Here is a 54,640-nt window from a genome sequence, read left to right on the forward strand (position 1 = left end):
CGCGCACGAAGTGGCCCACCTGGTCCACGCCGACCACAGCCCCGCCTACTGGTCCGTCGTCACCCGACTGATCGGCGACCACCGCCCGCACCGCCGCTGGCTGCGCGAGCATGGCGCATCCCTGCATGCGGTTGACGGATAGGCGTTTACTCGCGCATCGCCCTCAGCGCGCCCAGACGGGCGAAGGCCAGGGTCAGGGCCTTGCGGCGTGCAGGCGCCAGGGGCGTGGAGGGCGCGTCGCGCACCACCGCCCCGCCAAAGCCGTCAGCGACGATCAGGCCCGGTCCGCCCGGCAGGACGCCCTCGGGAAACTCAGGCGCCACGGCGAAGTAGAAGGCGTCGCAGAAGGGGCCGTACTCCTGCCATTTGCGGTCGACGCGATAGTCGTCGACGCCCGACTTCACCTCGCAGATGATGATGTCGCCCTTGGGCCCCAGCGCCATGACGTCGGCGCGCCGTCCGTTGGGCAGGCAGACTTCCAGCAGCGGCGCATAGCCCATGTCGACCAGCAGCCGCGCCGCTCCCCGCGTGACGGACAGGGTCGTTTCAGGGCGGCTGAAAACCAGTTCGAGATGAAGCGCGGCGGCGGCCATGGGCCTTTATGTTCTCCTTGCGTTCCTACCGCAAGCGCTGCCGGTTCACCCGCCACTGATCGCGCGTCTGGCCCCACAGATTGACCTTGTGCTCGTGAAACGGCGGCGGGATCACGCCCGGCCCGCGATTGGTCGAACCCAGCCGCTCGGCCAGCTTCTCCGAGGCGCGGTTGTCCGGGTCGATGCAGTGGATGACGTCGGGCCACGCCAGCACGTCGAAGGCGTAGTCCATGGTCGCGGCAGCCGCCTCGAGCGCATAGCCCTTGCCCGTGGCGTCGCGATGCAGGCTCCAGCCGACTTCCCGGCCCGGCCAGTCATAGGGGTGCAGCGGTCCGATCCGTCCCATCCACAGGCCGGTCTCCTTCTCGATCACCGAAAACATGCCCTCGCCCTGCAGCGCCCACATGCCCGCCACCGAGGCCATGGCGCGCCAGACCTCGTGCTTCGACTGCACCCCGCCGATGAAGCGGGTCGTCTCAGGGTCGCTCATGAAGTCGGCCCATCGGGGGAAGTCCTCCAGCGTCGGCGGGCGCAGGAACAGTCGCTCCGTCTCCAGCGTGGGGCCGAGAGGGGATGTCGGGCGGTCGGTCACAGCAGATACTCGCGTTCCAGGGTGTAGACGCTGCCGTCGCCAGTCAGGACGCTGGAATAGAGGCCGAAGCGATCCACGCGGATCGGCGGCGACTTCAGCAGATTGTGCCCGGCGATCCAGGCGCCGATACGGTCGGGGTTCGCCTGAGGTTTCAGATAGGCCAGGGTGACGTGCGGCCGGTATTCGCGCTTCTCCGGCGGGGCGCCCGCGCGCTCGCCTGCCGCGCGGCACCGTCCGGCCAGGACGTTCAGCGGCTCGGAACGTTCCAGCCCGGCCCACAGGGTGTGGCTGCGGTGGGCGTCGCCGAAGGCGCCGACGCCGTTCAGGGTGATCTCGAACGGCCCTCCGCCCTCGGCGCGGGTCAGTTCGGAGGCCAGATCGTCAGCCGTGCGCTCTGACGCCTCGCCATAGAAGGCCAGGGTCACGTGCAGGGCGTCCAGCGGCCGCCAGCGGGCGCCGGGCAGGCCGGACTGACGCCGCGCCAGGGTCTCGGCGACGTCGTCGGGAATGGCGATAGCGGTGAACAGACGTAACATGCGACCCTTGGTAGCGGGCGGAACCGGCGGCCGGAAGTCCGGTTTTTCTTGCATGGACGCCCGCGCGTCCCGATATTTGAGCCAAAGGTCGGGACCTTCCCGGCCGAATGGGAGACTTCTTTCGCGATGAGCGACTTCAACAACGGCTATGCGCGCCCGCTTCCGCAGTCGGCGGACATGTCCGTCGACGCCGGTCTGCGCGCCTTCATGCTGGGCGTCTACAACAAGCTGGCGATCGGTCTGGTCGTCGCCGGCGTCCTGGCCTACGTCACCGGCAACGTCCCGGCGGTGCAGCAACTGCTGTTCGCCCGCATGCCGGACGGCCGCATCGGCCTGACCATGCTGGGCATGATCATCCAGTTCTCGCCGCTGGTCATGCTGTTCGGCTCCATGTTCTTCATGAAGAACCCGACGGCCAAGGGCGTGAACATGCTCTACTGGGCCGTGGTCGCCACCATCGGCGCCGGTCTGGGCGTGCTGTTCCTGCGCTATACGGGCGGTTCGCTGGCCTCGACCTTCTTCGTCACCGCCGCCGCCTTCGCGGGTCTGAGCCTGGTCGGCTACACGACCAAGAAGGACCTCAGCGGCATGGGCACCTTCCTGATCATGGCCCTGATCGGCCTGATCCTGGCCATGCTGGTCAACGCCTTCCTGGTGAAGTCGGGCATGTTCGGCCTAGTGATCTCGGGTCTGGGCGTTCTGATCTTCTCGGGCCTGATCGCCTATGACACCCAGCGTCTGAAGATGACCTACTACGCCCTCGGCGGCGACAAGAACGCCATGGGCGTGGCCACGGGCTTCGGCGCCCTGAGCCTGTTCATCAACTTCATCAACCTGTTCCAGTTCCTGCTCGCCTTCATGGGCGGCCGCGAATAGGAATTTCCAGATGCGCTATGGCTGTGACGCGGTCACAGCCGACTTGAGCGCGGCCCTCAAGCAGCCCGAAGGGCGATAGGCCAAACAAATGAGGCTCCGACGGCGACGTCGGGGCCTTTTCTTTGGCCCCTGCTTTGTCACCCGCCCTACTCCACCACCGTGAACTTCCGGCTGTCGAACACGCGCAGCACCTGGGCCAGATCGCGGCCGCGCTTCAGCACATGGCCGCCCTCCCCGATCACCGCCCACTGGCCCTGTTTCAGACGCAGCGCCGGACGTTTCTCGATGCGATAGACGGGTGCGTCGCCGTGGCGGCGAAAGACCGCGAACTCGGCATGCTCCCTGGCCCCGGCCATCGCATAGTCGCGCCATTCGCCCGCCGCCACCATCCGCCCATAGACCCGCAGCACCTGGTCCAGTTCACGGCGGTCGAAGAAGACCGGCCCGGCTTGCGGCTGTGCGTTCGAACTGTCGGCGTCGAAGCTCATGACGCCAACTTAGGCCGCTGGCGGATAAACGCCAGCGTCAGCACTCACTTGTCACCCGCCGCGCGCCCGTCCAAAAGGCGGATCAAGTTCTAGATACGGAGACGAACCATGGCGACGAGCGAAGGCTGGGACATGCCCACCGGCGAACTCATGAAGGGCAAGAAGGGCCTGATCATGGGGGTGGCCAACTCCAACTCCATCGCCTGGGGGATCGCCTCTCAGCTGGCGGCGCAGGGCGCCGAACTGGCCTTCACCTATCTGGGCGAGGGGCTTGAGCGCCGCGTGCGCCCGCTTGCCGAAAGCGTCGGCGCCAAGCTGCTGATCCAGGCCGACGTCACCGACGACGCCTCCATGGACGCCGCCTTCGCCGAGTTGGAGAAGGAATTCGGCACGATCGACTTCGTCGTCCACTCGGTGGCTTTCGCCAACAAGGACGAGCTGAAGGGCTCCTTCGTCGACAACACCACCCGCGACAGCTTCCTGCTGGCCATGAACATCTCGGCCTTCAGCTTCGTCGACGTGGCCAAGCGTTCGGCGAAACTGATGCCCAACGGCGGCTCGATGATCACCCTGACCTACCTCGGCTCCGAGCGGGTCATCCCCAACTACAACACCATGGGCGTGGCCAAGGCCGCGCTGGAAGCCGCCACCCGCTATATCGCGCGCGACCTGGGACCGAAGGGCATCCGCGTCAACGCCATCTCGGCGGGCGCCATGCGCACCCTGTCGCTGGCGGGCATCTCGGGCGGGCGCGGCCTGCACTCCAAGTCGGCCCAGTTCTCGCTGATCAAGGAAGAGACCTCGATGGAAGGCGTCGCCGGCGCCGCCCTGTGGCTGTGTTCGGATCTGGGCCGCTCGACCACGGGTGAGGTCGTCCACGTCGACGCCGGTTTCCACGCCGTCGGCCTGCCGGACGATATGGAGGGCTGAGCCCCCCGACTTCATGCGAACACAGAGGGCCGTCGGGCGAACCGGCGGCCTTTTTTGCATCTCCTCCACTACCCGCTCATCCCGGCTGACGCCGAGATGAGCGGAAGATAGGTTTCCGCTTTCGACACGCCGCCGCCCGGCCTAGCTTGGGCGCATGAGTTCCGCGCGCCTGCCTCCTCCCGCCAGTTTTTCCGCCGCCGCCGTGGCCACCGTCGTCGGCTTCGGCGGCACGGTCGCCCTGATCGTTCAGGCGGGACAGGCGATGGACGCGTCGCCCGGCCAGATCATCTCCATGGTCACGGCCCTGTGCCTGGGCATCGGCCTGCCCGGCGCGGTGTTAAGCTGGCGACTGAAGATGCCGGTCGTGCTGGCCTGGTCGACGCCGGGCGCGGCCCTGCTGGCGGCCTCGACGCTGGGCCTCGGCTGGTCGACAGCCGTGGGCGCCTTCGTCATCGCCGGGCTGATGATGGTGCTGACCGGGCTGGTCCCGGCGCTGGGTCGACTGGCCGAGCGCATTCCCGCCGCCGTCGCCTCGGCCATGCTGGCGGGGGTGCTGCTACCCTTCTGTCTCAAGCTGTTCCTGGTGTTTCCAACAGATCTGATGCTGGCGGCGGGGCTGCTGCTGGTCTTTCTGGTGATGCGGCGTCTGGCGCCCGCCTGGTCCCTGCCCGCCGTTCTGGTCGCCGCCTTCGCGGTTCTGACCGTGCGTGGGCAGGTCGCCCTGCCCGAGGGAACCGGCCTGTTCGGCGCCCTGTCGCCGGTCATGCCAGCCTTCGACTGGAAGGCGGCGGTCAGTCTGGCCCTGCCGCTGTATCTGGTGACGCTGGCCTCGCAGAACCTGCCCGGTCTGGTGGTGCTGAGGGCCGCAGGCTACGCCCCGCCCGCCGGAAAGCTGATCTTCTGGGGCGGGCTGACCAGCACGCTTCTGGCCCCTTTCGGCGTGCACGGCGTCAATCTGGCCGCCATCACCGCCGCCATCTGCACCGAGCCGGACGCCCACCCCGACCCCGCCAGACGCTGGACCGTGGGGGTGATCTACGGCCTGTTCTATCTGGTCGTCGCCCTGTTCGCGGCGCCGCTGGCGGGCCTGTTCATCGCCATGCCGACCGGCGCGCTTGCCGCCATCACAGGACTGGCCCTGATCGCGCCCCTGACCGGGTCGCTGGGCGCCATGATGAGCGAGGTCAAGAATCGCGAGGCCGCCGTGCTGACCTTCGCCGCCACGGCGTCGGGCGTCGCCCTGTTCGGCGTAGGCTCGGCCTTCTGGGGACTGGCCGTCGGATTTCTGGCGCTGGCGGCGCGACGATGGATCCCCGCGCGCTCCTGAAGCGATGACGGCGTTTTACATTTCGCACTCTTTACGCCCGAAGCTGGACCGTGGCAGCCTTCTGCCCTCGGCCGACTGGCGGCCGTCAGAGCGAGGCGATCATGGCGCACAAGTTCGAAGTCTATAAGGACAAGGCTGGCGAGTACCGCGTGCGGTTCAAGTACAACTCCGAGATCATCTTCTCTACCGAAGGCTATTCCGACAAGTCGGGCGCCAAGCGCGCCATCGAGTCGATCAAGAAATACGTTCCTGACGCCCCGGCCGAAGAAATCTGAGCCGTAGATTGCGGGGGCTGCTCAAGCGTCCGCCCTCGCCTTCTTCAGGAAAGCGGCGGGATGTTCAGCCCCCGCTGCACGGCCGGACGCGCTACGCCGCGTTCCAGCCAGGCGGCGACATGCGGAAAGTCCGCATAGCCGACCAGATCGCCCGCGCCATAGTGTTCGACCAGATTGCGCACCCAGCCCAGAGTGGCGATGTCGGCGATGGTGTAGTCGTCACCCATGATCCACTGGCGATCCTTCAGCCGACCTTCCAGAACGCCCAGCAGACGCCGCGATTCCGCGACGTAGCGGTCGCGCGGCCGCTTGTCCTCAAAGGCGCTGCCCGCATATTTGTGGAAGAAGCCGACCTGGCCGAACATCGGGCCGATGGCCGCCATCTGGAAGAAGACCCACTGAAGGGTCTCATAGCGCGCTGCCGGATCGGTCGGCAGGAAGCGCCCTGACTTCTCAGCCAGATAGACCAGGATGGCGCCGGACTCGAACAGGGGCAGCGGCTTCCCGCCGGGACCGTCGGGGTCGATGATCGCCGGGATCTTGCCGTTGGGGTTCAGCGACAGGAACTCAGGCGTCCAGGTTTCATCCTTACTGATGTCGACCCGGTGGACCTCATAAGGCAGGCCCAACTCCTCCAGCATGATGGAGACCTTCACCCCATTGGGCGTCGGCAGAGAGTAGAGCTGCAACCGGTCAGGATGCTGCGGCGGAAACTGGCGGGTGACGGGGAAGGCGGACAGGTCGGCCATGGAACGCTCCGGCTGGTGTGACCCCGTCCATGTCGGAAGCCGCAGGGCGATCCGCAACCGTGTCGGCGTCAGCCTTCGTCGCGGTCGCTGACTTCGGTCGGGCGGACGATACGCAGCCAGCCGTCGTTGATATGCAGTTCCGGCGCCGCCTCGCGGGTGAAGGGCAGGTACCAGGTCGGGCCGCCTTCGACCGGGGCGATCTCCAGCATGTCGTCGGCGCCGAAGTTCTGGACCGACTTCACCGTGCCCAGAACCACGTCGGCCGGATCGCGCCCCTCCAGGCCGATCAGGTCGGCCAGGTAGAACTCGTCCTCCTCCGGCTGGGGCAGGGCATCGCGGGTGACGAACAGCTTCTGGCCTCGCCGGGCGTCGGCCTCTTCCTTGGTGGCGATCTCCTTGACGCGCGCCACCACGCCCGCCTTGTCCGGCCGGGCCGAGATCAGGGTCAGCACCGGTTTGCCGTCAGCGCCCAGCAGCGGCGAATAGCCCATCAGGGCCATCGGCTCGGCGGTATAGGCGCTGATCCGCACCTCGCCCTTCACGCCGAAGGCGCCGCCGATCTGGCCCACCAGGATCAGTCTGTCTTCGCTGCTCATACCGGGCTCCGTTTACCGATGCGATGGGGTCCAGATAGCAGAAAAGCAGCGCCCCGAAAGGACGCTGCTTTCCCGTTTCAAGCGGCCGTGGCCGGATGAAGAGATAAGGCTCAGGCCTGCTCTTCGGTCGCTTCAGCAGCAGCTTCGGCAGGCGCTTCAGCCGCAACTTCAGCCGCAGGGGCTTCTTCAGCCGGAGCTTCTTCCACGGCCGGGGCGGCGGCAGCGGTGGCGGCGGCTTCAGCGGCCTCGGCCTTGGCGGCGGCTTCGGCCTCCAGGCGATCGGCTTCGCGCTGGGCGCGCTCGGCGGCGCGTTCCTGGGCCTTCTTGCCCGGCTCGGCCTTCTTGGGGTTGTTGCCCTGGACCCACTGGACCTTGCCGGCCAGCGCTTCGTCCTGGCTCTCGCTGATGAAGCGGGCGACGCGGTCGGTCGGCTGGGCGCCCTTGGCAAGCCATTCGGCGATGCGGTCGGCCTTCAGGACGATGCGCGGGGTGGCGCTGTCCTTCGGCAGCATCGGGTTGTAGCTGCCGACGCGCTCGATGAACTTGCCGTCGCGCGGAGCGTGCGAGTCGGCGATGACGATGTGGTAGTAGGGGCGCTTCTTGGCGCCGCCGCGGGACAGACGAATCTTCAGCATTTTCAGTCTCTTTCTAGAAAGTCATTATTTCTTTTTGGGAAGGCCCGGCAGCCCCGGAAGGCCCCCCGGCAGTTGTCCGCCGCCCAGACCCGCCAGGCGGTCCTGAATGGCTTTCATTTCATCGGCGCTGGGTTCCGGCATCTTGCCGCCGCCCAGAGCCTTCAGACGGTTCATGTCCGGGCCGCCGCCCCCCATGCCGGGCAGGCCGCCCATCATGGCCGCCATCTTCTGCAGGTTCTTGCCGCCGCCCTTGGACAGCGACTTGACCATGTCAGCCATCTGCCGGTGCTGTTTCAGCAGACGGTTGATGTCCTGAACCTCGACGCCGGCGCCCCTGGCCACGCGCTTCTTGCGGCTGGCGTTCAGCAGATCCGGCTTCTTGCGCTCGGCCTTGGTCATGGAGTTGATGACGGCCAGCTGGCGGTCGATCATCTTGTCCGAGACGTTGTTCTCGGCCATCTGGTTCTTCAGCTTGGCCACGCCGGGCAGCAGGCCCATGATGCCCTGAAGACCGCCCATCTTCTTCATCTGGTTCAGCTGGCCCGCCAGGTCGTCCAGATCGAACTGACCCTTGGCCAGCTTGCGGGCCATCTTCTCGGCCTTGGCCTGGTCCAGCTCGCCCGCGGCCTTCTCGACCAGGGCGACGATGTCCCCCTGACCCAGGATGCGGCCGGCCACGCGGCGGGCGTCGAACACGTCCAGCGCATCGACCTTTTCGCCCGCGCCCAGATATTTGATCGGCAGGCCGGTGACGGCGCGCATCGACAGCATGGCGCCGCCGCGCCCGTCGCCGTCGGCGCGGGTCAGCACCAGACCCGTCAGGGGCAGACGCTCATGGAATGCGGCGGCGGTGCGCACCGCGTCCTGACCGGTCAGGCTGTCGGCGACCAGCAGCGTCTCGACCGGCTTGGCGATCTGCGCGACCTCGGCCACCTCATTCATCAGCCCTTCGTCCAGGGTGATGCGGCCGGCGGTGTCGAGGATCAGGACGTCGAAGCCCTGCAGCTTGGCCGACTGAAGCGCGCGGCGGGTGATCTGAACCGCGCTCTCGCCCGCCACGATCGGCAGGGTCGCGACCTCGATCTGCTGGCCCAGGGTAGCCAACTGTTCCATGGCCGCCGGACGACGCGTGTCCAGCGAGGCCATCATGACCTTCTTCTTGTCGAACTTCGACAGACGCAGGGCCAGCTTGGCCGAGGTCGTCGTCTTGCCCGACCCCTGCAGACCGGCCATCAGCACGACGGCGGGCGGGGTCGCATTGGTGTTCAGCGGAACCGGCTCTTCGCCGCCCAGCATATCGACCAGGCCGTCATAGACGATCTTGATGACCTGATCGGCGGGCTTGACCGCGCGAATGACGTCTTCGCCGGTCGCGGCCGTCTTGGCGCGGGCGATGAAGTCCTTGACCACCGGCAGGGCGACGTCGGCCTCGAGCAGGGCGACGCGGACCTCGCGCAGGGCCTCCTCGACATCCTTTTCGGACAGGGCGCCGCGGCCGGTGATCCGGTCGAAGACGCCTGTCAGCCGCTCGTTCAGAGCCTCGAACATTCAAACCCTTTCATGCGCCTGGGCCTTGGCCTCCGTGAGCAACACCCATAGGCGGGCGACCTCTGCGAACGATCACGTCGACAGAGGCCCTCTCCATCCTCGTTCTTTTTCGGGGCTATCGGCCGGTCGGCCTACTTGAGCCCGAATGGGCTGTGCTCAAGTAGCGCTTAGCGCGGTAGCACGACCCAAAAAGCTGTCGTGATGGTGGAGGCGCAGGTTCAATTGCGCCGGAAGTCGCGGCTTATGGCGGAAAAGCAAGGCGATGTCGACTCCGTTTCTGAAGGAGTAAGGCGACCACAAAAAGGGTTTGCGCGTTGCAACATGGACTGGCGCGTTCGGATTCCGCTGATACGGTTCCGCTTCCGGCCTCCCCGCTGAGAGACGACCCCATGACCCAGACCCCCGAGTTCCCCCACGACCGCCTGCGCGAAGAGGTTCGGCTGCTGGGCGCCCTGCTGGGCGAGGTGATCCGCGACGAAGGCGGACAGGTCCTCTATGACCGCATCGAGGCGGTGCGGCGCGCCTCGGTGGCTTATCACCGCGACCCGGCCTCGGACGACGCCTCGGAGTTGGAGCGACTGCTCGGCGAGCTGTCGCTGGATCAGGCCGTCGGCCTGACGCATGGTTTCGCCGCCTTCTCCCTGCTGGCCAATGTCGCCGAGGACCGGGCGGGCAAGCGCCGCGCCCAGGCCCAGGCCGAAGCGGGCGAACGGGCCGATACGCCCGAGGGCGTGCTTAAACGACTGGCCGAGGCGGGCGTCGACAGGGGGGCGATGCGCGACCTGCTGGCCCAGGCCCTGATCTCGCCGGTGCTGACCGCCCACCCGTCCGAGGTCCGGCGCAAGAGCGTCATCGACCGCACCACAGCGGTCGGCGAACTGCTCGACGGTTGCGACCGCGACGGGATCGCCTGCGACGCCAAAACCCTGAAGGAAGCGCTGCGCCGCCAGATCGTCATCCTGTGGACCACGCGGCTGACCCGCGCCTCGGCTCTGGTGGTGCAGGACGAGATCGACACCGTGGTCGACTGGCTGCAGCGCATCTTCCTGCACGTCGCCCCGGCCCAGCTGGCCGAATGGCGCCGCCTGCTGGAGGCGCCGGACCTGGCGCCCTTCGTGCGCATCGGCTCATGGGTCGGCGGCGACCGCGACGGCAATCCCAATGTCGACGCCGACACCCTGCGCGCCGCCTTCCGCAGCCAGGCCCGCGCCGCGCTGGGCTTCTATCTGGACGAGGTGCACGCCCTGGGCGCCGAGCTCAGCCTGTCCATCGACCTGACCCGCGTCACCTCCGAACTGGCCGCATTGGCGCAAGGATCAGGCGACGCCTCCATCCAGCGCGCGGACGAACCCTATCGCCGGGCGCTCAGCCAGATCTACGCCCGCCTGTCGGCCGCCTATCCGACCCTGAGCGGCGAGTCGACGCCGCGCCCCGCCCGCTTCGCCACCGCCCCCTATGACGGCCCCGACGCCTTCCGCGCCGACCTGAACATCCTGCACGACAGTCTGGTGCGGACCCACGGCGCCGTCTTCGCCGACGACCGGCTGGCCCGGCTGATCACGGCGGCGGACGTGTTCGGCTTCCACATGGCGACGTTGGACCTGCGCCAGAACTCGGACGTGCATGAACGGGTCGTCGCTGACCTGCTGAAGGTCGCGGGCGTCTGCCCCGACTACGCCGCCCTGGACGAGGCCGATCGGCTGGCCGTGCTGGCGCGCGAACTGGCCGGCCCCCGCCCCCTGTTCTCGCCCTATGCCGACTATGCGACCGAAACGCTGAAGGAGCGCGCCATCCTTCAGGCCGCCGCCGAGGCCCTTTCGACCTTCGGTCCGCAGGCGATCCGCACCCATATCGTGTCCAAGACCGACGCCGCTTCGGACATGCTGGAGGTCTATCTGCTACTGAAGGAGGTCGGCCTATACGACCCGACCGACCCCGGCGCCTGCCCCATTCAGGCCGCGCCCCTGTTCGAGACCATCGACGACCTGCGCGCCGCCCGCGCCACGCTGGAGCGCGTCCTCGCCGAGCCTTCCGCCCGAGCCGTGGCCGAGGCGCGCGGGGTGCAGGAGGTGATGATCGGCTATTCCGACAGCAATAAGGACGGCTCCTACCTGACTTCGGGCTGGGAGTTGCACGAGGCCTCGCGCGCCCTGCTGGAGGTCACGCGCGCGGCGGGGGTGCGGCTGCAACTGTTCCACGGCCGGGGCGGCGCCGTGGGGCGCGGCGGCGGCTCCGCCTTCTCGGCCGTTCTGGGCCAGCCCGCCGGCACCGTCGCGGGCCGCATCCGCGTCACCGAACAGGGCGAGGTCATCGCCAATAAGTACGGCGAGCCGGAGGTGGCCCAGCGGAACCTCGACGCCCTGACCTGCGGCGCCCTGCTGGCCTCGCTGGGGCCGCAGTCCGACGCGGGCTACAGCGCCCGCCACGGCGAGACGGCCGCGCGCCTGTCCGCGGCCTCCATGAAGGCCTATCGCGCCCTCGTCTATGACACGCCCGGCTTCGTCGACTATTTCCGCGCCGCCACCCCCATCGCCGAGATCGCCGACCTGAAGATCGGCTCGCGCCCGGCCAGCCGCACCGCCTCGCCCGCCATCGAGGACCTGCGCGCCATTCCGTGGGTGTTCAGTTGGTCGCAGTCGCGGGTCATGCTGCCCGGCTGGTTCGGCTTCGGCTCGGCGGTCCAGGGCGAAGATCCCGCCGAACTGCGCGCCATGGCCGAGACCTGGCCCTTCTTCCGCACCGTGGTGCAGAACATGGAGATGGTGATGGCCAAGGCCGACATGGCCATCGCCCGCCGCTACGCCGGGCTGGTCCCCGACGTCGTCCTGGCCGAGCGAATCTACGCCGCCATCCGCGCCGAATGGGACCGCACCGTCGCCGCCGTCCTGTCGATCACCGGCCAGCAGAGCCTGTTGGGAGGCCAGCCCGAACTGGATCGGCTGATCCGTCAGCGGATGCCCTATGTCGAGCCGCTGAACCATGTGCAGATCGAGCTGATCCGCCGTCGCCGAGCGGGCGACGACGACCCGCGCGTGCGCAACGGCATCCTTCTGGCCATCAACGGCGTGGCGGCGGGCCTCAGGAACAGCGGCTGATCACAGCCACTTCGACCGCTTGAAGGTGACGTACAGGCCGATGCAGATGGCGACGATCAAGGCCAGAACCGCCGGATAGCCATAGGTCCAGCGCAGTTCGGGCATATGCTCGAAATTCATGCCGTAGATGCCCGCCACCGCCGTCGGCGTGGCCAGGATGGCGGCCCAGGCCGCCAGCTTGCGGGTGATGACGCCCTGCCGCTGCTGCTCCAGCAGGTTCGACACCTCGAACACCGAGGCCAGGATGTCGCGCAGGCCCGCCGCCCGGCTGGACACCCGCCGCACATGGTCGGCCACGTCGCGGAAATAGGGCCGCACCTCGCGGTCGATGCAGGGCAGATCCAGCGACTGCAGCTTGACGCAGACCTCCTCCATCGGCCCCAGCACACGGCTGAACTTCACCAGTTCACGGCGCAGCTGGAACAGACGGGTGATGTCGTCGCGCGCCAGGAAACTGTCCAGCGCGACCTGCTCCATCTCCAGCACCTTGTCCTCAATGGCGTCGATGATGGGGATGTAGCCGTCGACGATGAAGTCCAGCACCCCGTGCAGGATGAAGTCCGGCCCGTGCTTCAGCTGATGCGGCGAGGCCTCCAGTTGAGCGCGCAGCTGGGTGTGGGCGCGCGCCGATCCGTGGCGGATGGTGATGACGTAGTTGGGTCCGACGAAGACGTGGGTCTCTCCGTACAGGATGCGGTCGCCTTTGGCCTGAGCCGTGCGGGCGACGATGAACAGTTCGGAGCCATAGACCTCCAGCTTGGGGATCTGATGCGCCGTCAGGGCGTCCTCGACCGCCAGGGGATGCAGATGGAAACGGCGGACCAGAACGTCGAACTCCTCATCCGACGGCTCATGCAGGCCGATCCACAGGTATTCGCCCTCGGCCAGAGCGAGCCCCTGATCCGTCAGCGGCGCTTCGCGCACCCGCTTGCCGTCCTTGTAGACGTAGGAGGCGACGACGCTCATGCAGACTTCTCCAGCAGAACCACGGGCAAGGCTTACGCTACCTCAACGGAAAATAGAAAAGGCCCGGCGGATTGCTCCACCGGGCCTCACCATTCTAGCGTCCAACGGCCTCAAGCAGGCCGAAGGCCGATAGGCCCACTTAAGAAGTCGGGAAGCCGCGCACCTTCAACAGGGCCGCCACGTCCGGGTTGCGGCCGCGGAACTGGCGATAGGCGTCGCCGCGATCCGTGGTGTTGCCCGGCGCCAGCATGATCGACTTGAAGCGGCCAGCGATGTCCGGATTGAAGACGTCGCCCGACTCCTCGAAGTAGGCCCAGGTGTCGGCGTCCATCGTCTCCGACCACAGGTAGGAGTAGTAGCCGGCCGAATAGGCGTCCGAGGTGAACAGGTGATTGAACTGCGGCAGGCGGTGCCGCATCACGATCTCCCTGGGCATGCCCAGACGCGCCAGCGAGGCCTTTTCGAAGCCGTCGATATCGGTCGGCGGCGTCGCCTGGGTGTGCAGGTCCATGTCGACCAGGGCCGAGGACAGATAGCTGACCGTGGCGTAGCCCTGATTGAAGGTCGAGGAGGCCTCGATCTTATCCACCAGCGCCTGCGGCATGGGCTGGCCCGTTTCGACGTGCTTCATATAGCCGTCGAGGATGGGCCGGGTCAGCACCCAGTGCTCATGCACCTGAGACGGATATTCCACGAAGTCGCGCGGCGTGTTGCCGAACGACGGATAGGTCACCACCGACGAGAAGTAGTGCAGGGCGTGGCCGAACTCGTGGAACAGGGTCTCGGCGTCGTCCAGCGAGATCAGCAGAGGCTGGCCTTCGGGCGCCTTGACGAAGTTGTTGTTGTTCGAGGCCAGGATCGGCTTGGAGCCGGTCAGCTTCGAGAACGAGCGATAGGTGGTCATCCAGGCGCCCGAACGCTTGCCCGGACGGGCGAAGTCGTCGGCGTAGAACAGGCCGATCAGCTTGCCGGTGGCCTTGTCCGTGACCTCATAGGTGGTCACGTCCGGCTCGAAGGTCGAGACCTGGCCCTGAGGCAGGCGCTTGAAGACGAAGCCGTACAGACGTTCAGCCATATAGAAGGATGCGTCGCGAACGGCGTGAAGTTCGAAGTAGGGCTTCAGCTCGTTCTGATCGAGGTCGTACTTCGCCTTACGCACCTTCTCGGCGTAGTAGAGGTAGTCCCACGGCTCGATGTCGTGGCCGGCGATCGCCTTCATGTCGGCGACTTCCTCGGCGACGCGGGCCTTGGCCGGGGCCCAGACGCGCTGCATCAGGTCCATCGCCGCGGCCGGGGTCTTGGCCATGGTGTCCTGCATCCGCCATTCGGCGTGGTTGCCGAAGCCCAGCAGGCGGGCGCGCTGCTGACGCAGGGCGACGATCTGGGCGATCGTCGACTTGGTGTCGTTGGCGTCGCCGTTGTCGCCGCGCTTGACGAACTTGGTCCAGACCTGCTGACGCAGGGCGCGGTCGTCGGCGAAGGTCAGGAAGGGATCGACGCTGGAGCGGGTGTTGACGATGGCCCAGCCCTGAACGTTTCGCGAACGCGCGGCGGCGGCTGCGGCGGCCTTGTTGGAGTCCGGCAGGCCCTTCAGACCGGCCTCATCAGCGATGACCGTCCAGGTGTTCTCATCTGCGACCACCTTCTGGCCGAAGCTGGTGAAGGCGTTCGACAGGTCGGTGTTGATGCGGCCCAGTTCTGCCTTGCCGGCGGCGTCCAGGGCGGCGCCGTTGCGCACGAAGGCGTCGCGGCTACGCTCGGCCAGACGCTTCTGCTGGGCGTTCAGGCCTGCGGCGTCAGCGCCGTCGGCCACGGACTTGATGCGGGCGAACAGCGTCTCGTTGAAGGTGATCTCGTCCGAGGCGGCCGACAGGATCGGCGACAGCTCGGTCTCCAGCACGTCCCACTGCTCGCCGCCGATGTTCGAGGTCATGACGCTGAACACGTTCATGGCGCGGTCCAGCGGTTCGCCCGCCATCTCCATCGCCGCCATGGTGTTGGCGAAGGTCGGCGCCTCGGGGTTGTTCGCGATCGCGGCGATGTCGGCGCGCTGCAGTTCGATGCCTTCCAGGATGGCTTCGCGCATCTTGGGCGCCGTCACCTTGTCCCACGGCGGCACGCCTTCATAAGGTCCCGTCCAGGGCTGCAGCAGCTCGGCGCGCGGCGCTGTCGTCGGCAGGACGGCGCGGGCGATACGGGCCTCATCGGCGGTCGTCAGGGCGGCGACGGCGCCGCTCACCGCGTTCTCCACGGCCCCGGCCGAAGCGCAGCCCGACAGGGCGAAGAGGCTCGCGCCCCCGATGAGAAGATGACGTCTATGCATCCAGGTCTCCCAACCATAGCTGTTTTGGACATCCTTCGGCGCAGAGGCCGACAGCGTCCCATAAATCCGGTTTAGTCCTAAGTATTGGACGGCGAAACCCCGCAGGTCTAAAGGCCGCTGCATGGCGATAGGCGTTTTCGACTCCGGCGTGGGGGGCCTGACGGTCCACCGCGAACTCACGACCCGCTTTCCGACGCGGGACTTCATCTATCTGGGCGATCAGGCCCACGCCCCCTATGGCGGGCGCGGCGGCGAGGACATCGTCGAACTGACCCGCGCAGGATGCGAGCGCCTGTTCGATGCGGGCGCCTCCGTGGTCGTGCTGGCCTGCAACACGGCCTCAGCCATTGCACTGCGCCGCCTGCAGCAGACCTGGATTCCGCAGATGCGCGAAAAGCTGGGCCGTGCGGTCAACGTCCTGGGCATCATCGTCCCGACCATCGAGGCGGCCACCGGCCTGCCCTGGTCCTATGAGGCCGAACGCAACGGGCGACTGGAAGGCGAGAAGAAACAGGCCATCGACGTCACCGGCGTCTTCTGCACCGCCGCCACGGCCATGAGCCGCGTCTATGAGATCGAGATCGACAAGCGCCGCGACGATCTGGCGGTCTTCACCGAGGCCTGCCCCGGCCTGGCCGGACTGATCGAACTGGGCGCCCCGCCCGAGGAGCTGAAGGTGGTCATCGACGACCACGTCGACGCCCTGCGCCGCCGCATCGGCCGTCACCCGGACAAGGCCGTCCTGGGCTGCACCCACTATGAGATCGTGGCCAATCTGTTCGCCCAGGCCCTTCCGCCCGGCGTCGAGGTCATCAGCCAGCCCGCCGCCGTCGCCGACTCGCTGGAGCGCTATTTCCAGCGTCACCCGGAGTATGAGTTGGGATCCTCGGCCCGCCGCGACTTCCTGACCACCGGAACGCCCGGCCCGCAATCGGACCTCGTCGCCCAGTTCTGGGGCGCGCCGCTGACGTTCGAGGCGGCCTGAGACCCCCCGCCGCTATTCAGCCGTGCGGGTCGCGTTTCGACGCTGGCCGAAGGTGGGCGCCCGCTCCTTCTGCTGCGCCCAGTAGGCCGGGCCGTCGTCCGGCTTGAACATGGTGCGCGGCACGCCGTTGCGGTCCACCACGGCGAAGGTGTTGGTCGCAGCCTGATAGAAGAGAGTGTCGCCGTTGGCGCGCTTGACCGTTTCGGTTCCTTTCGGCGTCGCCTCGGTGAAGGTCCGCACCTTCTGCAGGTATTCGTCCGCCGAGCGCGCGCCGAAGTCGGCGCCGTTGCGCTCGTACAGCCGCTGCACCTTGGCGTCGGCGGTCTCGCGCCGGTTGGCGGTGACGGCAGGTTTGGCCGCCTCGACAGGACCTGCGGCGCCCGTCATGTCGGTTTCCGCCGCCGCGCTCAATCCGACCGGTTCAGCGGCGCTGCGGTCCCTGGTCTCCACCGCCGAGCCGCCGCTGTCGCATCCGGCCAGAAACAACAGCGACGCCGCCAGCGCCGCCAACCTCCGCACAGCCATCAGTCGCCCCTTCCCTGAAATTTCGACGAACGCAGATAGACATAGATTTTTCGCCCCTTCAACGCTGCTGTTGACATAAGCGTAAGCGAGGTGGCTTTGTCTCGACGCCGTCACGCCACGCCGCTAGACCTTGGTTCATGACCGCACCCTCGCTTTCCAGCGTCCTGGCCGGCCGCAAGGTCCTGCTGATCATCGGCGGCGGCATCGCCGCCTATAAGGCGCTGGAACTGATCCGCCTGCTTAGCAAGGCCGGGGCGGAGACGATGACCGTCCTGACCAAGGCCGGGGCCGAGTTCGTCACCCCCATGTCGCTGGCGGCCCTGACAGGCCATCCTGTCCGACAAGACCTGTTCATGCCGGAAGATGAAACCGCCATGGGCCATATTGAATTGTCGCGCTGGGCCGATCTGGTGGTCGCAGCGCCCGCTACGGCCGGGCTGATCGCCAAGGCGGCCAACGGCATGGCCGACGACCTGGCCTCGACCACGCTTCTGGCCACGGACAAGAAGGTGCTGCTGGCCCCGGCGATGAACGTGCGCATGTGGCTGCATCCGGCGGTTCAGGCCAATGTCGAGCGGCTGAAGGGCTTCGACGGCTTTCACGGCATGGCCGTGGTCGGACCGGACGACGGCATCATGGCCTGCGGCGAGTTCGGGCCGGGTCGCATGGCCGAGCCGCCGATCATCCTGGACGCCATCGCCCGCCTGCTGGCCGGGCCGGACGGGCGCCCGCTGACCGGCCGGACCGCTGTCGTGACGGCCGGGCCGACGTTCGAGCCGATCGACCCGGTGCGCGGCCTGACCAACCGTTCCAGCGGCAAACAGGGCTACGCCGTCGCCGCCGCCCTGGCCGATCTGGGGGCGCAGGTGACGCTGATCTCCGGCCCGGTGGCGCTGGACGCCCCTGTCGGCGTGACCCGCGTCTGGGTCGAGGCCGCCACCGAAATGAAGGCCGCCGTCGAGGCCGCTCTTCCCGCCGACATCGCCGTGATGAGCGCCGCCGTCGCCGACTGGCGCGTGGACGGCGTGGCCTCGGGCAAGATCAAAAAGGCGCCGGGCGGACCGCCTTCGCTGGCCCTGATCGAAAACCCCGACATCCTGGCGGGCGTCTCTGCGCCCGGTCCGCGCCGCCCGAAACTGGTGGTCGGTTTCGCCGCTGAGACCAGCGACCTTGAGGCCAACGCCCGCGCCAAGCTCTCACGCAAGGGTTGTGACTGGATCGTCGGCAACGACGTCTCGGACGAGGTGTTCGGCTCGGACGGAAACGCCGTGACCCTGTTCACCCAGGATGGCGACGAGCCCTGGCCCCGCCAATCCAAGACCGAAGTCGCCAGGAAGCTGGCCCAGCGCATCGCCGATCACTTCAAGGCCTAGAAGAGACCTCCCGACATGACCACCGTCCGCGTCGAACGCTTGCCCCACGCCGAGGGTCTGGCCCTGCCCGCCTATGAGACCGCCGGTTCGGCCGGAATGGACCTGCGCGCCGCCCTCGCAGAGGGCGAGACCCTGGTGCTGGAGCCCGGCCAACGCAAGCTGGTTCCCACAGGGCTGAAGATCGCCCTTGAGCCCGGCTTTGAGGCCCAGGTGCGTCCCCGCTCGGGCCTGGCGCTGAAACACGGCGTCTCGGCGCCCAATTCGCCCGGCACCATCGACAGCGATTATCGCGGCGAAGTCGGGGTCATCCTGATCAACCACGGCGAGCTGCCGTTCGAGATCAAACGCGGCGACCGCATCGCCCAGATGGTCATCGCCCGCTATGAGCAGGCGCAGATGGTCGAGGTTGAAACCCTGGACGAAACCGAGCGGGGCGCCGGAGGATTCGGTTCAACCGGGCGTTGATGAAGACTCTACTTTCACATCCTTAGATACTGGTCTAGCGTGGCCGCATGAACACGCTGGAACAGCTGGTCTACTGCAGCCGGTCACGACTTTCGCCGGACGAAGAGGCGGCGGCGCTTGCCGATATCGTCCATGTCGCGGCTTATCTGAACGCCCGAAACGGCATCAGCGGCGCCCTGACCCTTCAGGACGGCACGTTCGTGCAATTTCTGGAAGGCTCGCCCAGCGCGCTCGATATCCTCATGCTGCATCTGCATTTCGATGAACGGCATGAAGACATTGAGGTCGTCGCCAGAGAGCATATCGAGCGCCGCGACTTCGCTGCCTGGGGAATGACCGCGCCGTCTCTCGGCCAATCCGAGGCGCTGGGACAGTTGATCGTCGCGCGCTCGCCGGATCTGCTGGCCTGGCGCGACGCCATGACCGAACTTCTCGTCCAGGCGGCCTGAAAGACAAGCGGCCTGAGAAACAAGGCGAAACGTCTCATTCTCCCCGTCCCGGGGAGGGAGAAGTCGCGCGTAAATCGCGCTCAAGCAGCGAGCCGCCGCGCGGCAAGCGATACGCGGGGCGCGTCAGTGCCCCCAGGCATCAAGCCTGACGAAAGCCCAGCACGTCCTGCATGTCGTAGAGACCGGGGCGGCGGTTGCGCACCCAGGCGGCGGCGGCCACGGCGCCCTTGGCGAACAGGCTGCGGTCGATGGCCGAATGCGACAGCGTCAGCATCTCGTCTTCCGAGGCGAACATCACGGTATGTTCGCCGATAACGCCGCCGGCGCGCAGAGAGGCGAAGCCGATCTTGCCCGGCTCGCGCGGGCCGGTGATGCCGTCGTAGGGGGCGCTTTGCAGTTCCGCCAGATCGCGACCCCGGCCGTTGGCGGCCGCCTCGCCCAGCATCAGGGCCGTGCCCGAAGGCGCGTCGACCTTGCGCCGATGATGAGTCTCCAGCACCTCAATGTCCCAGTCGCGCGCGTCCAGCCGCAGGGCGGCGTGCTCGACCAGACCGATCAATATGTTCACGCCCAGCGAGAAGTTGCCGCTCATGACGATGGCGATCTTCTCGGCGGCGACCTCGATCTCGGTCTCCTGCTCCGGCGTCAGGCCGGTGGAGCCGATGACCAGGGCCGGTCCGCCCGCCTCAGCGCAGGCGCGCGCCAGAGCCACGGAGGCCTCGGGCGTCGAGAAGTCGATAATGACGTCGCACAGCTTCAAGTCGACGGTCTCGCCGCGATCGAAGCGGGCGGCGACCACCACGTCCTCACGGGCGTCCAGAACCTGAGAAACGGCGCGGCCCATGCGGCCCCGGGCGCCGGAGATGCCGGCGTGGAAGATGTCGCTCACGCGGTCTCTTTCGGATTATCGGCGTCGCCGCCCAGAATGTCGGCCCAGAAGCGCTTGGCCTTGCCGGCGAAGCTGGTGTTGCGCGGGGTCTGGCTCTCGCCCAGCGACGCCGCCAGTTCGGCCAACAGCTCCTTCTGGCGTGCGTTCAGATCGGTCGGCGTCTCGACGAACAGTTCAACCACCAGGTCGCCGCGACCGCGTCCGTTCAGGTGCGGCATGCCCTTGCCCTTGATGCGGACGGTCTTGCCGGTCTGGGCGCCCGCAGGCACCTCGACCGGGGCCTTGCACTTGCCGTCGCAGGCGTCCGAGATCAGGCAGGGGGCGTCCACGACGCCGCCCAGGGCCGCCACCGTCATCGGCACCGGCACCGTGACCAGAAGGTCCAGATTGTCGCGCTCGAACAGTTCGTGCGGCTGCACCGACAGGAAGACGTAGAGGTCGCCGCGAGGCCCGCCGCGCTGGCCCGCCTCGCCCTCGCCCGACAGGCGGATGCGCGAGCCGTCGTCGACGCCCGCCGGAACCTTGAGGCTGAGCTTACGGGTCTTGCGGACCTGACCGTGGCCCCGGCAGGTGGTGCAGGGGTCGGCGATCATCTCTCCCGAACCGCCGCAGCGGGGGCAGGTGCGCTCGACCTGGAAGAAGCCGTTGGCCTGACGCACGCGCCCGGCGCCGCCGCAGGTGGAGCAGATGGTCGGCTTGGTGCCCGCCTTGGCGCCCGAGCCGTCGCAGACCTCGCAGGCCATCAGGGTCGGGATGGCGATCTCGACCTCGGCCCCCTTGTAAGCCTGCTCCAGCGTGATCTCGAGATCGTAGCGCAGGTCCGAGCCGCGACGCGGCCCGTGGCTCTGGCGTCCGCCGCCGCCCCGGCCGCCGAAGGCGTCTCCGAAGGCGTCGCCGAAGACCTGGGAGAAGATGTCGTTGATGTCGTGGAAACCCTGGCCGCCGCCCTGGCCGAAGGGATTGCCCCCGCCCGCGCCGCCGCCCACGCCCGCATGGCCGAAACGATCATAGGCCGCGCGCTTCTGCTCGTCAGACAGGACGGTGTAGGCCTCGGAGATTTCCTTGAAGCGGGCCACGGACTCTTCAGAGCCGCCGTTGCGGTCAGGGTGGTGCTCCATCGCCAGCTTGCGATAGGCGCTCTTGAGCACGGCCGCATCGACCGTCCGCTCGACCCCCAGAATCTCGTAATAGTCACGTTGCGCCATCAGGCGTTCGTCCTCTTACCTTCCCGCCGCTTTCGAGCCTCTCTTCAACACGGAGGCGTTCCGTTCGCGGATGACCGACGGCCTGCCTGATGACATGGGCGCCCGGTCGAATGATGCAAGTTCTATGAAACGGCCCCGCCTGCCGTCTGACAAGCGGGGCCGAACATCAGTCAGGCGCCGGTTCAGGCGTCCTTCTTCTCATCCGTGTCCGAGACTTCCTCGAACTCGGCGTCGACCACGCCGTCGTCGGCGGGCTGACCCTCGGCGTCGCCTTCAGCCCCGCCCTGCTGGGCGGCGTACATGGCCTCGCCCAGCTTCATCGAAGCCTGAGCCAGCGTATTGGTCTTCTCGCGGATGGCCTCGGGGTCCGTGCCGTCCTTGGCCGACTTCAGATCGTCCAGGGCCGACTGGATGGTCGTCTTGGTCGCCTCGTCGATCTTGTCGCCGTGCTCGGACAGGGCCTTCTCGGTCGAGTGGACCAGGCTGTCGGCGCCGTTCTGGGCCTCGACCAGCTCCTTGCGGGCCTTGTCGGCCGCGGCGTTGGCCTCGGCTTCCTTGACCATCTGGTCGATGTCCGCGTCCGACAGGCCGCCGTTGGCCTGAATGCGGATCGACTGTTCCTTGTTGGTCGCCTTGTCCTTGGCCGTCACGTGGACGATGCCGTTGGCGTCGATGTCGAAGGCGACCTCGATCTGCGGCATGCCGCGCGGCGCCGGCGGGATCCCCATCAGGTCGAACTGACCCAGGACCTTGTTGTCTGCGGCCATCGGGCGCTCGCCCTGGAAGACGCGGATCGTCACGGCCGACTGGTTGTCGTCGGCGGTCGAGAAGACCTGGGCCTTCTTGGTCGGGATGGTGGTGTTGCGCTCGATCAGCGGGGTGAACACGCCGCCCAGCGTCTCGATGCCCAGCGTCAGCGGGGTCACGTCCAGCAGCAGCACGTCCTTGACGTCGCCCTGCAGCACGCCCGCCTGAACGGCGGCGCCCAGAGCCACGACCTCGTCCGGGTTCACGCCCTTGTGCGGCTCCTTGCCGAAGAAGGCCTTCACGGCTTCCTGCACCTTGGGCATGCGGGTCATGCCGCCGACCAGAACCACTTCGTCGATGTCCGAAGCCTTCAGCCCGGCGTCGGCCAGGGCCTTCTTGCACGGCTCGATGGTGCGCTGGACCAGGTCATCGACCAGGGCTTCCAGCTTGGCGCGCGACAGCTTGATGTTCAGGTGCAGCGGGCCCGAGGCGTTCATGGTGATGAACGGCAGGTTGACCTCGTACTGGGTCGTCGAGGACAGCTCCTTCTTGGCCTTTTCGGCCTCTTCCTTCAGGCGCTGCAGGGCCAGCTTGTCCGAGCGCAGGTCGACGCCCTGCTCTTTCTTGAACTCGTCGGCTAGGTAGTCGACCAGACGCATGTCGAAGTCTTCACCGCCCAGGAAGGTGTCGCCGTTGGTCGACTTCACCTCGAACACGCCGTCGCCGATCTCAAGGATGGAGACGTCGAAGGTGCCGCCGCCCAGGTCGTATACGGCGATCTTCTGACCGTCGTTCTTCTCAAGACCATAGGCCAGGGCCGCCGCCGTCGGCTCGTTGATGATGCGCAGGACTTCCAGACCGGCGATCTTGCCGGCGTCCTTGGTCGCCTGACGCTGGGCGTCGTTGAAATAGGCGGGAACGGTGATGACGGCCTGGGTGACCTTCTCGCCCAGATAGGCCTCGGCGGCCTCCTTCATCTTGCCCAGGGTGAAGGCCGAAACCTGCTGGGGCGAATAGTCCTTGCCGTGGGCCTGGACCCAGGCGTCGCCGGTCGGGCCCTTGACGATCTCGAAGGGCACCATGCCCTTGTCCTTGGCCACCACCGGGTCATCGAAATTGCGGCCGATCAGGCGCTTGATGGCGAAGAAGGTATTGGCGGGGTTGGTCACCGCCTGACGGCGCGCGGGTTGGCCGACGAGAATCTCGCCGCCGTCCTGAATGGCGACCACCGACGGGGTGGTGCGGGCGCCTTCGGCGTTTTCGATGACCTTGGGGTTCTTGCCGTCCATGACGGCGACGCACGAGTTGGTCGTGCCGAGGTCGATGCCGATGATCTTGGCCATGGGCTTGTCTTTTTCACTCCTTGCGGCGGGCGATGCGGCGGCCTCGCAAAATCAAGCGCCGCGCGTGACCGCCCCCTGATGGGCTTCTGAAATCATGCCGCGCCGGACGCGAGGCCCGGTACGGCGGTGGATGAGGTCGGCGGACAAGCCCCTAACGAAAAGGGGGTTATCGCCGGATTGGCTCGGATATGGGAAAGACCGCAGGGGCTGCAAGGCCTTCCGCCCGCTTCCGGCCAGATTCCGCGCCTTATGGCGGACAAGTGTGCATCGCGCCGCTAAATTCGGCCGATGACCTCGCAAATCCCACCGTCAGCGCCCCCGGAAACCCCGACCGCCCTGCCCGGATTTCGGCTGTGGCCCGGTCTGCTGGACACGGCGGCGCAGGCGGAACTGCTGGCCGAGGTGCGGGCAGGGCTGGAGGCGGCGCCCCTCTATCGGCCGACAACGCCCGGCGGGCGGCCCTTCTCGGTGCGGATGAGCAATTTCGGCGCCCTGGGCTGGGTGTCGGACCGTCAGGGCTATCGGTATCAGCCGACACACCCGGCGACCGGAGCGCCCTGGCCCGCCATCCCGGCCCGCTTGCTGAGCCTGTGGGACGCCCTGACCGGCTGGCCGGCTCCGCCCGACGCCTGCCTGGTCAACCTCTATCAGGGCGAGGCGAAGATGGGCCTGCATCAGGACAAGGACGAACGCGACCTGACGGCGCCGGTGCTGTCGGTGTCTCTGGGCGATACGGCGGTGTTCCGCATCGGTCCGGCCCCCGACGAAACCGGAAAGGGCGGCGCCACCAGCACGGTGCGCCTGGCCTCCGGCGACGTCTGCGCCCTGACCGGCCCGGCGCGGCTGGCGCGCCACGGGATCGACCGGCTGCTGGCGGGCTCGTCGCGCCTGCTGCCCGGCGGCGGGCGGGTCAATCTGACGCTGCGGGTCGCCGCCTAGGCCGGAAAGACTCGACGGCAGAGGGAAAGCCGAGGCACTGTCACCGCTTCCACAGCGCCGACCGGAGACCCGAGATGACCCTGATCACCCGGCCCGAGGGCCTGAGCCCCGACCAGATCGCCCCCAGCCGCCGCAGTCTGGGCGTGGCGACGGCGGGCGGGCTGTTCTTCGCCGCCTACGCCCCCGCCGCCCTCAGCCAGTCCGCCCAGCCGATCGCCACCGACGCGGCGGGGCTGGTCACGCAAGACGCAGCCTATCCGGCGCCCGACGGCTTTGACCTGCCCGCCTATATCGCCCGCCCCGAAGGCCCCGGCCCCTTCCCGGTCGTGATCGTCGTGTCCGAGATTTTCGGCGTGCACGAATACATCCGCGACGTCTGCCGCCGCCTGGCCAAGGCGGGTTATGCGGCCGTGGCGCCCGCCTTCTTCGTCCGCGTCCAGGACCCGGCCCCGCTCAGCGACATGCAGGCGATCCAGCGCATCGTCGGCGCGGCGAGCTATGAACAAGTCATGGGCGACATCTCCGCTGCGCTGGACTGGATCGGCGCCCAATCCTGGGCCAAGGCCGACAAGGTCGGGATCACCGGCTTCTGCTGGGGCGGCAAGGTGGTGTGGCAGGCGATGGCCCGCTTCCCGACACTAGACGCCGGGGTCGCCTGGTACGGCCGCCTGTCGCCCGCCGCCAATGCGACCGACGACCAGAAGGCGGCGGGCCGCCCCTGGCCCATCGACCTGGCGGGCGAACTGAAGGCGCCGGTGCTGGGTCTTTACGGCGGCCAGGACAGCGGCATTCCCAACGACACGGTCAAGGCGATGAACGACGCGCTGAAGGTTGCGGGCCGGACCGACAGCCAGATCATCCTCTATGACGACGCCCCGCACGGCTTCCACGCCGACTACCGCGCCTCCTACCGAGAGGCGGACGCGAAGGACGGCTGGCGACGGTTGTTGGAACTGTTCGATTCGAGATTGAAGGGCTGACCTCTCCACCCGCTCATCCCGGCGTCCGCCGGGATGAGCGGTTTATTTTGCAGGCGCATAAAAACGGCCCGACGCGTCTGCGCCGGGCCGTCGTCATATCAACGCGCGAAAACCTCAGGCCTTGGCGTCGAAATTCCCGCCCGTCGTGTCCGGATCGGCATAGGCGCCGCCCGTCGCCGGGCCCGAGCCCTTGGCCGCGACCACCACCATGGCCGCGCGCACGGTGCGGCCGAACAGGGCGTAGCCCGGCTGCAGCGTCTGGATGACGGCGCCGCCCGGCACGGTGTCCGAGGGCTGCTCCATCATCGCCTGATGCAGGTGCGGGTCGAAGGTGTCGCCCGGCGCCGGGTCGACGCGGGTCAGGCCGTTGGCCTCAAAGGCCGACAGCAGGGACTTCTGCGTCAGCTCCAGCCCCGTGACCATGGCCGCCGTGGGGCCGTCCGCGTCCTTGGGCGCCGTCGCCAGACCGCGCTCCAGCGTATCGGCCACGCCCAGCAAATCCTTGGCGAAGCGCTGGATGGCGTAGGCGCGCGCGTCGTTCTGCTGCGTCTCGGCGCGGCGCTTGGTGTTCTCGGCATCGGCCACGGCGCGCAGGGCGCGGTCCTTCCACTGATCGCGCTCGGCGATCAGGGCGTCGACCACGGCGTTCTCATCGCCCTCAGGCGCGAGATCGGCCTCGTGGATGTCCTGCTCGAGTTGGTCCCGGGTCTCGTCGTTGATGTCGTTCACGTCTCTTGTCCGTCCAGAATCCGGCCCAGCACCCGGGCGGTATAGTCCACCAACGGTATGACACGGGCGTAGTTCAACCGCGCGGGCCCGATGACGCCGATGGCGCCCAGCACCCGCTGCCGGCCCGACATATAGGGCGCCGCGATCACGGCGGAACCCGAAAGCGAAAAGAGTCGCGTTTCCGCGCCGATATAGATGCGCACGCCCTGGGCCGCGCCGACGTCGTCCAGCAGGCCGATCAGCTGTTCTTTCTGCTCCAGATCGTCGAACAGGACGCGCACCCGCTCCAGATCCTCGGCCGCGCGGGCGTCCTGCAACAGATTGCCGCGCCCGCGCACGATCAGGTTGCGGTCGTGACCCCCGCCGCCTGCGCCGCCGCTCCAGGCCGCCAGTCCGTCCTCGACCAGACGGGCGGCGGCGGCGTCCAGATCGCGCCGGGCGGCCTCCATCTCGGCCTTCATCTCGTGCCGGGCCTCGGCCAGCGGGCGCCCCTTCAGCCGCGCACTGAGAAAGTTCGACGCCTCCTGCAGGGTCGAGGGCGTCACGCCCGGCGCCAGATTCATCAGCCGGTTCTCGACCACCCCGTCGTCGGCGACCAGCACCGCCAGCGCCTGTCCGCCGCCCAGAGCCACGAACTCCACATGGCGCACCCCCGCCTCGCGCACCGGGCTGGCGACGATGCCCGCCCCGCCCGCCAGACCCGACAGCAGGGAGGAGGCCGCATCCAGCGCCTCCTCGACATTGCGGCCGCCGCCCTTGGCGCCCATCACCGCCAGCCGGGCGTCGATCTCGCGCCGCTCCTCCTGACCGATGTCGCCGACCTCCAGGAGGCCGTCCACGAACAGCCGCAGCCCCGCATGGGTCGGCGCTCGCCCGGCCGAGGTGTGCGGCGAGGCCAGCAGCCCGGCCTGCGTCAGCGCCTGCATGGTGTTGCGGATCGAGGCGGGCGACAGGTCCAGCCCGGCGCGCGACAGGGTGTGCGACCCCACCGGCTCGCCCGTCTCCAGATAGGTCTCGACCACCCGGCGGAAGATGTCGCGCGCCCGCGCATCCAGCGTCGCCAGGCCCGGCGAGGGGTAAAGCAGGCTCATGGCGCCGCCCTCCGCCCCGTCAGGACGGACCGGAGACACACCGCAAACGGGTCAGGGCGGGACAGGCTCATGGTTTCAGGATAAGCACGCGCCATCCCGCTTCCAAGGAATTCCCATGCGCCCGTCCGAACGCACCCCCGAACAACTCCGCACCGTCACGCTGGAAACCGGCGTCAACCGCTACGCCGAGGGCTCGTGCCTGGTGTCCTTCGGCCATACCAAGGTGCTGGTGACGGCCTCGATTGAGGAAAAGGTGCCGGGCTGGATGCGCAACACCGGCCAGGGCTGGGTCACGGCCGAATACGGCATGCTGCCGCGCGCCACCCACACCCGCGGCCGGCGCGAAGCCGCAGCCGGCAAGCAGTCGGGCCGCACCCAGGAAATCCAGCGCCTGATCGGCCGCTCCTTACGCGCCGTGGTCGACCTGAAGGCGCTGGGCGAGCGTCAAGTGCTGATCGACTGCGACGTGATCCAGGCCGACGGCGGCACCCGCACCGCCTCCATCACCGGCGCTTGGGTGGCGATGGCCTCTGCGCTCAACTACCTCAAGGACGAAGGCGTGCTGACGACCGACCCCATTCTGGATCAGGTGGCGGCCGTGTCGTGCGGCGTGTTCAAGAATCTGCCGGTGCTGGACCTCGACTATGAGGAAGACTCCACCGCCGAAGCCGATTCCAACTTCGTCCTGACCGGCGCAGGCCAGATCGTCGAGATTCAGGCCACCGGCGAGAAGCGCGGCTTCAGCCGGGCCGAGTTCGACCGTCTGTTCGAACTGGCGGAAATCGGCTGCACCGAACTGTTCGCCCTGCAGCGCGCCGCCGTCGAAGCCGCCCGCCGATAAGGCTTTTGCTGGAGCCGGATCGGGGCCATCGTCGTTGCATAGGCGAACCCCGATCCGGAGCCCCGCATGACCCGACCGTCCCTTCTGGCCTGCCTGTTCCTCGGCGGCCTGCTCGTCGCCTGCCAGCCGCGTCCTGAGCCAGCGGCCCCCGCGCCGGTCCCGACGCCAGCGCCCGCCTCGGCCCTCGAGCCCGAAGCCCGCCTGCCCGAAGGCCCGGATATGGCGCCCCAGCCGGTTCCGCTCGGCGACCGCCCCTGCCTTGAGACCCTGGGCGAAGCCGCCTCCGCCCGCCTGGTCCAGCGCTGCATCGCCGTCAGCCCGGCCACGCGCCCGCCCTGCAACAGCGCCAATCCCTGCGACCTGATCCAGGGCGAGATCGATCGTTCCTGCGCGATGTGGACCCGCGACGGCGAAACCCCGCCGAAAGAGTGTCAGAGCTGACTCCCTCTCCCAATGGGAAAGGGCTTGAGCCTCCAAGAGCGAAGCGATTGGCTAAGGCGAAAGGGTGAGGGTTCGCGGGTGAAGTCGGCCGAAGGCCGTAGCTCTTCGATGCGCGACGGCTTGCGCCGACGGCGAGGACAAGCCCCTCACCCTTTCGCGCCAGAACGATCGCCTTCGGCTCTCGTGCGCTCAAGCCCTCTCCCGCCGGGAGAGGGATGACGCCTTCGCGAGCGATAGCGCCCAAGAAAAAACCCCGGCGGATCGCTCCACCGGGGTCTTCTTCAGTTCAGCGATGACGCCGAGGCTTAGTCGCGACGGCGACGGCCGCGATCGCCGCCGTTGCGGTCGCCCTTGGGACGGCCGCCGGTGTCTTCCGACAGCGGAGCTTCACCACGCTCAGCGCGCTCGGCGTTGATCTTGTCGGTGATGTCCTCGCCGGTTTCCTGATCGACGACCTTCATCGACAGCTTGGTCTTGCCGCGATCGTCGAAGCCCAGGAATTTGACCTTGACCTCCTGGCCTTCCGACAGGACGTCGGCCGGGTTGGCGACGCGCTCCAGAGCGATCTGGGACACGTGGACCAGACCGTCCTTGGCGCCGAAGAAGTTCACGAAGGCGCCGAAGTCGACGACCTTCACGACCTTGCCGGTGTAGATCGTGCCGACTTCCGGCTCCGAGGCGATCGATTGGATCCAGGCCTTGGCGGCTTCGATCTTTTCCTGCTCGTTGGCGGCGATCTTGATGGTGCCGTCGTCGCCGATGTCGACCTTGGCGCCGGTCTTCTCGACGATTTCGCGGATGACCTTGCCGCCCGAACCGATCACTTCACGGATCTTGTCGACCGCGATCTTGATGGATTCGATCTTGGGCGCGAACTCGCCCAGCTCGGCGCGCGGAGCCTCCATCGCCTTCGACATTTCGTCGAGGATGTGCAGACGACCGGCCGAAGCCTGCGTCAGGGCCTGCTGCATGATCTCCTTGGTGATGCCGGCGACCTTGATGTCCATCTGAAGGCTGGTGATGCCTTCCGAGGTGCCCGCGACCTTGAAGTCCATGTCGCCCAGGTGGTCTTCGTCACCCAGGATGTCCGACAGGATGGCGAACTCGCCCGACGGCTCCAGGATCAGACCCATGGCGATGCCCGAGACCGGACGGACCAGCGGCACGCCGGCGTCCATCAGGGCCAGCGACGAACCGCAGACCGTGGCCATCGAGGACGAGCCGTTGGACTCGGTGATCTCCGACACCAGACGGATGGTGTAGGGGAAGTCTTCGCGCGACGGCAGCATCGGACGGATGGCGCGCCAGGCCAGCTTGCCATGACCGATTTCGCGACGGCCCGGCGAGCCCATGCGGCCCGCTTCACCGACCGAATAGGGCGGGAAGTTGTAGTGCAGCAGGAAGGACTCTTTGTAGGTGCCCGTCAGGCTGTCGATGTACTGCTCGTCCTCGCCGGTGCCGAGGGTGGCGACGACCAGAGCCTGGGTTTCGCCGCGCGTGAACAGCGACGAACCGTGGGTGCGCGGCAGGACGCCGACTTCCGAGACGATGGCGCGGACCTTGTCCAGGGCGCGGCCGTCGACGCGGTGGCTGTTCTCGATGATGTCGCGACGCAGGACGTCGGCTTCGCATTCCTTGAACGCGGCCGAGAACTTGGACGAGTCGACGCCTTCCGGCTTCTCGTCGGTCTTCACCAGGGCCTCGGCGGCCTTCTTCTTGGCGGCGTCGACGCCCGAGCGGCGCTCATACTTGCCCGGGTGGGCGTAAGCGGCCTTGATGTCCTCGCCGACCAGCGACTTGATCGAGGCGACCACGTCCGAGTGGTCCTCGGCCTGGAAGTCGAACGGTTCCTTGGCGGCGTGCTCGGCCAGGTCGATGATGGCGTCGATGACCGGCTGCATGCCCGCGTGCGCGAACATCAGGGCCTCGAGCATCTTCTCTTCCGACAGCTCCTTGGCTTCGGATTCGACCATCATCAGGGCATCTTGCGTGCCCGCGACGACCAGATCCAGGGCGCTCTCGCCCAGGGTGTCGATGGCCGGGTTCAGCACCAGTTCGCCGTCGATCATGCCGACGCGCGCGGCGCCGATCGGGCCCATGAAGGGCACGCCCGAGATGGTCAGGGCGGCCGAGGCGGCGACCATGCCCAGGATGTCGGGATCGTTCTCAAGGTCGTGCTGCAGCACGGTGACGATGACCTGGGTCTCGTTCTTGAAGCCCTTGACGAACAGGGGGCGGATCGGGCGGTCGATCAGGCGGGAGACCAGGGTCTCCTTCTCGGTCGGACGGCCTTCACGCTTGAAGTAGCCGCCCGGGATCTTGCCGGCGGCGAACGTCTTCTCTTGATAGTTGACGGTCAGGGGGAAGAAATCCAGGCCCGGCTTGGGCTGGCGGCCGTAGACGACGGTGGCCAGTACCACGGTCTCGCCGTAGGTCGCCAGCACGGCGCCGTCGGCCTGACGGGCGATGCGGCCCGTCTCCAGGGTCAGCGGGCGCCCGGCCCACTCGATCGTCTTGCGTTTGATATCGAACATGTTTCGTCTTTCGTCTCCCGCGGGCGTATTCCCGTCGGGGGTGTGCGGAGCGTCAGGCCGTTCAGTCCTTAACGGTCCCCGGTGACCTGACCGCAATGTCGCGGCCGGGCGGGTGATTGAGGACCGGATTCAAGGCCCTCGCGTCGGTTGCGCCAGTCAGACCCGCGGCGCGCGGGAAGCTTGCTACTAATAGCGGAACGAGGCGCGGACGTGTCCGCCCGCGCCTCGTGGAGATTATCCGATCCGCAACCGGGGCGCCTTAACGACGCAGGCCCAGCTTGGCGATCAGCGCCTGATAGCGGGCGCTGTCGGTCTTGTTCAGGTGGTCCAGAAGGCGACGACGCTGCGAAACCTGCTTCAGCAGGCCACGACGCGAGTGGTTGTCCTTCTTGTGGGTCTTGAAGTGCTCGGTCAGGTTGGCGATGCGTTCCGTCAGGATCGCAACCTGCACTTCGGCCGAACCGGTGTCGCCCGTCGAGCGAGCGTTGTCGGCGATGACTTCAGCTTTACGTTCAGCTGTAATCGACATCGGAGGTCCTTTCTTGCCCTAACGCTCGCCTCGCGGAGGCTCGCTGTTTGAGGGCGTTGGAGTTCCTGTCGGCAAGCGTGAGCCTGCTTAAGGGAGGTTGAAAACACGGTCGGGTTCAAGCCGACCGGCCCTGAGATTGCCGAGCGCGACCAGGGTTCCGCCCTCGAAGACTGAAACCAGCCGCGAACCGGCGGTGAGCCGGGCCTTGAGCGTTTCAATCTGTCGGGGGAGCAGAACGATCGGCCGTCCCTGCCTCAAAGAGAGGGCGTCCTGCTCCGTCACGGCCAACTCCGGGATGTCGTCCAGAGCGGTCGAAACGGGCAGCAAGCCCTCAAAGGCGGCGCCCTTATGCGCCAACTCCTCAAGAAAATCCAGCGTTACGGCGTTGTCGACCGAGAACGGCCCCACCCGCTCGCGCCGCAGGTCCGAGACATGGCCCTCGGCGCCCAGCATGATCGCCAAGTCGCGCGCCAGCGAACGGACATAGACGCCCTTGCCCGTCCGCATCGTGATCTCGACGTGATCAACGTCGGGCGCGGCCGTCACCGCCGCCTCATGAATGGTCACCCGGCGCGATTGCAGCTCGACCTCGACCCCCGCCCGCGCCAGATCATAGGCGCGCTCGCCATTGACCCGCACGGCGGAAAAGGCGGGCGGCGTCTGGTCGATCTCGCCGACAAACGACGGCAGGGCCGCCATCACCGCCTCGACCGAGGGGCGCACGTCCGACCGGGCGATGATCTCGCCCTCGCGGTCGATGCTGTCGGTCGAAATGCCCCAGTGGATGGTGAAGCGATAGACCTTCTGCGCCTCCATCATGAAGGGCACGGTCTTGGTCGCCTCGCCCAGCGCAATGGGCAGAATGCCCGAGGCCAGCGGGTCCAGCGTCCCGGCATGGCCCGCCTTCTGGGCGTTGAACAGGCGACGGACCTTCGTCACTGCCTCGGTCGAGCCCATCTCATAGGGCTTGTCGAGGCAGACCCAGCCGTTGACGAGATCGCCTTTCTTGCGTCGCGCCATCGCTTATTCTTCCTCTGGGCCTACCGCGCCTTGCGCTGCTTGAGGCCCGTCATCCTCATCGTCTGCCTGTTCGATGTCGGCGCGCACGCGCGGATCATTGAACAGACGGTCCATGTGGCTGGCGGCGTCGAAGCTCTCGTCGTGGCGGAATTTCAGATCCGGCGTGAACTTCATGTCGATGCGGCGACCCAGCTGGCCGCGCAGGAATTTGGCGTGTTCGTTCAGCGCCTTGATGATGGCGCTCTCCTGCCCGGCCGTCTCGGCCGCCTCGACGCCCGCGCCCAGCGGCTCGACGAAACAGGTCGCGTGGCGCAGGTCCGGGCTCATCCGCACCTCGGTCACGGTGACGGAGACGCCGACCAGGGCCTCGTCGTGGATTTCATGCTCGCGCATGACGTCGACAAGGGCGTGGCGGATCAGCTCGCCGGCGCGCAGCTGGCGCTGCGACGGTCCCAGGGGACCGCTGGCGTTGCGGGTGTGTTGCTTGCGGGCCATCGGGGCTCCTCCTGCTCGCGCCGCCGGGGATCGGACGCCGGCTCTGAAACGCGAAGGGGCGGGGTCTAGTCGCCTGCGTCGCTCAAGTCCAGTTCCGCCGCGCGCTGTTCGACGGTTCTCGCCGCCCGCATCACCGCGCCTGAGGTCAGGCTGCGGACCATCGGCATGGGCAGGCCGCCCGCGTTCAGCACCTCGGCCGTCCAGTGATTGCACAGATGCCCGACCCAGAAGGTCTCATGGCTGGCGTAGAAGACGGCGTCGTCGCCCGGCCTGCTGGCCGCGATGACCGCCCGCCCCTCCGCATCCAGCCGCAGCGAGGACGCCACGCGCGCGCGCAAGGCTGCAAAACCGTCTGGCGACAGGCTCAGGGTCGCCCGCGTCTTCTCGGGCAAAAGGGCCGGATCAACCGGATCGGGGTCCAGCATGACCACGGAGGGATTGCCGCCCGGCCTGAAGAAGGCCCGTGCGCCGTCGGGAAGCCGCCCGCTGATCGGGCCCTGTTCGACATAGAAGACGGCGTCGCCCCAGCCGATCCGCACCCAGTCGCCGGGCGGCAGGGCTCGCACGGCCCGCGCCAGCGCATCGTCGCCAACCGCCAGCGATGCGCGCGGCGCGGCCAGATCAGTGTGAAATCCGTTGTCGAGCAGATGGACGACGATCGCCGCCTGTTCTCCCTCAGGTGGAAACAGCGCCGGATCGCCCGGCCGCTGCGCCGTCCACAGACCCGCCAGCAGACCCAAAAGAACGGCGAAGCTCCAGCGGATGAGCACGCCCGCCTCGCCTTTAGTTGTTGCCGAATGCGGCCGGAACGTCCCGCGCGGGCGAAGAGCCCTGCATTGTCGCCCACTCGCCCCGATAGCTGTAATTCAGGCTGACGCAGTGGCGGAATTGGCCGTCGGCCCAGCGGCCGACCGTCTCGATCGTCAGCGGATGGCCGGCGCGCACCCGGCCCACGACGATGAAGGCCTCATCCGCGCCGGGACACAGGGCGCGAGACAGGGCGCGGCCGTCGCCGTCGGCCGTGATGCTGTAGACTCCGCCGTCAGCCGCGCCCTGAGGCAGGACGCGCCGGACCTGATCGGGCCCGCCGCGCTCGAACCGGGCCGACCCGCGCGAGGTCGAGGAAAACAGGTTCTTCACCGAGGTGGCGCCGAACCAGCCGCGCTCCACCTCCAGCGTCACGCCGCGCGTCAGGGCCTGGGTGGCCCGATCCCTGGCGTCGAAAGACAGGAACCGCGTGTCGGCCAGCGCGGGCGTCGCCACGCTGGCGGCCACGAAGGCGATCAAGAGCAGAGACAGTCCAGGGCGTGACATTGGCGGCCTATTCTTCTGCGCCCCCCCGACGCGATGGCCGAACCCTAAAGCCAACCGAACGTCAGATGAAGCCTTCGATGCTCGGCCGCTGGCGAGGCAGGCGTCCATCCGGCATGATGGGCGTCCGGGCGTATGGCCTCCTGCCGAGGCGCCCCTACGCCCGTTCCTCCCCTTCATGATCCGAGCCGCCGTGTTCAAAGACCCCTTCGATATCGACAACTACGCCCAGGACCCGGACCGCTATCTGGCCGTGCCCTTCGTCCCGACGGAGGAGGACACCGTGGCCGCCATGCTGGCGCTGGCGGGGGTAGGGCCGAAGGATCGCCTCTATGATCTTGGGTGCGGCGACGGCCGCATCGTCATCGCCGCCGCCCGCGACCGCGACGCCCACGCCATCGGTTTCGACATCGACCCGACCCGCATCGCCGACGCCATGGAATACGCCGGCTGGGCCGGTGTCGAACACATGGTCGACTTCATCGAGGAAGACCTGTTCAGCGTCGATGTCCGCGAAGCCACCGTGGTCAGCCTCTATCTGCTGCAATCGATCAATGTCGAACTGCGCCCGCGCCTGCTCAGCCAGCTAAAGCCCGGCGCCCGCATCGTCTCCCACGCCTTCGACATGGGCGACTGGCCCGCAGACCAGCGGATCAAGGTCGCCGACGGCTATATCTACAAATGGACAGTTCCCGCCCCGGTCGCCGGCCGCTGGGACTGGACCCGCGAAGACGGAACGGCCTGCCGCCTGGAGCTGGAGCAGAAGTATCAGCAGGTGACCGGCCGGGCCTGGCTGGGCGAGACCGAGGTCTCCATGACCGCCGAACTGACTGGCGAACGGCTGGAGATCGAGCTTCAGGCCGAAGATGCGGCGCCGATCCAGCGCTTCATCATGACCTTCTCGGACGGCGCGCTGAAATCTGTCGTCGAGGACTGACCCTACCCCACCCGCTCATCCCGTCGACGCCGGGATGAGCGGAAATTGGCCGCAACGCCAAAGACAAAGGGCGCGGCTTCTTTCGAAACCGCGCCCTTCATGTTTCAGGCCGTGAGGCTCAAACGTCCAGATCTAGGCACCCTAGTCCAGGGTGCGCTTGATCTCTTCGACGGTGAAGCACTCGATGTAGTCGCCTTCCTTGATGTCCTGGAAGCCGGCGAACTGCATGCCGCACTCCTGACCCGACGGCACTTCGTTGACCTCGTCCTTGAAGCGCTTGAGCGTGTTGAGCACGCCCAGCTCCAGCACCACCACGTCGTCGCGGATGATGCGGACGCGCGCGCCCTTGCGGACCACGCCCTCGGTGACGCGGCAGCCCGCGACCCGGCCGACCTTGGTGATGTCGAAGGTCTGCAGCACCTTGGCGTTGCCCAGGAAGGTTTCGCGCTGGAGCGGCGCCAGCATGCCCGAGAGCACGCCCTTAATGTCGTCCAGCAGGTCGTAGATGATCGAGTAGTAACGGATCTCGACGCCTTCGCGCTCGGCCAGTTCGCGCGCCTGTTTCGACGCACGGACGTTGAAGCCCAGGATCGGCGCCCCGGCCGATTTGGCCAGATTGACGTCGCTCTCGGTGATGCCGCCGGCGCCGTGCATGACCACGCGGGCCCGCACTTCGTCGTTGCCCATCTTCTCCAGCGAGGTGGTGATGGCTTCGGCCGTGCCCTGCACGTCCGACTTGATGAGGACCGGCAGCTCGCTGATCTTCTTGGACCCGAGCTTGGCCATCATGTCGGCCAGCGACAGGCTGCCGCCGGAGACCTGACCCTTTTCACGCTTCACGCGCTGACGGTATTCGGTCAGTTCGCGGGCGCGGGCCTCGTTCTCCACCACAGCGAAGACATCGCCCGGCGTGGGGGCTTCCGACAGGCCCAGAATCTCGACCGGAACCGAGGGACCGGCTTCGGTCAGCTGGGCGTTGCGCTCGTCCAGCAGGGCGCGCGCCTTGCCCCAGGCGGAGCCGGCCACGACGATGTCGCCGCGCTTCAGCGTGCCGCGCTTGACCAGGACGGTCGCGACCGGGCCGCGGCCCTTGTCCAGCTGGGCCTCGATCACCACGCCCTCGGCCGAACGCTCGGCGTTGGCGCGCAGGTCCATGACTTCCGCCTGCAGCAGGATGGCGTCGGTCAGGCCGTTCAGGTTGATCTTCTCCTTGGCCGACAGCTCGATGATCTGAGTGTCGCCGCCCAGGGATTCAGCAATCACCTCATACTGCAGCAGCTCGTTGACGATCTTCTGCGGGTTGGCGTCGGGCTTATCGACCTTGTTGACCGCCACGATGATCGGCGAACCGGCCGCCTTGGCGTGCTGGATGGCCTCGACCGTCTGCGGCATGACGCCGTCGTCGGCGGCCACCACCAGAACGACGATGTCGGTGACGTTGGCGCCGCGCGCCCGCATCGCCGAGAAGGCCGCGTGGCCCGGCGTATCCAGGAAGGTGATGCGCTGACCATCGGCCAGACGCACCTGATAGGCGCCGATGTGCTGGGTGATGCCGCCGGCTTCGCCCGCCGCCACATCCGTGGTGCGCAGGGCGTCCAGCAGCGAGGTCTTGCCGTGGTCGACGTGGCCCATGATGGCCACGACCGGAGCGCGCAGGTCGCCGGTGTCGGCCTCGTCGGCCTCGGCGATGAAGCCTTCTTCAATGTCGGATTCCGACACGCGCTTGACGGCCATGCCGTATTCCTCGGCCACCAGTTCGGCGGTGTCGGAATCGATCACGTCGTTGATCTTCATCATCAGGCCCTGACGCATCAGGAATTTGATGATGTCGACGCCGCGCACCGCCATCCGGTTGGCCAGTTCGCCAACGGTGATGGTGTCGGGAATGATCACTTCACGCGGACGGTTCGGCGTTTCGGTCGAGCCGCCGCGGCGCTTTTCCTTCTCGCGTTCGCGAGCACGGCGCACCGAGGCCAGCGAGCGCATCCGCTCGACGGCGTCCTCGTCGCCCCCCGCCACCGAGTGGATGGTCAGGCGGCCTTCGCGGCGCTTGGGCTCGCCGCGCGTGCGGCTGACGGCCTTGCCCGGCGCATTGTCGGCGAAACGCTTGTCGCGGTCGTCCTCGCGACCGGCCGGACGGGCGAAGCCGCCGCCGGCGCGGCTGGGACGCGCCACCTCGGGCTGGGCCGGTGGCTGGTTCGGGGCCGGGCGGCCGCCAGGACGGGCCGCGCCGGGCGCGCCGGTGCGGGCGCCGGGGGCCGGACGCGGGTTCAGAGCCGAATAGCGGACCGTCTGAGCCGGACGGGCGGGACGTTCGCCGCCCTCGCGACCGCCTTCACGCGGCGCCTGTTCGCTGGCCTGCGGACGCTCGCCGCCCATCGCCTGTTCACGGGCCGAGCGGCCCCCGAAGGCGGGACGTTCCAGCGGCGCGCGGCCTTGCGGAATCCTGGGCGCGCGCTGGCCGAAGTTGACGGCCGGGCGCTTGGGCGCGGCCGGTTTGACCGGCTCAGGCTTGGCCTCCACCTTCTGGGCCTCGACCTTCGGCGCTTCCGCCTTGGGGGTCTCGACCTTGGGCGCAGCGGGCTTGGCCGGCGCCGGGGCGGCGGCGCCCAGCTTGGCGGCCTCGACCCGCGCTGCTTCAGCAGCAGCCTTGGCGGCGGCGGCTTCGGCGACGGCCTTGGCGGCGGCGGCTTCAGCGGCGGCCGCCTGCTGGCGCTCGGCAGCCTCGGCGGCGGCCTTGGCGGCTACGGCCTGGCGTTCCTTTTCGGCCGCCTGCTGGGTCGCCAGGGCGATGGCGCGACGACGCGCTTCCTGCTCCTCGGCCGACAGACCTCCGCCCATCGGTTGACGCGGCGCGGCAGAACGCGGCGCGCCGCCTTCGGAACGCGGACGCGCGACATCGAAGCCCTGCGGACGCTGATGCCCGCCCTGGGCGCCGGCCCGGCGCTTGGTCTCGACGACGACGGTCTTGGAACGGCCGTGGCTGAAGCTCTGTTTCACCGTGCCGGTCGAGACCGAACCCGTCGCGCGCGGCTTCAGGCTCAGCGGGGCGCGCGGCCCCGTCTGCGAAGGCGCGTTGGCAGGAGTCTTGCCGTCGTTGGAATTGTTGTTTTCGTCGCTCATCCGGTCGCTTTACTCAGGGCGGAGAATTCCGCCTTCGCCTGTCTCAATCACCCATAGCAGAATGCGGCCCCGCCTCCGTTGTTTCGGAAACAGGCCCGCAGCCGCTTAAACCCTAAGGCTCTCCATCCGGGGCGTCGCCCCGGTCGTCCTCTGCGCCGTGTCCGGGCCCCGCCCGGTTCCAGCTCTGGGGACAGAGAGGTCGAAATCCCGCCAGCCGCTGAACCTCCAGGGTCCAGCGATCAGCCCGCCCGCCTTGCAGCAGGACGGCGTGTATCGCATTTTCCAGCCCAAGGGCCAAACTCAAATCGTCCGCGCTGAAAGCCCCGCAGATTTCGGGGGCGGGCGAGGCGTGTCTGGAGAGGGCCAGAAGCTTGCCGCGCCCATCGGCCGAACCGTCGGCGGCTTCGATCAGCCATGCGGCGCGGCCGCTGCGGATCGCCGCAGCGCATTTCTCGAAGCCAGAGATAAGCACGCCTTCGCGCCGGGCAAGACCCAGCTGGTCCAGACAACGCCGGACCAGCAGATTTTCGACCAGATCGGGCAGGTCGGCGGCGGGTTTCAGCGGCGCCTTGGCGGCGCGCGCGAACATGTTCTTCTTGATCGCCGCCTCCAGAGAGGCGCGGTCGGCGGCGACCCACAGGCCCCGGCCCGGCAGCTTGCGCGCCAGATCGGGGACCACCGCGCCGTCCGGGCCGGCCACGAAACGGATCAGGCGAGATTCATCGAGGGCCTGGCGTGACGCCAGGTCCTGACGATCCCTATCGATCAACGTCTCGGACGACCTCATGGACGGCTACGGCTCCCATCACATGTCGCGGGACTGGTCGTCGAGGTCGTCAGCGGGGGCGGCCTGCGCCTCGCTGTCGTCGCTCGCATCGGCGGCCGGGGCGTCTTCGCCCTCGCCGTCGAAGTCACCATCGAACTCGCCCTCAAACGTCTCTTCTTCGACGTATTCAGGCTGGGGCAGTTCCGAAGCGTCGATCCAGCCGGCGGCCACGCGCGCCTGCAGGATCAGCATTTCGGCGTCTTCCTGGCTCAGGTTGAAGCTTTCCAGCACGCCGGCGACCTTGACCCGCTCGCCGCCGCGCACTTCGTAGCCGCCGCGGATTTCGTCGGTGGCCAGGTCGGCCAGATCCTCGACCGTCTTCACCCCGCCTTCGCCCAGGGCGACAGCGATGGCGGCGGTCACGCCCGGAACCTCAAGCACGCCGTCTTCGACGCCCAGAGCCACGCGCTTGGCGTCCAGCTCGGCCGCCAGACGATCCAGGTGTTCGCGGGCGCGAGTCTGCAGTTCTTCGGCGGTGTCTTCGTCGAAGCCCTCGATCTCCGAGATTTCATAGGGCTCGACGAAGGCCAGGTCCTCGACCGTGGCGAAGCCTTCGGTGACCAGCAGCTGGGCGATCGTCTCGTCCACATCCAGAGCTTCCTGGAACAGGGCGGTGCGCTCGCTGAATTCCTTCTGGCGACGCTCGGAGTCCTGAGACTCGGTGATGATGTCGATCTGCCAGCCGGTCAGCTGCGAGGCGAGGCGGACGTTCTGGCCGCGACGACCGATGGCCAGCGACAGTTGCTCGTCCGGCACCACGACTTCGACGCGGTCGGCTTCTTCGTCCAGCACCACCTTGGCCACTTCGGCCGGGGCCAAGGCGTTGACGATGAAGGTCGGCTCGTCGTCGACCCACGGAATGATGTCGATCTTCTCGCCCTGCAGTTCGGCGACCACCGCCTGCACGCGCGAACCGCGCATGCCGACGCAGGCGCCGACCGGATCGATGGAGCTGTCGTTCGACAGCACGGCCATCTTGGCGCGCGAACCGGCGTCGCGGGCGGCGGCGCGGATCTCGATCACGCCGTCATAGACTTCGGGCACTTCCTGGGCGAACAGCTTGGCCATGAAGCCCGGATGGGCGCGCGACAGCATGACCTGCGGGCCCTTGGCCTCCGGCCGCACGTCGTAGATGTAGGTGCGGACGCGGTCGCCGATGTTGAACACTTCGCGCGGGATCGACTGGTCGCGGCGCATGATGCCTTCGCCACGGCCCAGGTCGACGATGGTGTTGCCGTATTCGACGCGCTTGACCGTGCCGTTGACGATCTCGCCGACGCGATCCTTGAACTCTTCGTACTGGTTGGCGCGCTCGGCCTCGCGGACCTTTCCGGTCACGACCTGGCGGGCCATCTGCGTCTGGACGCGACCGAACTCGAACGGCGGCAGGACCTCGACGTATTCCTTGCCGACCTCGGCCTCGGCGTCGCGCTTCAGGGCGTCGCGCAGACGCACCATGGCGCTGTCGTTGAACTCTTCCAGCTCGTCTTCCGGTTGCCAATCGTCGGCGACGATGGTGACGTGACGCGTCAGGGTCAGCTCGCCGGTCTTGTGGTCGATCTTGGCGCGGATGTCGTGGTGCGCGCCATAACGCGACTTGGCGCCCTTCTGGATCGCCTCCTCGATCGCGTCGATGACGATTTCCCGGTCGATGCTCTTCTCGCGCGCGACGGCGTCGGCGATGGAGAGCAGTTCCAGGCGGTTGGCGGAGATTCCGGTCACGGCCATCAGGCGTCGTCCTTGGTGGAGTCTTGAGTGGAGTCGGAGTTGTCAGCGTCCGGCGCGCCCCCAGACGTATCTTGGGGCAGGCCGTCGTCTTCAGGTTCGCCGCGCGCCGCGCGCAGGGCGGCGCCGCGCTTCAGCAGTTCGTCGGTCAGCACCAGCTTGGCGTCAGCCAGCCAGGCGAAGGGGATCAGGGCGGTCTCGTCCTCGCCGTCCAGGTCGATGGCGACATTCTCGCCCTCGGCGCCGGCGACAATGCCCTTGAAGCGCTTGCGGCCCTCGACCATGCGGTCGGTTTCGAGGCGAGCTTCCAGCCCCTCGAACAGGTCGAAGTCGATCAGGCGCGTCAGCGGCCGGTCGATGCCGGGCGACGAAACTTCCAGCAGATATTCGCCTGCGATCGGATCAGCGGCGTCCAGCACCTCGGACACGGCGCGCGACAGGCGCGCGCATTCCTCGACCGAGATGTCGTGGTCGGCCTGGCGCTCGGCCATGATCTGCAGACGACGGCGCAGCGTCCCGCCCATCAGGCGCACGCGCACGACCGCCAGCCCCAGGCTCTCGGCCACGGGGTCGATCAGCTCAAGCAGAGCGCGGTCTTCGGCGGTCTTGGCCCGCAAGCGGATACTCCAGAAAACAAAAGCGACGGACCATCCGGGCCGCCGCTTGAAACGACGCCGTTGGACGTCGGTCTAACGATGTGAGCGGTCATATAGGCCAAAGCGGAGGCCGTGTCAGCCCCCGCCGTCTCATTGCGCCAAAGCGCCGTCGTCAGGCCTGCTTCTGAAACTCAAGGAAGATCGGGTCGGTGTCGCCCAGCTTCTTTTCTTCATAGCGGGTTACGACGTGACCTTCGGCCGGCGCGAACCAGTCGGCGCCCGTTTCAACGCGCGTCAAACCCGGCGTGCGCGCCAGCCGCTCCAGCGCCCAGTCGGCGTAATCCAGCCAGTCGGTGACGAAGCGAACCTTGCCGCCCGGCTTCAGCAGGCGGGCGATCTCGACCGCTGTCTCGTCCTGCAGGAAGCGGCGCTTGTTGTGGCGCGCCTTGTGCCAGGGATCGGGGAACAGGATCATCACCCGGTCCAACGAGGCGTCGGGCAGGGCCGCCATCACCGCGCGGGCGTCGTCCGCGTGCAGGCGGACATTCTGAAGCCCGCCTTCCTCGACGTGACGCAGGGCCGAGGCCACGCCGTTCAGGAAGGGCTCGCAGCCGATCATCACCGCCTCGGGATGACGCGCCGCCTGGGCCGCCAGATGCTCGCCCCCGCCGAAGCCGATCTCCAGCCAGGCGGCTTTCGCCTCCGGCATCAGGGCCAGCGGGTCGATCGGCCCCTTGGCCGGGTCCGGCACGGCGATGCGCGGCATCAGGGTGTCGAACAGGGCCGCCTGCTTCGCCTTGATCGGCCGCGACTTGATGCGCCCGAAGGAGCGCAGCGGGCCATGCGCCTTGGCCCATTCGGGGCGGTCGGCGTCGGACGGCTTGGGATCGGTCTCGTCGGTCATGGCGCGCGCTCTAGACCATTTTCGGTTCAGTCGAAATCGACTGAACCCAGAACAATGGTCCAAAATCATGCTTGGAGCGAATATCTGCGTTCAGTTGGACACTCGTCCAACTGAACCGATTTCGCTCTAGCGGCTTAAGCCCGCACACGCAAAGCCCCATCCTTGCGGAAAGTCAGCCCCACGGCCCGCGCGGCGGCGCATCGTCGGTTGTCGGCACGCTGGTTCCCCGGACCGACGATGCGGAAGGCGCAGGCGCGACGAAGGCCGCCGTCGGACGCCCGCCCATGCCCATCTTCGCGCCAAGCTCCATCAGGGCGCGCACGCGGTTGCCGGTGGCCGGGTGGGTCGAGAACAGATTGTCCGCCCCCTTCCCGTTCAGCGGATTGATGATGAACATATGGGCCGTCGCCGGATTGCGCTCGGCCGGCGCGTTGACCGCGCCGCGCGCATAGGCCTCGATCTTCTGCAGGGCCGAGGCCAGCGCCTGCGGATCGTTGGCGATCTCTGCCCCGACGCGGTCCGCTTCGTATTCGCGTGCGCGGCTGATGGCCATCTGCACCAGACCCGCCGCCATCGGCGCCAGCAGCATCAGGGCGATGGTCCCGATCATGCCGCCCGGCCTTTCACGGTCGTTGCCGCCGAAAAACAGGGCGAAATTGGCCAGCATGGCGATGGCGCCCGCCACCGTCGCCGTGACCGTCATGGTCAGGGTGTCGCGGTTCTTCACATGGGCCAGTTCGTGCGCCATCACGCCGCGGATCTCTTCGCGGGTCAGCATATCCAACAGCCCCGTCGTCGCCGCCACCGCCGCGTTCTGAGGATTGCGTCCCGTGGCGAAGGCGTTGGGCTGGTCGTTCGGGATGATGGTGATGTTGGGCAGGGGAAGGCCCGCATCCTGCGCCATCTGCTTCACATCGGCGACATAGGCGCGCACCACGGCGTTGGGATGGGTCTCGTCCACCGGCTGGGCGCGATACATCTTCAGGACGATCTTGTCCGCGTTCCAATAGCTGAAGACATTCATGCCCGCCGCCACGGCCAGGGCGATGGCCATGCCGCTGGCGCCGCCGATCAGATAGCCGATCCCCATGAACAGGGCGGTCATCACGGCCAGCAGGGCGAATGTCTTCAGATGGTTCATGCGAGAGGCTTCGGACGAAGGTTTCGAGCGTCAGGGGTGGCGTGTTCGGCCGGAACGTCTATTTGAGGCCCAGCATCCCCGCTCTCAAGGCAGGCGACCTGTGACCGAACAGCCCACCCCCCCGATCGAAACCTCCCCCGAGGCCGTCTTCAACGCCGACGTGCCCCACGCCACGCCGGAGCGCCCGCTGAGCGAGGCCGCACGCCGCGCCCTGCTGGAGGCGGCTGAACGCCGCGCCGCCGAAGACGCCGCCGCCCTGCCCCATGAAGTCGGCGGCCGCAAAGGGCCCGAACCGACGCGCTTCGGCGACTGGGAGAAAAAAGGTCTGGCGGTCGACTTTTAAGGCGCTATCGCTCGCCGCGCGGCGGCGCTCATCCCGCATCGGTTCCCTTGCTGGGAGAATAATGAACGCTCCGGCGAAATGCGCATTAACCTTTGCGGCCGAAACAAGGAGCGCAGCCATGAAGGCTCTATTCTACGCCGCCGCAGGCGCGGCGATCCTCATCGCCGGAGCGGCCGAGGCCCACCAGGCCGGCGCCCGCTATAACGCCGCCGCAGGCTACGCCCGCGGTCCTGTGGTCCAGAGCCGCGCCCAGACCTGGTACAGCGACACCGGCTGGCAGGGCGGCTACGGCCCCGTCGAGAGCTACGGCTATGGATACGGCTACGGCGGCGCCGGAGTGCGGCCGCCCGTCGTGGTCGCTCCGTCGCAGCCGCCGATCCAGCAGGGCGGCTACGGCTATTCCGGCGTCACCCGCTCCATGCCCTTCGGCTATCCGGTCGACGGCTATGGCCGCTATCCGTGGGCGCGCTACGGCTATGGCGGCTACGGCGGCCAATACAGCGGCAGTCAGTACAGCGGCGGCTATCAACAACAGGGCTATTATCAGGGCGGTTACAGCCAGGACTGCGGCCGCTGCGGCCCGCCGCCTCAGCCTGTGCATTACCGCTCCGAGCCGATCTACGTCAGCCAGCCGCCGGTCTACGTCTCCCAGCCGCCCGTCTATGTGGAGTCGCCGCCGATCTATGTGCAGCCGGCCCCGGTCTACGTCGAACCGGCCCGCGTCCACGTGGCCCCGCCGCCGGTGCATGTGGCCGCCGCCGACGTGCGCGTCGCCCCGGCCCAGGTCGAAGTGGCCCGGCCCGACGTCTATGTCGAACCGCCACGCGTCGAGACGGCACCGCCGGTCGTGAACTTCGATCAGGGCTACTACGCCGTGCCGCCGGCCCCGCCGCCTCCGCCGTCGCCGACCGAGCGGCCCTACCGCCAGGAACGCGGCGAACGCGGCTGATACGACAAGGGCGGCGTCTGCGGACGCCGCCCTTTCTGTTTCACGTGAAGCACGATCCCTTTAGCGATCAATCTCTTCAGGCGATCAAACGCCTGCGACCAATGCGATCTCCTGAGTGATCGCCTGAGCCGCTGCGCGGGGGTCGGACGCCGCCGTGATCGGACGGCCGATGACCAGATGGGTGGCGCCCGCCTCCAGCGCGCTGGCCGGGGTCGCCGCGCGCGCCTGATCGTCCATCGCCGCCCCGGCAGGCCGCACGCCCGGCGTGACGATCAGGAAGTCCCCCCTGCCTGCTTCAGCCGCAATCTGCCGCGCCCGCCCCGCCTCATGCGGGCTGGAGACGACGCCGTGGACGCCCGCCTCCAGCGCCTGACGCACCCGCAGCTCCACCAGTTCGGCGGTCGACAAACTGTGATCATCCGCCCTCAGATCATCGTCGGTCAGGCTGGTCAGGACGGTTACGCCCAGGATCTTCAGGTCCGAGCCCGCCGCCCCGCGCGCCGCCGCCGCCATCACCTGGGGCCGGGCGTGGACGGTCAGCAGGTCGCAGCCCGCGTTCGCCAGCACCGCCGCCGCCTTCTCCACCGTCGCGCCGATGTCGTGCAGCTTCCAGTCCAGAAACACCTGGGCGCCCGACGCCTTCAGCTCGCGCGCCAGCGCCATGCCGTCCGAAGCGAACAGCTGAAGCCCAACCTTGTAGAAGCCGACCGCATCGCCGATCCACTCGACCAGAGCCCGCGCCTCATCCGTCGTCGGCACGTCCAGGGCGCAGATCACGCGCGGATCGAAGGGACGATTGGGTCGGTCTGCGGACATTTCCAGCTCTCGGCGGCTTGCAGGCGCGCGCGGATGCCCCGATAGGTGGGGCGAGGAGTCGCGGTCGCGCGGCGGGTTTTCAGGGCAAGGTGCAGCAATGAACGCGGTCGATCTGGGGGTCAACCTGTTCGTGGCGCTGTTCGCCCTGCTGGACCCCATCGGCAATGTGCCGATCTTCGCGGCGGCCACGGCGGGCGCTTCCCTGCGTCAGCGGATCAGCGTCTCGGCCATGATCTGCCTGTTCGCCGTGGTCTTCCTCGGCTTCTTCTTCTTCACCGGCCTGGGCCTGCTGCAGTTCTTCGGCATTTCGCTGGCCGCCTTCCGCATCGCGGGCGGCATCCTGCTGCTGCTGCTGGGTCTGGACATGGCGCGCGAGGACTTCCTGAAGATCTTCGCCGACGCCGACGCCGTAACGGACGCCCAGGACGTGCGCGGCTACGCCAAGCGCCGCTTCAAGCGGCTGATCGTGCCCTTCGCCATTCCCCTGATGATCGGGCCGGGCGCCATCTCGGCCGTGATCATCAACGCCGGAGAGGCGGCCAAGCTGGGCCTCACCGGGACCTTGGCCTCCCTGGTCGCCATGATCGCCGCCTGCGTCGTCACCTTCCTGTGCTTCTCGGCCACTGGGCCGATCAGCCGCATCCTCGGCGACGTGGGCATGGCCATCGTCGTGCGGGTGCTGGGCCTGATCCTGTGCGCCCTGGCGATCCAGTTCATCCTGATGGGTCTGGGCGAGGCCCTGCCGGGCATGTTCAGCGCCGGAGTCACCGCCCCCTATCCGGCGGGCGGCCAGTAATCGCTAAAGCCGGTCCAGACGCCTGGCGTGACCGCCGACCATTTTCAGCGCCATCGTGTCGGGCAGAATTCCGCCCAGCGCCGCCAGCACATTGTTCATGACGCCCGGCGTCACGCGCGGACGGTTCGCCTCGACCGCGCCCCAGCCGATGCGCGCGACGCGATCGGCGTCCATCCACATCCATTTCGGATAGGCGGCCGAGACCTGCTCGCGCGAGCCGTTGACGTCGTGGAACTCCGTATAGGTGTAGCCGGGGCACAGGGCGGCGACATGCACGCCGGTCCCCCGCATCTCCAGCCACAACCCCTGCGACGCCTTGATCAGAAAGCTCTTGATCGGACCGTAAAGGGTGTCGCCGCCGGTCGCGGGCATCTGTCCGGCCAGGGAGGCGACGTTCAGCACCCGGCCCCATCCGCGCGCGACCATGCCCGGCAGCAGCAGACGCGACAGCTCGACCGGCGCGCTCAGCATGACGCGGACCATGGCGGCGTGGTCGGCCGGGTCCGTGGTCAGAAAGCCTGTGGTGCGGCTGAAGCCTGCGTTGTTGATCAGGCCGTCGACGGCCAGGCCCCGCACGGTGATCGCCTCGACCAGACGGACGGGCGCGTCAGGGTCAGCCAGATCAGCGGGAATGACGGCGATCGCGACGCCGTACGCAGCGCTCAGTTCCTCGGCCAGGCTCTGCAGCGGTCCTTCGCGACGGGCGGTCAGGATCAGGTCGTAGCCACGCCCGGCGCAGACACGGGCCAGCGCGGCCCCTATGCCCGCCGAAGCGCCGGTGATCAGAATGGTGCGGCGCCCCTCCCCCACGGACGGCTCGTCAGGCTGCGTCGGCGTTGGGACAGGACGGATGCGGGGCGAAGGCGCGCAACACCTCAGGGTCTTCTTCCAGCAGGTCGGCGATGGTGATCTTCGACAGGGCTGCGCCCGCCGCCTGGTCCGCCGCCGTCAGGGCCTTGGCCACCTGACGCGGAATATGTTCGCCGATCGGGCACCCCTTGGCCCCCGCAGGCGGAGAACCCAGATGGGCGCAACCGTTCACCGCCCGCAGCACCTCGTCCAGACAGATGGTCTCAGGGCGCCGCAGCAGCCACGACCCGCCCGAGGCGCCCGGACGCGTCGCGATCAGTCCCGCCTTGGCCAGCAGGGCGGTCACCCGACGGATCACCACCGGATTGGTCGGCACCGAGGCGGCCAGGACGGCGCTCGGCTCGGCCTCGGTCGCCGCATAGGCGCCCTTGTGGGCCAGATAGGCCAGGGCGTGGGCGGCGACGGGAAAACGTTGGCTGTCAGACATCAGTGTTCATGCTCCAGACCGATAGGTAGGCCTTCCACGCCTGTTTCACAAATCAATCTGCAATAATAACTGTTCTAGATTGTGGCCGGGTCCGTATCCTCAGCGCGCGCCGCCGCCACGGCCGCCCGCACCGCGCCGCGCCATCCCTTCAGCAGCCGCGCCCTCTCAGTCTCGTCCATGTCCGGCGTCCAGACAGCGGGCGACTCAGCAGGCTCTGTCCACAGCGCGGACGTCAGGCCGACGCCATAGGCCGCCAGGCGCGCCGCCCCCATAGCCGTCATTTCCTGGAAGGCCGGGCGCTCGACCTCGACATCGCAGATATCGGCGACGAACTGCATGGCGAAGGCGTTGGCGGTGACCCCGCCGTCGACCTTGAGCCGTTTCAGCGGCGGCGCGCCGTCCTTTTTCAAGGCGTCCAGCAGGTCGCGGGTCTGGTAGGCTAGGCTCTCCAGCGCCGCGCGGACCATATGCGCCGGGCCGCTGTCGCGCGTCAGACCGACGATGGTTCCGCGCGCATCCGGCTCCCACCACGGCGCGCCCAGACCAGTGAAGCCGGGGACCAGATAGACCCCGCCGTTATCCGTCAGCGACTGGGCCACGGCCTCGGACTGGCGCGAGTCCGACAGCACCTTCAGCCCGTCGCGCAGCCACTGGATCGCAGAGCCGGCCGAGAAGATGGAGCCCTCCAGCGCATAGGCGGCTTCACCTCCCGCCGCATAGCCCAGCGTCCCCAGCAGCCGCGAGGTCGAGGCCACAGGCGCCGCCCCGACATTGGCGACCAGGAAGGCGCCGGTGCCATAGGTGATCTTGGCGTCGCCTGCCGTCAGCGCGCCATGCCCGACCAGAGCCGCCTGCTGATCGCCCGCTGAACCGTGAATGGGCAGGGCGCGCCCGAACAGCGCCGGGTCCGTTTCGCCCAGCAGGGCGTCGCAGTCGCGGATCCCCGGCAGGGCCTCGATCGGCACGCCGAACAGGTCGCACAGATCGGGGTGCCAGGCGCGCGTCGTCAGGTCCATCAGACTGGTGCGGCTGGCGTTGGTGGCGTCGGTGACGTGGCTTTGGCCGCCGGTCAGTTTCCAGATCAGCCAAGCGTCGATGGTGCCCAGTTTCACCTCGCCCCGCGCCGCCCGCTCGCGCGCGCCGGGCACGGCGTCCAGCAGCCAGGCGTATTTCGAGGCCGAGAAATAAGGGTCGAGGATCAGGCCCGTCGCCGCCTGAACCTTCGCTTCATGCCCTTCAGCCGCCAGCCTGCCCGTCGCCTCGGCCGTACGCCGGTCCTGCCAGACGATGGCGCGGTGCAACGGCTCGCCCGTCGCCGCGTCCCATATCACCGAGGTCTCGCGCTGGTTGGTGATGCCGATAGCGGCGAAACGGCCGACGCCGCCCGCCTTTCTGACGACTTCGCGACAGGTCTGCAAAGTCGCCCGCCAGATTTCGGCCGCGTCATGCTCGACCCAGCCCGAGTGCGGGAAATGCTGCGCCAGCTCAATCTGGCTGACGGCGACAGCGCTGAACGCCCCTTCGGGCGAGACTTCAAACGCAATCGCTCGCGTCGAGGTCGTGCCCTGGTCGATGGCGAGGATCATATTTGTGTGCATTCTGGCAGTTATGCAGAGGCTGCGTCTCTCCGTAAGAGGAAATCAATGCATACGCCCAGCTTCCAAGGCGTCGTCGACGCCGCCCGCCAGATCGCCCCCGCCGCCGTCCGCACGCCGCTGATCGAGCATCCGGCCCTGAACGAGGCTGTCGGCGGCCGCGTCCTGATGAAGGCCGAGACGTTTCAGGTCGCGGGCGCCTTCAAGTTCCGCGGCGCCTATAACCGCATCAGCCGCCTGACGGACGAAGAGAAGACGCGCGGCGTGGTCGCCTATTCTTCGGGCAACCACGCGCAGGGGGTCGCGGCCGCCGCCCAAGCCGTCGGAACGCCCGCCCTGATCGTCATGCCGTCCGACAGCCCGACGGTGAAGGTCGAGGGCGTGCGCGCCTTCGGCGGCGAGGTGCGCTTCTACGACCGCTGGACCGAGAGCCGCGAGGCCATCGGCGCCGAGATCGCGACCGAGCGGGGCTCCGTGCTGGTCCCGCCGTTCGACGATCCCTTCATCATCGAGGGGCAGGGCACTGTCGGGCTGGAGATGCTGGAGCAGGCAGGCGTGCCGATGGATCAGATTCTGTGCGGCGCCTCGGGCGGCGGGCTGATCGCCGGGATCAATCTGGTCATGGCTGAACAGAGCCCCGACACCCGCGTCATCGTGGTCGAGCCCGACGCTTTCGACGACACCCGCCGCTCGCTGGCGGCCGGAATCCGCGTCGGCCATCCCGAAGGCGCGCCCTCTATCTGCGACGCCCTGATGTCGCCCATGCCGGGCGAACTGACCTGGCCAATCAACCAACGCCTGGCGGGCGCCGCCACCGTGACCGACGCCGAGGTCGCGCAGGCCATGCGCTTCGCCTTCCGCTGGCTGAAGCTGGTCATCGAGCCAGGCGGCGCTGTGTCTCTGGCGGCGCTGCTGTCGGGCAAGGTCGAGGCCAAAGACCTGATCACCGGCATCGTCCTGTCCGGCGGCAATGTCGACCCCGGCCTGTTCAGCGTCATCATCGAAGGGCGATTCGAGGGCTAAACCTCGCTGGCGCGGGCGAGGAGATAGCGGTTAAGCTGACGCTCGTCTGTAAGCGGAGCGTCATCCATGACCAAGGCCAGCGAACTTCAATCTCTGATCGATCAGGAAGTCGGCGTCAGCCGCTGGTTCACGCTGGATCAGGCGCGCATCGACGCCTTCGCCGGCCTGACCGAGGACGAGCAGTTCATCCACGTCGACCCCGAGCGCGCCAAGGCGACGCCCTTCGGCGGGACGATTGCGCACGGCTTCCTGACCCTCAGCCTCGCCTCCGCGATGAGCATGGATACAGTCGCGCCGTTGGACGATCTGGTCATGGGGGTGAACTACGGCTTCGACCGCCTGCGCTTCCTCGCCCCGGCCCCGTCGGGATCGCGCGTGCGCGGCCGCTTCAAACTGCTGTCGGCCGAGGACAAGGGCAGCGGCCGGTGGTTGCTGAAGCACGAACTGACCGTCGAGATCGAAGGCGGCGACAAGCCGGCCCTGATCGCCGAATGGCTCACGATGCAGGTGGTGAAGGCTTAAACGTCCCGCTCATCCCGGCGGACGCCGGGATCCAGTCCTTTGGCCTCAAGCGCCGCGCTTGCAGCTCTCACTGGCCCCCGGCGTCCGAGGGGGTGAGCGGAAATGTAGGGGCGTTCACTCCCCCAGACACCTCAGCGCCACTTCCAGATTGCGCAGGCCGTCTTCGCCGCTGACCGCCGCCGTCTCGCCGTTGCGGATGGCGTGGACGAAGGCCTCGTGCTCCTTCCTGAGCGGCTCGGCGGGCCAGGCGTTCAGCATCCGCGTCGAATAGGAGCCGTCCGGCTGCTGGCCGAAGAATTCCGTCACCTGACGGGTGATCAGATCGGCGACGATGAAGCGGCTCTTGGTCGCCACCTGCAGCACGCGGGTCTTGTAAGGCGTGACCCAGTTGGTGGTGATGTGGGCGATCACCCCATTGTCCATACGGAACTGCAGCAGGGCCGAATCCTCGCGCGAGGCGTGGGTGTGGCCCAGCAGTGACTGGACCTCGGTCATCTCCGACCCCGTCAGATGGCGGATGATGTCGATGTCGTGCACCGCCAGATCGATGACCACCCCGACCTCGCCCATGCGCGGCGGGAAGGGGCCCACACGGGTGATCTGGATGGAGATGATGTCGTCGCCGTCGATGGCGCGCTTGACCGTCTCGACCGCCGGGTTGAAGCGCTCGACATGGCCGACCATCAGCACGCGGTTGTTCGCCTTGGCCGCATCGATCATGGCCTGAGCGTCAGCCACCGTGGCCGCGATCGGCTTCTCCACCAGCACATGGACGCCCGCGTTCAGCAGGGCCACGCCCAGTTCGGCGTGATAGCGGTTCGGCGTGGCGATGACGGCGGCGTCCAGCCCGGCGGCGACGAAGGCCTCGGCGGTCGTCACGGCGGTCGCCCCATAGGCGGCGGCCACGCCCTCGGCCGTCACGGCGTCGGGATCGAAGACGGTCGTCAACTCGACGTCGCGCAGCTCAGCCAGAACGCGGGCGTGGTTGCGGCCCATGACGCCGGCGCCGGCGACGCCGATCTTGAGAGGGGTCTGCTGGATCATGAAGGTCAGGCCTTGAAGCTGGCGACGGCGGCGATGATGCGATCTTGCGTCTGCGCGTCCAAGTCCGCGTGCATCGGCAGACTGATCACCACATCCTTCAGCCGCTCGGTGACGGGCAGGCCGCCCGCGCCGCGCGGGTAATGCTCATAGGCGGGCTGAAGGTGCAGCGGGATCGGATAGTAGACCGCCGTCGGCACGCCCTGTTCCTTCAGATGGGCGGCCAGAGCGTCGCGTTCCGAATGCTCGACCGTATATTGCGCCCAGTTGGAGACGTTGCCCGCCGGGACGTCCGGAACCTTGGCGACGTGGGGACGTAAGGCTTCATTGTAGCGGGCGGCGGCGGCGTTGCGCCACTCGATCTCCTGCGCGAAGACCTTCAGCTTCTCGATCAGGACGGCGGCCTGGATGGTGTCCAGACGGCTGTTCAGGCCGATGCGCATGTTCAGATATTTAGGGTCATGCTCGAAAGTGCGGTCCTTCAGATCGACCGCGACCGCCTTGCCGTGGACGCGGATGGAATCCATCAGCTGGGCCAGTTCGTCGTCGTTCGTCAGCACTGCCCCGCCGTCGCCGTAGCAGCCCAGCGGCTTGGCCGGGAAGAAGCTGGTGGTGGTCACGTCAGCCCATTTCAGCGGGTGTTCGCCGTCGATGGTGCAGCCGAAGCCCTGGGCTGAGTCCGAGATCAGCTTCAGGCCATGTTTGTCGCAGATCGCCTTGATGGCCGGATAGTCGGCGGGCTGACCGAACAGGTCGACGGCGATGACCACGCGCGGGGTCAAGCGACCCTCGGCCTTGATCCCTTCAATGGCGCGCTCCAGCGCAGCCGGATCCATGTTGTAGGTGTTCTCGTTCACATCGACGAAGACCGGCTCGGCGTCGAACCAGGGCACGACCTCGGCGGTGGCGGCGAAGGTGAAGCTGGGGACGAAGACGGCGTCGCCGCGCCCGATCCCCCAGGCCATCAGCGGCAGGGCCAGGGCGTCGGTGCCGTTGGCGCAGCCCAGGGCGTGCTTGGCCTTGCCGAAGGCGGCCAGGTCGGCCTCGAACTGGCGCACCTGCGGGCCCATGACCCAGGCGCCGCCGACGACGGCCTCGTGAACGGCGGCCTCGATCTTGCCGCCAAGGCGCAGGCGCTGGGCCTGGAGGTCGATGAAGGGGATGGTCATTGCGATATCGCTCTCTCGATGGGGCCGGCGCGGCGGGGGATCGTCTTCCGGGGCGCGGACGCGAAGGCGGGTCGTCTGTGTCAGTCTGCGTCCTACCAAAGCGGCGGGGTGCTGAACAAACCCCCCGGGGTCACTTCGCGTTGCGCGATGCAACGAAAGGGCGGCTTGGCAAAGCCATGGGCGCCGCCTAAGCCGGGGTCATGCGCTTCGATCCCGCCGCCAAGGACCAGGTTCGCGACTGGCTGTTCGGTCAGGCCCTGCCGCTGTGGGCGAAGGCCGGGATCGGCGCTGACGGGCGCTTTTTTGAGAAGCTGGATTTCGACGGGCGGGCCATCACAGGCGTTACGCGTCGCACACGGGTTCAGGCGCGCCAGATCCATGTCTTCACCGAGGCGTCGGCGCTGGGCTGGACCGAAGGCGAGATCATCGCCCGCGCCGGGCTGGACGCCCTGATCGACGGCGCCCGCCGCGACGACGGCCTGTGGGTGCGCGCCACCGACGACGCAGGCGCCGTCATCGACGCCACACCGGACCTGTATGACCTGGCCTTCGTGCTGTTCGCCCTGGCCGGGGCGCATCGGGTGCTGAAGGACGGGCGGGCGCGGCCTCTGGCGCTGGAGACTCTGGCCGCCATCGAGGCGCAGATGGCCGACCGTGAATACGGCGGCTGGCAGGAGACCCTGCCGCCCGTCCTGCCCCGCCGCCAGAACCCGCACATGCACATGCTGGAGGCCCTGCTGGCCTGGCAGGCGACGGCGCCTGATCCCGCGTTCGAAGAGGCGGCGCGGTCTGTGCTGGACCTGTTCAACCGACGCTTCTTCGACCGCGAGCATCTGATGCTGGGCGAGTTCTATGGGCGCGACTGGAGCGTGCGTCCCGGCGCCGAAGGCCAGTGCATCGAGCCCGGCCACCACATGGAATGGGTCTGGCTGCTGGACCGGGCGACGCGCCTCGGCCTGCCGGATCACAGCGCAGTGGCGCGCGCGCTTTATACCAGCGCCCTGACCTGCGGGGTTCGCGCCGATGGTCTGGCCGTGCGCGAGATCAGCCGGATCGGACAGATCCGCGACGGCGGCGTGCGCCTGTGGGCCCAGACGGAACTGCTGCGGGCCCTGCATCTGCGTGGCGATCAGGACAGGGCGGTCCGACTACTGGATCGCCTGTTTGCGACCCATCTGGCCACCGATATTCCGGGCCTCTGGTTCGACGCCTTCGACGCCGAGGGGCGCGCGCAGGACGAGTCCGTGCCCGCCTCGACCTTCTATCATCTGATGACGGCCTTTTCGGCCCTGCTGACGGAGCCATTATGAGCCGACCCGCCGCTTTTCTGGATCGCGACGGCGTGCTGATCATCGACAGCGGCTATCCGCATCGACCCGACCAGCTGGTGTTGATCCCCGGCGCCGCCGAGGCGGTG

At 67.8% G+C, this 54,640-nt stretch carries 56 protein-coding genes (2 of these 56 only partly in view); 22 read left to right on the forward strand and 34 right to left on the reverse strand.

The annotated features are described in order from the left end of the window. On the forward strand, positions 1 to 142 hold the final stretch of the coding sequence (locus H556_RS0109820) for a M48 family metallopeptidase (RefSeq protein WP_024354253.1). 572 nt of this gene lie to the left of the window's left edge; the window shows 142 of its 714 coding nt (coding positions 573–714); the start codon falls outside the window, past its left edge; it ends in the stop codon at positions 140 to 142. A gap of 4 nt (positions 143 to 146) precedes the next feature. Here the strand turns inward: H556_RS0109820 and mmcB are convergent, their stop codons facing one another. The 3 genes from mmcB to thpR are packed head-to-tail and all read right to left on the reverse strand — an operon-like array spanning position 147 to position 1,721. Then, a complete protein-coding gene (gene mmcB / locus H556_RS0109825) occupies positions 147 to 593 on the reverse strand; it encodes a DNA repair putative endonuclease MmcB (protein ID WP_024354254.1) in 447 nt (148 codons plus the stop codon). Positions 594 to 618: 25 nt separating this feature from the next. After that, a complete protein-coding gene (locus H556_RS0109830) occupies positions 619 to 1,185 on the reverse strand; it encodes a GNAT family N-acetyltransferase (RefSeq protein WP_024354255.1) in 567 nt (188 codons plus the stop codon). Then, positions 1,182 to 1,721, reverse strand: a complete 540-nt coding sequence (gene thpR / locus H556_RS0109835) for an RNA 2',3'-cyclic phosphodiesterase (protein WP_024354256.1) — start codon at positions 1,719 to 1,721, stop codon at positions 1,182 to 1,184. The genes H556_RS0109830 and thpR overlap by 4 nt, the downstream gene beginning before the upstream one ends. Before the next feature lie 126 nt (positions 1,722 to 1,847). On the opposite strand from thpR, the gene H556_RS0109840 reads away from it, so the two are divergent. Then, positions 1,848 to 2,597, forward strand: coding sequence for a Bax inhibitor-1/YccA family protein (locus tag H556_RS0109840; RefSeq protein ID WP_003168359.1), 750 nt, complete (start codon positions 1,848 to 1,850; stop codon positions 2,595 to 2,597). Positions 2,598 to 2,743: 146 nt separating this feature from the next. Here the strand turns inward: H556_RS0109840 and H556_RS0109845 are convergent, their stop codons facing one another. Beyond that, positions 2,744 to 3,085, reverse strand: coding sequence for a DUF2794 domain-containing protein (locus H556_RS0109845; protein WP_024354257.1), 342 nt, complete (start codon positions 3,083 to 3,085; stop codon positions 2,744 to 2,746). 132 nt (positions 3,086 to 3,217) lie between these two features. Between H556_RS0109845 and H556_RS0109850 the strand changes: the two genes are divergently transcribed. From H556_RS0109850 to H556_RS16155, 3 genes are all read left to right on the forward strand, one after another. Continuing rightward, complete coding sequence (locus H556_RS0109850; RefSeq protein WP_162140912.1) at positions 3,218 to 4,015, forward strand: enoyl-ACP reductase FabI; 798 nt, start codon at positions 3,218 to 3,220, stop codon at positions 4,013 to 4,015. A gap of 154 nt (positions 4,016 to 4,169) precedes the next feature. Further along, a complete protein-coding gene (locus H556_RS0109855; RefSeq protein ID WP_024354259.1) occupies positions 4,170 to 5,342 on the forward strand; it encodes a benzoate/H(+) symporter BenE family transporter in 1,173 nt (390 codons plus the stop codon). A 101-nt stretch (positions 5,343 to 5,443) separates the two neighbouring features. Then, positions 5,444 to 5,617: a YegP family protein gene (locus tag H556_RS16155; RefSeq protein ID WP_081650944.1), complete on the forward strand. Its 174-nt coding sequence runs from the start codon at positions 5,444 to 5,446 to the stop codon at positions 5,615 to 5,617. A gap of 44 nt (positions 5,618 to 5,661) precedes the next feature. Here the strand turns inward: H556_RS16155 and H556_RS0109865 are convergent, their stop codons facing one another. The 4 genes from H556_RS0109865 to ffh all read right to left on the reverse strand — a co-directional run bounded on the left by H556_RS0109865 (position 5,662) and on the right by ffh (position 9,145). Next, positions 5,662 to 6,366: a glutathione S-transferase N-terminal domain-containing protein gene (locus H556_RS0109865; RefSeq protein WP_024354260.1), complete on the reverse strand. Its 705-nt coding sequence runs from the start codon at positions 6,364 to 6,366 to the stop codon at positions 5,662 to 5,664. A gap of 68 nt (positions 6,367 to 6,434) precedes the next feature. Then, positions 6,435 to 6,962 (reverse strand): ribosome maturation factor RimM, encoded by a 528-nt coding sequence (rimM, locus tag H556_RS0109870; RefSeq protein WP_024354261.1) that lies wholly within the window; start codon positions 6,960 to 6,962, stop codon positions 6,435 to 6,437. A gap of 110 nt (positions 6,963 to 7,072) precedes the next feature. Beyond that, positions 7,073 to 7,597, reverse strand: coding sequence for a 30S ribosomal protein S16 (rpsP, locus tag H556_RS0109875; protein WP_024354262.1), 525 nt, complete (start codon positions 7,595 to 7,597; stop codon positions 7,073 to 7,075). A gap of 24 nt (positions 7,598 to 7,621) precedes the next feature. After that, positions 7,622 to 9,145, reverse strand: a complete 1,524-nt coding sequence (ffh, locus tag H556_RS0109880) for a signal recognition particle protein (protein WP_024354263.1) — start codon at positions 9,143 to 9,145, stop codon at positions 7,622 to 7,624. Between the two features lie 389 nt (positions 9,146 to 9,534). On the opposite strand from ffh, the gene ppc reads away from it, so the two are divergent. Further along, positions 9,535 to 12,240, forward strand: coding sequence for a phosphoenolpyruvate carboxylase (ppc, locus tag H556_RS0109885; protein WP_024354264.1), 2,706 nt, complete (start codon positions 9,535 to 9,537; stop codon positions 12,238 to 12,240). Here the strand turns inward: ppc and H556_RS0109890 are convergent, their stop codons facing one another. Both H556_RS0109890 and H556_RS0109895 read right to left on the reverse strand, forming a co-directional pair. Further along, positions 12,241 to 13,206 (reverse strand): magnesium and cobalt transport protein CorA, encoded by a 966-nt coding sequence (locus tag H556_RS0109890; protein WP_024354265.1) that lies wholly within the window; start codon positions 13,204 to 13,206, stop codon positions 12,241 to 12,243. Between the two features lie 139 nt (positions 13,207 to 13,345). After that, positions 13,346 to 15,529 (reverse strand): M3 family metallopeptidase, encoded by a 2,184-nt coding sequence (locus H556_RS0109895; RefSeq protein WP_024354266.1) that lies wholly within the window; start codon positions 15,527 to 15,529, stop codon positions 13,346 to 13,348. 121 nt (positions 15,530 to 15,650) lie between these two features. Between H556_RS0109895 and H556_RS0109900 the strand changes: the two genes are divergently transcribed. Continuing rightward, positions 15,651 to 16,514: a glutamate racemase gene (locus tag H556_RS0109900; RefSeq protein WP_024354267.1), complete on the forward strand. Its 864-nt coding sequence runs from the start codon at positions 15,651 to 15,653 to the stop codon at positions 16,512 to 16,514. A 12-nt stretch (positions 16,515 to 16,526) separates the two neighbouring features. On the opposite strand, the gene H556_RS0109905 is transcribed toward H556_RS0109900, so the two are convergent. After that, positions 16,527 to 17,039, reverse strand: coding sequence for a hypothetical protein (locus H556_RS0109905; protein ID WP_024354268.1), 513 nt, complete (start codon positions 17,037 to 17,039; stop codon positions 16,527 to 16,529). Between the two features lie 137 nt (positions 17,040 to 17,176). On the opposite strand from H556_RS0109905, the gene coaBC reads away from it, so the two are divergent. The 3 genes from coaBC to H556_RS0109920 are packed head-to-tail and all read left to right on the forward strand — an operon-like array spanning position 17,177 to position 19,326. Continuing rightward, positions 17,177 to 18,412, forward strand: coding sequence for a bifunctional phosphopantothenoylcysteine decarboxylase/phosphopantothenate--cysteine ligase CoaBC (gene coaBC / locus H556_RS0109910; RefSeq protein ID WP_024354269.1), 1,236 nt, complete (start codon positions 17,177 to 17,179; stop codon positions 18,410 to 18,412). Positions 18,413 to 18,427: 15 nt separating this feature from the next. Then, on the forward strand, positions 18,428 to 18,877 hold the full coding sequence (gene dut / locus H556_RS0109915; protein WP_024354270.1) for a dUTP diphosphatase: 450 nt from the start codon (positions 18,428 to 18,430) through the stop codon (positions 18,875 to 18,877). Between the two features lie 47 nt (positions 18,878 to 18,924). Next, positions 18,925 to 19,326 carry a BLUF domain-containing protein gene (locus H556_RS0109920; protein WP_024354271.1) on the forward strand — a complete coding sequence of 134 codons (402 nt, stop codon included), beginning with the start codon at positions 18,925 to 18,927 and terminating at the stop codon, positions 19,324 to 19,326. A 139-nt stretch (positions 19,327 to 19,465) separates the two neighbouring features. Here the strand turns inward: H556_RS0109920 and dapB are convergent, their stop codons facing one another. The 3 genes from dapB to dnaK form a co-directional block, all read right to left on the reverse strand. Continuing rightward, positions 19,466 to 20,215 (reverse strand): 4-hydroxy-tetrahydrodipicolinate reductase, encoded by a 750-nt coding sequence (dapB, locus tag H556_RS0109925; RefSeq protein WP_024354272.1) that lies wholly within the window; start codon positions 20,213 to 20,215, stop codon positions 19,466 to 19,468. Continuing rightward, a complete protein-coding gene (gene dnaJ / locus H556_RS0109930) occupies positions 20,212 to 21,420 on the reverse strand; it encodes a molecular chaperone DnaJ (protein ID WP_024354273.1) in 1,209 nt (402 codons plus the stop codon). Before dnaJ ends, dapB begins: the two co-directional genes overlap by 4 nt. A gap of 182 nt (positions 21,421 to 21,602) precedes the next feature. Further along, positions 21,603 to 23,510 carry a molecular chaperone DnaK gene (gene dnaK / locus H556_RS0109935; protein WP_024354274.1) on the reverse strand — a complete coding sequence of 636 codons (1,908 nt, stop codon included), beginning with the start codon at positions 23,508 to 23,510 and terminating at the stop codon, positions 21,603 to 21,605. Between the two features lie 288 nt (positions 23,511 to 23,798). Here dnaK and H556_RS0109940 point away from each other — a divergent pair, with 288 nt between their 5' ends. Next, positions 23,799 to 24,449, forward strand: a complete 651-nt coding sequence (locus H556_RS0109940) for an alpha-ketoglutarate-dependent dioxygenase AlkB (RefSeq protein WP_024354275.1) — start codon at positions 23,799 to 23,801, stop codon at positions 24,447 to 24,449. Positions 24,450 to 24,523: 74 nt separating this feature from the next. Continuing rightward, positions 24,524 to 25,429 (forward strand): dienelactone hydrolase family protein, encoded by a 906-nt coding sequence (locus tag H556_RS0109945; RefSeq protein WP_024354276.1) that lies wholly within the window; start codon positions 24,524 to 24,526, stop codon positions 25,427 to 25,429. A 114-nt stretch (positions 25,430 to 25,543) separates the two neighbouring features. Here the strand turns inward: H556_RS0109945 and grpE are convergent, their stop codons facing one another. Continuing rightward, complete coding sequence (grpE, locus tag H556_RS0109950) at positions 25,544 to 26,158, reverse strand: nucleotide exchange factor GrpE (RefSeq protein WP_024354277.1); 615 nt, start codon at positions 26,156 to 26,158, stop codon at positions 25,544 to 25,546. After that, on the reverse strand, positions 26,155 to 27,249 hold the full coding sequence (hrcA, locus tag H556_RS0109955; protein ID WP_024354278.1) for a heat-inducible transcriptional repressor HrcA: 1,095 nt from the start codon (positions 27,247 to 27,249) through the stop codon (positions 26,155 to 26,157). Before hrcA ends, grpE begins: the two co-directional genes overlap by 4 nt. 115 nt (positions 27,250 to 27,364) lie before the next feature. Between hrcA and rph the strand changes: the two genes are divergently transcribed. Together rph and H556_RS0109965 are read left to right on the forward strand one after the other, a co-directional pair. Beyond that, positions 27,365 to 28,090, forward strand: a complete 726-nt coding sequence (rph, locus tag H556_RS0109960; RefSeq protein ID WP_024354279.1) for a ribonuclease PH — start codon at positions 27,365 to 27,367, stop codon at positions 28,088 to 28,090. Positions 28,091 to 28,156: 66 nt separating this feature from the next. Then, positions 28,157 to 28,531 carry a hypothetical protein gene (locus H556_RS0109965; protein ID WP_024354280.1) on the forward strand — a complete coding sequence of 125 codons (375 nt, stop codon included), beginning with the start codon at positions 28,157 to 28,159 and terminating at the stop codon, positions 28,529 to 28,531. A 305-nt stretch (positions 28,532 to 28,836) separates the two neighbouring features. On the opposite strand, the gene pnp is transcribed toward H556_RS0109965, so the two are convergent. The 6 genes from pnp to H556_RS0109995 form a co-directional block, all read right to left on the reverse strand. Further along, positions 28,837 to 31,065 (reverse strand): polyribonucleotide nucleotidyltransferase, encoded by a 2,229-nt coding sequence (pnp, locus tag H556_RS0109970; protein WP_024354281.1) that lies wholly within the window; start codon positions 31,063 to 31,065, stop codon positions 28,837 to 28,839. 259 nt (positions 31,066 to 31,324) lie between these two features. After that, a complete protein-coding gene (rpsO, locus tag H556_RS0109975) occupies positions 31,325 to 31,594 on the reverse strand; it encodes a 30S ribosomal protein S15 (RefSeq protein ID WP_024354282.1) in 270 nt (89 codons plus the stop codon). An 87-nt stretch (positions 31,595 to 31,681) separates the two neighbouring features. Beyond that, positions 31,682 to 32,614: a tRNA pseudouridine(55) synthase TruB gene (truB, locus tag H556_RS0109980; protein ID WP_024354283.1), complete on the reverse strand. Its 933-nt coding sequence runs from the start codon at positions 32,612 to 32,614 to the stop codon at positions 31,682 to 31,684. 3 nt (positions 32,615 to 32,617) lie between these two features. After that, on the reverse strand, positions 32,618 to 33,109 hold the full coding sequence (gene rbfA / locus H556_RS0109985) for a 30S ribosome-binding factor RbfA (RefSeq protein WP_024354284.1): 492 nt from the start codon (positions 33,107 to 33,109) through the stop codon (positions 32,618 to 32,620). Positions 33,110 to 33,174: 65 nt separating this feature from the next. Continuing rightward, complete coding sequence (locus H556_RS0109990; RefSeq protein ID WP_024354285.1) at positions 33,175 to 33,879, reverse strand: DUF2459 domain-containing protein; 705 nt, start codon at positions 33,877 to 33,879, stop codon at positions 33,175 to 33,177. Positions 33,880 to 33,892: 13 nt separating this feature from the next. Next, entirely contained in the window at positions 33,893 to 34,423 is a 531-nt protein-coding gene (locus H556_RS0109995; protein WP_024354286.1) for a hypothetical protein, read from the reverse strand. A 190-nt stretch (positions 34,424 to 34,613) separates the two neighbouring features. Between H556_RS0109995 and H556_RS0110000 the strand changes: the two genes are divergently transcribed. Beyond that, positions 34,614 to 35,357 (forward strand): class I SAM-dependent methyltransferase, encoded by a 744-nt coding sequence (locus H556_RS0110000; protein WP_024354287.1) that lies wholly within the window; start codon positions 34,614 to 34,616, stop codon positions 35,355 to 35,357. A gap of 141 nt (positions 35,358 to 35,498) precedes the next feature. Here the strand turns inward: H556_RS0110000 and infB are convergent, their stop codons facing one another. From infB to htpX, 6 genes are all read right to left on the reverse strand, one after another. Beyond that, the gene (infB, locus tag H556_RS0110005; protein WP_024354288.1) at positions 35,499 to 38,480 is read right to left on the reverse strand and encodes a translation initiation factor IF-2; all 2,982 of its coding nucleotides are present in this window, start codon (positions 38,478 to 38,480) and stop codon (positions 35,499 to 35,501) included. Between the two features lie 112 nt (positions 38,481 to 38,592). Further along, positions 38,593 to 39,267, reverse strand: a complete 675-nt coding sequence (locus tag H556_RS0110010) for an RNA-binding protein (RefSeq protein ID WP_024354289.1) — start codon at positions 39,265 to 39,267, stop codon at positions 38,593 to 38,595. Between the two features lie 18 nt (positions 39,268 to 39,285). Continuing rightward, the gene (gene nusA / locus H556_RS0110015) at positions 39,286 to 41,034 is read right to left on the reverse strand and encodes a transcription termination factor NusA (RefSeq protein WP_024354290.1); all 1,749 of its coding nucleotides are present in this window, start codon (positions 41,032 to 41,034) and stop codon (positions 39,286 to 39,288) included. Further along, positions 41,034 to 41,648: a ribosome maturation factor RimP gene (rimP, locus tag H556_RS0110020; RefSeq protein WP_024354291.1), complete on the reverse strand. Its 615-nt coding sequence runs from the start codon at positions 41,646 to 41,648 to the stop codon at positions 41,034 to 41,036. The genes nusA and rimP overlap by 1 nt, the downstream gene beginning before the upstream one ends. A gap of 151 nt (positions 41,649 to 41,799) precedes the next feature. Then, the gene (gene trmB / locus H556_RS0110025) at positions 41,800 to 42,531 is read right to left on the reverse strand and encodes a tRNA (guanosine(46)-N7)-methyltransferase TrmB (protein WP_024354292.1); all 732 of its coding nucleotides are present in this window, start codon (positions 42,529 to 42,531) and stop codon (positions 41,800 to 41,802) included. Positions 42,532 to 42,703: 172 nt separating this feature from the next. Further along, positions 42,704 to 43,672 carry a zinc metalloprotease HtpX gene (gene htpX / locus H556_RS0110030; protein ID WP_024354293.1) on the reverse strand — a complete coding sequence of 323 codons (969 nt, stop codon included), beginning with the start codon at positions 43,670 to 43,672 and terminating at the stop codon, positions 42,704 to 42,706. Between the two features lie 100 nt (positions 43,673 to 43,772). Here htpX and H556_RS0110035 point away from each other — a divergent pair, with 100 nt between their 5' ends. Next, a complete protein-coding gene (locus H556_RS0110035) occupies positions 43,773 to 44,015 on the forward strand; it encodes a DUF1674 domain-containing protein (protein WP_024354294.1) in 243 nt (80 codons plus the stop codon). Between the two features lie 118 nt (positions 44,016 to 44,133). Further along, positions 44,134 to 44,964 (forward strand): hypothetical protein, encoded by an 831-nt coding sequence (locus H556_RS0110040; RefSeq protein ID WP_024354295.1) that lies wholly within the window; start codon positions 44,134 to 44,136, stop codon positions 44,962 to 44,964. Between the two features lie 84 nt (positions 44,965 to 45,048). On the opposite strand, the gene pyrF is transcribed toward H556_RS0110040, so the two are convergent. Beyond that, complete coding sequence (gene pyrF, locus H556_RS0110045; protein ID WP_024354296.1) at positions 45,049 to 45,780, reverse strand: orotidine-5'-phosphate decarboxylase; 732 nt, start codon at positions 45,778 to 45,780, stop codon at positions 45,049 to 45,051. A 97-nt stretch (positions 45,781 to 45,877) separates the two neighbouring features. Between pyrF and H556_RS0110050 the strand changes: the two genes are divergently transcribed. Further along, the gene (locus H556_RS0110050) at positions 45,878 to 46,576 is read left to right on the forward strand and encodes a MarC family protein (RefSeq protein WP_003167964.1); all 699 of its coding nucleotides are present in this window, start codon (positions 45,878 to 45,880) and stop codon (positions 46,574 to 46,576) included. 3 nt (positions 46,577 to 46,579) lie between these two features. On the opposite strand, the gene H556_RS0110055 is transcribed toward H556_RS0110050, so the two are convergent. From H556_RS0110055 to glpK, 3 genes are all read right to left on the reverse strand, one after another. Beyond that, positions 46,580 to 47,386 (reverse strand): SDR family NAD(P)-dependent oxidoreductase, encoded by an 807-nt coding sequence (locus H556_RS0110055; protein WP_024354297.1) that lies wholly within the window; start codon positions 47,384 to 47,386, stop codon positions 46,580 to 46,582. Between the two features lie 10 nt (positions 47,387 to 47,396). After that, entirely contained in the window at positions 47,397 to 47,873 is a 477-nt protein-coding gene (locus H556_RS0110060) for an Rrf2 family transcriptional regulator (RefSeq protein ID WP_024354298.1), read from the reverse strand. Positions 47,874 to 47,947: 74 nt separating this feature from the next. Then, positions 47,948 to 49,459, reverse strand: coding sequence for a glycerol kinase GlpK (gene glpK / locus H556_RS0110065; RefSeq protein WP_024354299.1), 1,512 nt, complete (start codon positions 49,457 to 49,459; stop codon positions 47,948 to 47,950). Between the two features lie 57 nt (positions 49,460 to 49,516). On the opposite strand from glpK, the gene H556_RS0110070 reads away from it, so the two are divergent. Both H556_RS0110070 and H556_RS0110075 read left to right on the forward strand, forming a co-directional pair. Continuing rightward, a complete protein-coding gene (locus H556_RS0110070; protein WP_024354300.1) occupies positions 49,517 to 50,491 on the forward strand; it encodes a threonine ammonia-lyase in 975 nt (324 codons plus the stop codon). A gap of 66 nt (positions 50,492 to 50,557) precedes the next feature. Continuing rightward, entirely contained in the window at positions 50,558 to 51,013 is a 456-nt protein-coding gene (locus H556_RS0110075; protein WP_024354301.1) for a MaoC family dehydratase, read from the forward strand. Positions 51,014 to 51,127: 114 nt separating this feature from the next. On the opposite strand, the gene H556_RS0110080 is transcribed toward H556_RS0110075, so the two are convergent. Together H556_RS0110080 and H556_RS0110085 are read right to left on the reverse strand one after the other, a co-directional pair. Beyond that, entirely contained in the window at positions 51,128 to 52,057 is a 930-nt protein-coding gene (locus tag H556_RS0110080) for a Gfo/Idh/MocA family protein (protein WP_024354302.1), read from the reverse strand. Between the two features lie 5 nt (positions 52,058 to 52,062). Next, positions 52,063 to 53,223 carry a DegT/DnrJ/EryC1/StrS family aminotransferase gene (locus H556_RS0110085; protein WP_024354303.1) on the reverse strand — a complete coding sequence of 387 codons (1,161 nt, stop codon included), beginning with the start codon at positions 53,221 to 53,223 and terminating at the stop codon, positions 52,063 to 52,065. Between the two features lie 200 nt (positions 53,224 to 53,423). On the opposite strand from H556_RS0110085, the gene H556_RS0110090 reads away from it, so the two are divergent. Next, positions 53,424 to 54,533 (forward strand): AGE family epimerase/isomerase, encoded by a 1,110-nt coding sequence (locus H556_RS0110090; RefSeq protein WP_024354304.1) that lies wholly within the window; start codon positions 53,424 to 53,426, stop codon positions 54,531 to 54,533. After that, on the forward strand, positions 54,530 to 54,640 hold the beginning of the coding sequence (locus H556_RS0110095; RefSeq protein ID WP_024354305.1) for a D-glycero-alpha-D-manno-heptose-1,7-bisphosphate 7-phosphatase. It continues 396 nt past the right edge of the window; the window shows 111 of its 507 coding nt (coding positions 1–111); it begins with the start codon at positions 54,530 to 54,532; its stop codon lies beyond the right edge, outside the window. Before H556_RS0110090 ends, H556_RS0110095 begins: the two co-directional genes overlap by 4 nt.

The sequence above is a fragment of the Brevundimonas naejangsanensis DSM 23858 genome (genome assembly GCF_000421705.1).
Lineage (GTDB): Bacteria > Pseudomonadota > Alphaproteobacteria > Caulobacterales > Caulobacteraceae > Brevundimonas > Brevundimonas naejangsanensis.

Bases quoted from the DNA above. Each gene is read 5' to 3' on its own strand.
- mmcB (WP_024354254.1), bottom strand. From the start codon at position 593: ATGGCCGCCGCCGCGCTTCATCTCGAACTGGTTTTCAGCCGCCCTGAA.
- thpR (WP_024354256.1), bottom strand. From the start codon at position 1,721: ATGTTACGTCTGTTCACCGCTATCGCCATTCCCGACGACGTCGCCGAG.
- H556_RS0109840 (WP_003168359.1), top strand. From the start codon at position 1,848: ATGAGCGACTTCAACAACGGCTATGCGCGCCCGCTTCCGCAGTCGGCG.
- H556_RS0109845 (WP_024354257.1), bottom strand. From the start codon at position 3,085: ATGAGCTTCGACGCCGACAGTTCGAACGCACAGCCGCAAGCCGGGCCG.
- H556_RS0109850 (WP_162140912.1), top strand. From the start codon at position 3,218: ATGCCCACCGGCGAACTCATGAAGGGCAAGAAGGGCCTGATCATGGGG.
- H556_RS0109855 (WP_024354259.1), top strand. From the start codon at position 4,170: ATGAGTTCCGCGCGCCTGCCTCCTCCCGCCAGTTTTTCCGCCGCCGCC.
- H556_RS16155 (WP_081650944.1), top strand. From the start codon at position 5,444: ATGGCGCACAAGTTCGAAGTCTATAAGGACAAGGCTGGCGAGTACCGC.
- H556_RS0109865 (WP_024354260.1), bottom strand. From the start codon at position 6,366: ATGGCCGACCTGTCCGCCTTCCCCGTCACCCGCCAGTTTCCGCCGCAG.
- rimM (WP_024354261.1), bottom strand. From the start codon at position 6,962: ATGAGCAGCGAAGACAGACTGATCCTGGTGGGCCAGATCGGCGGCGCC.
- rpsP (WP_024354262.1), bottom strand. From the start codon at position 7,597: ATGCTGAAGATTCGTCTGTCCCGCGGCGGCGCCAAGAAGCGCCCCTAC.
- ffh (WP_024354263.1), bottom strand. From the start codon at position 9,145: ATGTTCGAGGCTCTGAACGAGCGGCTGACAGGCGTCTTCGACCGGATC.
- ppc (WP_024354264.1), top strand. From the start codon at position 9,535: ATGACCCAGACCCCCGAGTTCCCCCACGACCGCCTGCGCGAAGAGGTT.
- H556_RS0109890 (WP_024354265.1), bottom strand. From the start codon at position 13,206: ATGAGCGTCGTCGCCTCCTACGTCTACAAGGACGGCAAGCGGGTGCGC.
- H556_RS0109895 (WP_024354266.1), bottom strand. From the start codon at position 15,529: ATGCATAGACGTCATCTTCTCATCGGGGGCGCGAGCCTCTTCGCCCTG.
- H556_RS0109900 (WP_024354267.1), top strand. From the start codon at position 15,651: ATGGCGATAGGCGTTTTCGACTCCGGCGTGGGGGGCCTGACGGTCCAC.
- H556_RS0109905 (WP_024354268.1), bottom strand. From the start codon at position 17,039: ATGGCTGTGCGGAGGTTGGCGGCGCTGGCGGCGTCGCTGTTGTTTCTG.
- coaBC (WP_024354269.1), top strand. From the start codon at position 17,177: ATGACCGCACCCTCGCTTTCCAGCGTCCTGGCCGGCCGCAAGGTCCTG.
- dut (WP_024354270.1), top strand. From the start codon at position 18,428: ATGACCACCGTCCGCGTCGAACGCTTGCCCCACGCCGAGGGTCTGGCC.
- H556_RS0109920 (WP_024354271.1), top strand. From the start codon at position 18,925: ATGAACACGCTGGAACAGCTGGTCTACTGCAGCCGGTCACGACTTTCG.
- dnaJ (WP_024354273.1), bottom strand. From the start codon at position 21,420: ATGGCGCAACGTGACTATTACGAGATTCTGGGGGTCGAGCGGACGGTC.
- dnaK (WP_024354274.1), bottom strand. From the start codon at position 23,510: ATGGCCAAGATCATCGGCATCGACCTCGGCACGACCAACTCGTGCGTC.
- H556_RS0109940 (WP_024354275.1), top strand. From the start codon at position 23,799: ATGACCTCGCAAATCCCACCGTCAGCGCCCCCGGAAACCCCGACCGCC.
- H556_RS0109945 (WP_024354276.1), top strand. From the start codon at position 24,524: ATGACCCTGATCACCCGGCCCGAGGGCCTGAGCCCCGACCAGATCGCC.
- hrcA (WP_024354278.1), bottom strand. From the start codon at position 27,249: ATGAGCCTGCTTTACCCCTCGCCGGGCCTGGCGACGCTGGATGCGCGG.
- rph (WP_024354279.1), top strand. From the start codon at position 27,365: ATGCGCCCGTCCGAACGCACCCCCGAACAACTCCGCACCGTCACGCTG.
- H556_RS0109965 (WP_024354280.1), top strand. From the start codon at position 28,157: ATGACCCGACCGTCCCTTCTGGCCTGCCTGTTCCTCGGCGGCCTGCTC.
- pnp (WP_024354281.1), bottom strand. From the start codon at position 31,065: ATGTTCGATATCAAACGCAAGACGATCGAGTGGGCCGGGCGCCCGCTG.
- rpsO (WP_024354282.1), bottom strand. From the start codon at position 31,594: ATGTCGATTACAGCTGAACGTAAAGCTGAAGTCATCGCCGACAACGCT.
- truB (WP_024354283.1), bottom strand. From the start codon at position 32,614: ATGGCGCGACGCAAGAAAGGCGATCTCGTCAACGGCTGGGTCTGCCTC.
- rbfA (WP_024354284.1), bottom strand. From the start codon at position 33,109: ATGGCCCGCAAGCAACACACCCGCAACGCCAGCGGTCCCCTGGGACCG.
- H556_RS0109995 (WP_024354286.1), bottom strand. From the start codon at position 34,423: ATGTCACGCCCTGGACTGTCTCTGCTCTTGATCGCCTTCGTGGCCGCC.
- infB (WP_024354288.1), bottom strand. From the start codon at position 38,480: ATGAGCGACGAAAACAACAATTCCAACGACGGCAAGACTCCTGCCAAC.
- H556_RS0110010 (WP_024354289.1), bottom strand. From the start codon at position 39,267: ATGAGGTCGTCCGAGACGTTGATCGATAGGGATCGTCAGGACCTGGCG.
- nusA (WP_024354290.1), bottom strand. From the start codon at position 41,034: ATGGCCGTGACCGGAATCTCCGCCAACCGCCTGGAACTGCTCTCCATC.
- trmB (WP_024354292.1), bottom strand. From the start codon at position 42,531: ATGACCGACGAGACCGATCCCAAGCCGTCCGACGCCGACCGCCCCGAA.
- htpX (WP_024354293.1), bottom strand. From the start codon at position 43,672: ATGAACCATCTGAAGACATTCGCCCTGCTGGCCGTGATGACCGCCCTG.
- H556_RS0110040 (WP_024354295.1), top strand. From the start codon at position 44,134: ATGAAGGCTCTATTCTACGCCGCCGCAGGCGCGGCGATCCTCATCGCC.
- pyrF (WP_024354296.1), bottom strand. From the start codon at position 45,780: ATGTCCGCAGACCGACCCAATCGTCCCTTCGATCCGCGCGTGATCTGC.
- H556_RS0110050 (WP_003167964.1), top strand. From the start codon at position 45,878: ATGAACGCGGTCGATCTGGGGGTCAACCTGTTCGTGGCGCTGTTCGCC.
- H556_RS0110060 (WP_024354298.1), bottom strand. From the start codon at position 47,873: ATGTCTGACAGCCAACGTTTTCCCGTCGCCGCCCACGCCCTGGCCTAT.
- glpK (WP_024354299.1), bottom strand. From the start codon at position 49,459: ATGATCCTCGCCATCGACCAGGGCACGACCTCGACGCGAGCGATTGCG.
- H556_RS0110070 (WP_024354300.1), top strand. From the start codon at position 49,517: ATGCATACGCCCAGCTTCCAAGGCGTCGTCGACGCCGCCCGCCAGATC.
- H556_RS0110075 (WP_024354301.1), top strand. From the start codon at position 50,558: ATGACCAAGGCCAGCGAACTTCAATCTCTGATCGATCAGGAAGTCGGC.
- H556_RS0110080 (WP_024354302.1), bottom strand. From the start codon at position 52,057: ATGATCCAGCAGACCCCTCTCAAGATCGGCGTCGCCGGCGCCGGCGTC.
- H556_RS0110085 (WP_024354303.1), bottom strand. From the start codon at position 53,223: ATGACCATCCCCTTCATCGACCTCCAGGCCCAGCGCCTGCGCCTTGGC.
- H556_RS0110090 (WP_024354304.1), top strand. From the start codon at position 53,424: ATGCGCTTCGATCCCGCCGCCAAGGACCAGGTTCGCGACTGGCTGTTC.